At 45.2% G+C, this 57,671-nt stretch carries 54 protein-coding genes, 4 tRNA genes and 1 other RNA gene (1 of these 59 only partly in view); 46 read left to right on the top strand and 13 right to left on the bottom strand.

What is annotated here, in order from left to right; genetic code table 11:
• The 5 genes from R7O12_RS01615 to mscS form a co-directional block, all read left to right on the top strand.
• On the top strand, window positions 1–308 hold the 3' end of the coding sequence (locus tag R7O12_RS01615; RefSeq protein ID WP_054575406.1) for a ligand-gated channel protein. The gene continues 1,651 nt to the left of window position 1, outside the view; the window shows 308 of its 1,959 coding nt (coding positions 1,652–1,959); its start codon lies beyond the left edge, outside the window; it ends in the stop codon at window positions 306–308.
• Window positions 309–443: 135 nt separating this feature from the next.
• Window positions 444–1,481: an erythrose-4-phosphate dehydrogenase gene (gene epd / locus R7O12_RS01610; protein WP_005384545.1), complete on the top strand. Its 1,038-nt coding sequence runs from the start codon at window positions 444–446 to the stop codon at window positions 1,479–1,481.
• A gap of 151 nt (window positions 1,482–1,632) precedes the next feature.
• Entirely contained in the window at window positions 1,633–2,793 is a 1,161-nt protein-coding gene (locus R7O12_RS01605) for a phosphoglycerate kinase (RefSeq protein WP_005384547.1), read from the top strand.
• Window positions 2,794–2,947: 154 nt separating this feature from the next.
• Complete coding sequence (gene fbaA, locus R7O12_RS01600; protein ID WP_005380996.1) at window positions 2,948–4,024, top strand: class II fructose-bisphosphate aldolase; 1,077 nt, start codon at window positions 2,948–2,950, stop codon at window positions 4,022–4,024.
• Between the two features lie 424 nt (window positions 4,025–4,448).
• A complete protein-coding gene (mscS, locus tag R7O12_RS01595; RefSeq protein WP_005380995.1) occupies window positions 4,449–5,315 on the top strand; it encodes a small-conductance mechanosensitive channel MscS in 867 nt (288 codons plus the stop codon).
• Window positions 5,316–5,362: 47 nt separating this feature from the next.
• Here the strand turns inward: mscS and R7O12_RS01590 are convergent, their stop codons facing one another.
• Complete coding sequence (locus R7O12_RS01590) at window positions 5,363–5,845, bottom strand: YbaK/EbsC family protein (RefSeq protein ID WP_005380994.1); 483 nt, start codon at window positions 5,843–5,845, stop codon at window positions 5,363–5,365.
• 26 nt (window positions 5,846–5,871) lie between these two features.
• Window positions 5,872–6,501, bottom strand: a complete 630-nt coding sequence (locus R7O12_RS01585) for a LysE/ArgO family amino acid transporter (RefSeq protein ID WP_213907433.1) — start codon at window positions 6,499–6,501, stop codon at window positions 5,872–5,874.
• 147 nt (window positions 6,502–6,648) lie between these two features.
• Here R7O12_RS01585 and R7O12_RS01580 point away from each other — a divergent pair, with 147 nt between their 5' ends.
• Entirely contained in the window at window positions 6,649–7,545 is an 897-nt protein-coding gene (locus R7O12_RS01580) for a LysR family transcriptional regulator ArgP (RefSeq protein WP_132936935.1), read from the top strand.
• Between the two features lie 208 nt (window positions 7,546–7,753).
• Entirely contained in the window at window positions 7,754–8,446 is a 693-nt protein-coding gene (locus tag R7O12_RS01575; protein ID WP_005384550.1) for an oxidative stress defense protein, read from the top strand.
• A 71-nt stretch (window positions 8,447–8,517) separates the two neighbouring features.
• Here the strand turns inward: R7O12_RS01575 and serA are convergent, their stop codons facing one another.
• The 5 genes from serA to R7O12_RS01550 form a co-directional block, all read right to left on the bottom strand.
• Complete coding sequence (gene serA, locus R7O12_RS01570; protein ID WP_005384551.1) at window positions 8,518–9,750, bottom strand: phosphoglycerate dehydrogenase; 1,233 nt, start codon at window positions 9,748–9,750, stop codon at window positions 8,518–8,520.
• Between the two features lie 274 nt (window positions 9,751–10,024).
• On the bottom strand, window positions 10,025–10,681 hold the full coding sequence (gene rpiA / locus R7O12_RS01565; RefSeq protein WP_005380982.1) for a ribose-5-phosphate isomerase RpiA: 657 nt from the start codon (window positions 10,679–10,681) through the stop codon (window positions 10,025–10,027).
• Between the two features lie 53 nt (window positions 10,682–10,734).
• Window positions 10,735–11,334: a 5-formyltetrahydrofolate cyclo-ligase gene (locus R7O12_RS01560; RefSeq protein ID WP_005384552.1), complete on the bottom strand. Its 600-nt coding sequence runs from the start codon at window positions 11,332–11,334 to the stop codon at window positions 10,735–10,737.
• A 5-nt stretch (window positions 11,335–11,339) separates the two neighbouring features.
• A non-coding RNA gene (gene ssrS, locus R7O12_RS01555) (6S RNA) lies at window positions 11,340–11,524 on the bottom strand.
• 8 nt (window positions 11,525–11,532) lie between these two features.
• Window positions 11,533–11,841, bottom strand: a complete 309-nt coding sequence (locus tag R7O12_RS01550) for a cell division protein ZapA (protein WP_005384553.1) — start codon at window positions 11,839–11,841, stop codon at window positions 11,533–11,535.
• Window positions 11,842–12,090: 249 nt separating this feature from the next.
• On the opposite strand from R7O12_RS01550, the gene R7O12_RS01545 reads away from it, so the two are divergent.
• Genes R7O12_RS01545 through R7O12_RS01535 form a run of 3 tightly spaced genes read left to right on the top strand, consistent with a single transcriptional unit; the run spans window position 12,091 to window position 15,111 of the window.
• On the top strand, window positions 12,091–12,669 hold the full coding sequence (locus tag R7O12_RS01545) for a YecA family protein (protein WP_005380976.1): 579 nt from the start codon (window positions 12,091–12,093) through the stop codon (window positions 12,667–12,669).
• A 23-nt stretch (window positions 12,670–12,692) separates the two neighbouring features.
• Window positions 12,693–13,871 carry a 2-octaprenyl-6-methoxyphenyl hydroxylase gene (ubiH, locus tag R7O12_RS01540; protein ID WP_017633555.1) on the top strand — a complete coding sequence of 393 codons (1,179 nt, stop codon included), beginning with the start codon at window positions 12,693–12,695 and terminating at the stop codon, window positions 13,869–13,871.
• 31 nt (window positions 13,872–13,902) lie between these two features.
• Window positions 13,903–15,111: an FAD-dependent 2-octaprenylphenol hydroxylase gene (locus tag R7O12_RS01535; RefSeq protein ID WP_017633554.1), complete on the top strand. Its 1,209-nt coding sequence runs from the start codon at window positions 13,903–13,905 to the stop codon at window positions 15,109–15,111.
• Between the two features lie 65 nt (window positions 15,112–15,176).
• Here the strand turns inward: R7O12_RS01535 and R7O12_RS01530 are convergent, their stop codons facing one another.
• The 3 genes from R7O12_RS01530 to ygfZ form a co-directional block, all read right to left on the bottom strand.
• On the bottom strand, window positions 15,177–15,383 hold the full coding sequence (locus R7O12_RS01530) for a DUF1107 domain-containing protein (RefSeq protein WP_005380970.1): 207 nt from the start codon (window positions 15,381–15,383) through the stop codon (window positions 15,177–15,179).
• Window positions 15,384–16,021: 638 nt separating this feature from the next.
• Window positions 16,022–16,495 (bottom strand): aminoacyl-tRNA deacylase, encoded by a 474-nt coding sequence (locus R7O12_RS01525; RefSeq protein WP_213874890.1) that lies wholly within the window; start codon window positions 16,493–16,495, stop codon window positions 16,022–16,024.
• Complete coding sequence (gene ygfZ / locus R7O12_RS01520; protein WP_213891983.1) at window positions 16,488–17,456, bottom strand: tRNA-modifying protein YgfZ; 969 nt, start codon at window positions 17,454–17,456, stop codon at window positions 16,488–16,490. Before ygfZ ends, R7O12_RS01525 begins: the two co-directional genes overlap by 8 nt.
• Window positions 17,457–17,645: 189 nt before the next feature.
• Between ygfZ and R7O12_RS01515 the strand changes: the two genes are divergently transcribed.
• Window positions 17,646–17,906 carry a succinate dehydrogenase assembly factor 2 gene (locus R7O12_RS01515; protein ID WP_005380951.1) on the top strand — a complete coding sequence of 87 codons (261 nt, stop codon included), beginning with the start codon at window positions 17,646–17,648 and terminating at the stop codon, window positions 17,904–17,906.
• Window positions 17,875–18,336, top strand: a complete 462-nt coding sequence (locus tag R7O12_RS01510; RefSeq protein WP_230623489.1) for a protein YgfX — start codon at window positions 17,875–17,877, stop codon at window positions 18,334–18,336. The genes R7O12_RS01515 and R7O12_RS01510 overlap by 32 nt, the downstream gene beginning before the upstream one ends.
• Window positions 18,337–18,358: 22 nt before the next feature.
• Here R7O12_RS01510 and nadB read toward each other — a convergent pair whose 3' ends face one another.
• The gene (nadB, locus tag R7O12_RS01505) at window positions 18,359–19,972 is read right to left on the bottom strand and encodes an L-aspartate oxidase (RefSeq protein ID WP_025998529.1); all 1,614 of its coding nucleotides are present in this window, start codon (window positions 19,970–19,972) and stop codon (window positions 18,359–18,361) included.
• Between the two features lie 554 nt (window positions 19,973–20,526).
• Here nadB and rpoE point away from each other — a divergent pair.
• The 11 genes from rpoE (at window position 20,527) to acpS (ending at window position 29,766) form a co-directional block, all read left to right on the top strand.
• Entirely contained in the window at window positions 20,527–21,105 is a 579-nt protein-coding gene (rpoE, locus tag R7O12_RS01500; protein ID WP_005380946.1) for an RNA polymerase sigma factor RpoE, read from the top strand.
• Between the two features lie 26 nt (window positions 21,106–21,131).
• Window positions 21,132–21,758 carry a sigma-E factor negative regulatory protein gene (locus tag R7O12_RS01495; protein ID WP_005380944.1) on the top strand — a complete coding sequence of 209 codons (627 nt, stop codon included), beginning with the start codon at window positions 21,132–21,134 and terminating at the stop codon, window positions 21,756–21,758.
• Window positions 21,755–22,714, top strand: a complete 960-nt coding sequence (rseB, locus tag R7O12_RS01490) for a sigma-E factor regulatory protein RseB (RefSeq protein WP_005380941.1) — start codon at window positions 21,755–21,757, stop codon at window positions 22,712–22,714. Before R7O12_RS01495 ends, rseB begins: the two co-directional genes overlap by 4 nt.
• A 2-nt stretch (window positions 22,715–22,716) precedes the next feature.
• A complete protein-coding gene (locus tag R7O12_RS01485; RefSeq protein ID WP_005384575.1) occupies window positions 22,717–23,187 on the top strand; it encodes a SoxR reducing system RseC family protein in 471 nt (156 codons plus the stop codon).
• Window positions 23,188–23,345: 158 nt separating this feature from the next.
• Window positions 23,346–25,139, top strand: a complete 1,794-nt coding sequence (gene lepA, locus R7O12_RS01480; protein WP_005380934.1) for a translation elongation factor 4 — start codon at window positions 23,346–23,348, stop codon at window positions 25,137–25,139.
• A 104-nt stretch (window positions 25,140–25,243) separates the two neighbouring features.
• Window positions 25,244–26,143 carry a signal peptidase I gene (gene lepB, locus R7O12_RS01475; RefSeq protein WP_005380933.1) on the top strand — a complete coding sequence of 300 codons (900 nt, stop codon included), beginning with the start codon at window positions 25,244–25,246 and terminating at the stop codon, window positions 26,141–26,143.
• A 21-nt stretch (window positions 26,144–26,164) separates the two neighbouring features.
• Window positions 26,165–26,842, top strand: a complete 678-nt coding sequence (gene rnc, locus R7O12_RS01470; protein WP_005380932.1) for a ribonuclease III — start codon at window positions 26,165–26,167, stop codon at window positions 26,840–26,842.
• Window positions 26,835–27,797, top strand: coding sequence for a GTPase Era (gene era, locus R7O12_RS01465; RefSeq protein ID WP_005380931.1), 963 nt, complete (start codon window positions 26,835–26,837; stop codon window positions 27,795–27,797). Before rnc ends, era begins: the two co-directional genes overlap by 8 nt.
• Window positions 27,798–27,912: 115 nt before the next feature.
• Window positions 27,913–28,644, top strand: coding sequence for a DNA repair protein RecO (gene recO, locus R7O12_RS01460; RefSeq protein WP_006743310.1), 732 nt, complete (start codon window positions 27,913–27,915; stop codon window positions 28,642–28,644).
• A complete protein-coding gene (pdxJ, locus tag R7O12_RS01455; protein WP_053304135.1) occupies window positions 28,641–29,375 on the top strand; it encodes a pyridoxine 5'-phosphate synthase in 735 nt (244 codons plus the stop codon). Before recO ends, pdxJ begins: the two co-directional genes overlap by 4 nt.
• Window positions 29,376–29,385: 10 nt before the next feature.
• Window positions 29,386–29,766, top strand: coding sequence for a holo-ACP synthase (gene acpS / locus R7O12_RS01450; protein WP_012841407.1), 381 nt, complete (start codon window positions 29,386–29,388; stop codon window positions 29,764–29,766).
• A 69-nt stretch (window positions 29,767–29,835) separates the two neighbouring features.
• On the opposite strand, the gene barA is transcribed toward acpS, so the two are convergent.
• Window positions 29,836–32,634, bottom strand: a complete 2,799-nt coding sequence (barA, locus tag R7O12_RS01445) for a two-component sensor histidine kinase BarA (protein WP_213961250.1) — start codon at window positions 32,632–32,634, stop codon at window positions 29,836–29,838.
• Between the two features lie 192 nt (window positions 32,635–32,826).
• Here barA and rlmD point away from each other — a divergent pair, with 192 nt between their 5' ends.
• From rlmD to rpoS, 13 genes are all read left to right on the top strand, one after another.
• Window positions 32,827–34,146: a 23S rRNA (uracil(1939)-C(5))-methyltransferase RlmD gene (gene rlmD, locus R7O12_RS01440; protein WP_186584657.1), complete on the top strand. Its 1,320-nt coding sequence runs from the start codon at window positions 32,827–32,829 to the stop codon at window positions 34,144–34,146.
• 123 nt (window positions 34,147–34,269) lie between these two features.
• The gene (relA, locus tag R7O12_RS01435; RefSeq protein ID WP_005393896.1) at window positions 34,270–36,489 is read left to right on the top strand and encodes a GTP diphosphokinase; all 2,220 of its coding nucleotides are present in this window, start codon (window positions 34,270–34,272) and stop codon (window positions 36,487–36,489) included.
• Between the two features lie 349 nt (window positions 36,490–36,838).
• On the top strand, window positions 36,839–37,642 hold the full coding sequence (mazG, locus tag R7O12_RS01430) for a nucleoside triphosphate pyrophosphohydrolase (RefSeq protein ID WP_206959987.1): 804 nt from the start codon (window positions 36,839–36,841) through the stop codon (window positions 37,640–37,642).
• Between the two features lie 205 nt (window positions 37,643–37,847).
• The gene (locus R7O12_RS01425; RefSeq protein WP_021034029.1) at window positions 37,848–39,488 is read left to right on the top strand and encodes a CTP synthase; all 1,641 of its coding nucleotides are present in this window, start codon (window positions 37,848–37,850) and stop codon (window positions 39,486–39,488) included.
• A 78-nt stretch (window positions 39,489–39,566) separates the two neighbouring features.
• Window positions 39,567–40,868: a phosphopyruvate hydratase gene (eno, locus tag R7O12_RS01420; RefSeq protein WP_005383785.1), complete on the top strand. Its 1,302-nt coding sequence runs from the start codon at window positions 39,567–39,569 to the stop codon at window positions 40,866–40,868.
• Window positions 40,869–41,416: 548 nt separating this feature from the next.
• Entirely contained in the window at window positions 41,417–41,698 is a 282-nt protein-coding gene (gene ftsB, locus R7O12_RS01415) for a cell division protein FtsB (protein ID WP_005380907.1), read from the top strand.
• A 1-nt stretch (window position 41,699) separates the two neighbouring features.
• Window positions 41,700–42,407, top strand: coding sequence for a 2-C-methyl-D-erythritol 4-phosphate cytidylyltransferase (gene ispD, locus R7O12_RS01410; RefSeq protein WP_005380898.1), 708 nt, complete (start codon window positions 41,700–41,702; stop codon window positions 42,405–42,407).
• 14 nt (window positions 42,408–42,421) lie between these two features.
• A complete protein-coding gene (ispF, locus tag R7O12_RS01405) occupies window positions 42,422–42,898 on the top strand; it encodes a 2-C-methyl-D-erythritol 2,4-cyclodiphosphate synthase (RefSeq protein ID WP_005380896.1) in 477 nt (158 codons plus the stop codon).
• Between the two features lie 45 nt (window positions 42,899–42,943).
• Window positions 42,944–43,987 (top strand): tRNA pseudouridine(13) synthase TruD, encoded by a 1,044-nt coding sequence (gene truD / locus R7O12_RS01400; protein WP_005380895.1) that lies wholly within the window; start codon window positions 42,944–42,946, stop codon window positions 43,985–43,987.
• Window positions 43,987–44,763, top strand: coding sequence for a 5'/3'-nucleotidase SurE (gene surE / locus R7O12_RS01395; protein WP_005380894.1), 777 nt, complete (start codon window positions 43,987–43,989; stop codon window positions 44,761–44,763). Before truD ends, surE begins: the two co-directional genes overlap by 1 nt.
• Window positions 44,763–45,389 (top strand): protein-L-isoaspartate(D-aspartate) O-methyltransferase, encoded by a 627-nt coding sequence (locus R7O12_RS01390; protein ID WP_005380892.1) that lies wholly within the window; start codon window positions 44,763–44,765, stop codon window positions 45,387–45,389. Before surE ends, R7O12_RS01390 begins: the two co-directional genes overlap by 1 nt.
• Before the next feature lie 13 nt (window positions 45,390–45,402).
• On the top strand, window positions 45,403–46,326 hold the full coding sequence (locus R7O12_RS01385) for a peptidoglycan DD-metalloendopeptidase family protein (protein ID WP_318105217.1): 924 nt from the start codon (window positions 45,403–45,405) through the stop codon (window positions 46,324–46,326).
• Window positions 46,327–46,406: 80 nt separating this feature from the next.
• Window positions 46,407–47,393 (top strand): RNA polymerase sigma factor RpoS, encoded by a 987-nt coding sequence (gene rpoS, locus R7O12_RS01380; RefSeq protein WP_005380887.1) that lies wholly within the window; start codon window positions 46,407–46,409, stop codon window positions 47,391–47,393.
• Between the two features lie 82 nt (window positions 47,394–47,475).
• On the opposite strand, the gene mutS is transcribed toward rpoS, so the two are convergent.
• Window positions 47,476–50,037, bottom strand: a complete 2,562-nt coding sequence (gene mutS / locus R7O12_RS01375; RefSeq protein ID WP_318125564.1) for a DNA mismatch repair protein MutS — start codon at window positions 50,035–50,037, stop codon at window positions 47,476–47,478.
• A gap of 84 nt (window positions 50,038–50,121) precedes the next feature.
• Here mutS and pncC point away from each other — a divergent pair, with 84 nt between their 5' ends.
• From pncC to R7O12_RS01325, 10 genes are all read left to right on the top strand, one after another.
• Complete coding sequence (gene pncC / locus R7O12_RS01370; protein ID WP_130545006.1) at window positions 50,122–50,604, top strand: nicotinamide-nucleotide amidase; 483 nt, start codon at window positions 50,122–50,124, stop codon at window positions 50,602–50,604.
• A gap of 200 nt (window positions 50,605–50,804) precedes the next feature.
• On the top strand, window positions 50,805–51,848 hold the full coding sequence (recA, locus tag R7O12_RS01365; RefSeq protein ID WP_005380874.1) for a recombinase RecA: 1,044 nt from the start codon (window positions 50,805–50,807) through the stop codon (window positions 51,846–51,848).
• Between the two features lie 127 nt (window positions 51,849–51,975).
• A complete protein-coding gene (gene recX / locus R7O12_RS01360) occupies window positions 51,976–52,443 on the top strand; it encodes a recombination regulator RecX (protein WP_025768848.1) in 468 nt (155 codons plus the stop codon).
• A gap of 142 nt (window positions 52,444–52,585) precedes the next feature.
• Window positions 52,586–55,168 carry an alanine--tRNA ligase gene (gene alaS / locus R7O12_RS01355; RefSeq protein ID WP_005380872.1) on the top strand — a complete coding sequence of 861 codons (2,583 nt, stop codon included), beginning with the start codon at window positions 52,586–52,588 and terminating at the stop codon, window positions 55,166–55,168.
• Window positions 55,169–55,380: 212 nt separating this feature from the next.
• A complete protein-coding gene (locus tag R7O12_RS01350) occupies window positions 55,381–56,568 on the top strand; it encodes an aspartate kinase (protein WP_318105219.1) in 1,188 nt (395 codons plus the stop codon).
• Between the two features lie 92 nt (window positions 56,569–56,660).
• Window positions 56,661–56,858 (top strand): carbon storage regulator CsrA, encoded by a 198-nt coding sequence (gene csrA, locus R7O12_RS01345; protein ID WP_004415691.1) that lies wholly within the window; start codon window positions 56,661–56,663, stop codon window positions 56,856–56,858.
• Between the two features lie 334 nt (window positions 56,859–57,192).
• Window positions 57,193–57,284 (top strand) — tRNA-Ser (locus tag R7O12_RS01340).
• Between the two features lie 31 nt (window positions 57,285–57,315).
• Window positions 57,316–57,392: transfer RNA gene (locus R7O12_RS01335), tRNA-Arg, on the top strand.
• Window positions 57,393–57,421: 29 nt separating this feature from the next.
• Window positions 57,422–57,513: transfer RNA gene (locus R7O12_RS01330), tRNA-Ser, on the top strand.
• A gap of 85 nt (window positions 57,514–57,598) precedes the next feature.
• Window positions 57,599–57,671: transfer RNA gene (locus tag R7O12_RS01325), tRNA-Arg, on the top strand.

Below are 57,671 nucleotides of genomic sequence, written 5' to 3'. Positions count from 1 at the left end.
CGCTGCAGCAGTTACCAAAGCATCTGTTTAATGTGGATGTGACTTGGCAAACGACAACAGATCTAGAGAGCTGGGCGAAAGTCACGTACCGAGGTAAAGAAATGGATCCGGTTACTGGCCCATCAAGAAACAGTATCGTAGAGCCAGCTTATACCTTTGTGGACGCCGGTGTGACATACCAGTTAACCGACAATACTCGTATTAAAGGCGCTATCTATAACTTGCTGGACGAGGAAATCAGTTACGAAGAATACGGATATATTGAAGATGGTCGTCGCTACTGGTTAGGTTTAGACGTCGCATTTTAATTATCTATCGTTGTAATAAGGTCGAGCATAGTCTCGACCTTTTTTAATCCTGCTTTACTGTGATTCAACAGGTGCGTTTGTCAGCCTGATCAGGTAGTATCTGTAACACGAAATTTTTGGTAGGGCGAAGGATAAATGCTAAAGGTTGCGATCAATGGATTTGGACGTATAGGTCGTAATGTTCTGCGAGCGGTGTATGAAAGCGGAAAACACCAGCAGATCAAGGTTGTGGCGGTTAACGAACTAGCACAGCCAGAGGCGATGGCACACCTACTGCAATATGACACCAGTCATGGTCGCTTTGGTAAAAAAATTTCCCATGACCAAGAACATTTGCATGTTCATCATGACAGCGGTGAATATGATTCCATTCGCATTCTCCACCTCTCCGAAATCGAATTACTTCCTTGGCGTGATTTAGAAGTTGATATCGTCTTGGATTGCACTGGCGTATTTGGTTCGCAAGCGGATGGGCAAGCGCATATAGAAGCTGGCGCGAAGAAAGTACTGTTTTCGCACCCGGGCGCAAACGACCTAGATAATACGATTATCTATGGCGTGAACCACGAAACTCTGAAAGACGAGCACCGTGTTGTCTCCAATGGCTCTTGCACCACCAACTGTATCGTTCCCATCATTAAAGTATTAGACGAAGCCTTCGGCATAGAGTCTGGCACCATTACCACAATTCATTCGTCCATGAACGATCAACAAGTAATTGATGCGTATCATAACGACTTACGCCGTACCCGCGCTGCAAGCCAATCTATTATTCCGGTGGACACTAAGTTGCATAAGGGGATTGAAAGAATCTTCCCGAAATTTTCCAACAAATTCGAAGCAATTTCTGTTCGTGTTCCAACGGTTAACGTCACTGCAATGGATTTAAGTGTCACAATTAGTACAAATGTGAAAGTTAATGACGTAAATCAAACCATTGTTAACGCATCTCAGTGTACATTACGTAACATTGTTGACTATACTGAATCGCCACTCGTTTCCATCGACTTTAACCACGACCCCCATAGTGCGATTGTGGATGGAAGCCAGACTAGAGTGAGTAACGGGCAACTCGTAAAAATGCTCGTTTGGTGCGACAACGAATGGGGCTTTGCTAACCGGATGCTGGATACTGCCTTAGCAATGCAAGCTTCTTCGCAAGTGGAACAGTAATGACGAAGAAGTGATGGAGAATTTTTATTTCTAGCCTTGAAATAAATCCATAATATCTCCATATCTATAACCAGTTTGAAGAATTAACAGGCTTGGCAGGGTTGCCGAGTTTTCAAAAACTTTAATTATTAAATATTTGAGAGGACACATCATGTCTGTAATCAAGATGACTGACCTGGATCTTGCAGGTAAACGTGTATTTATCCGTGCTGACCTAAACGTGCCAGTAAAAGACGGTAAAGTAACTTCGGATGCACGTATCATCGCATCTCTTCCAACTATTAAGCACTGCCTAGAAGCAGGCGCTAAAGTAATGGTTACGTCTCACCTAGGTCGCCCAACTGAAGGTGAATACGCTGAAGAGTTCTCTCTACAACCAGTTGTTAATTACCTAAACGACGCACTAGATTGCGAAGTGAAGCTAGCAAAAGACTACCTAGATGGCCTAGAGCTAAATGCGGGTGAACTTGTTGTTCTTGAAAACGTTCGCTTCAACAAAGGCGAAAAGAAAAACGACGAAGAGCTATCTAAGAAATACGCAGCACTATGTGACGTATTCGTAATGGACGCATTCGGTACGGCTCACCGTGCTCAAGCATCTACTCACGGCGTTGGTATGCACGCAGACGTAGCATGTGCTGGTCCTCTACTAGCGAACGAACTAGAAGCGCTAGGCAAAGCAATGGACAAGCCAGCTCGCCCAATGGTTGCTATCGTTGGTGGTTCAAAAGTATCTACTAAGCTAACGGTTCTTGAGTCTCTATCTAAAATCGCTGACCAACTCGTTGTTGGTGGTGGTATTGCTAACACATTCATCGCAGCTGCTGGCCACAACGTTGGTAAGTCTCTATACGAAGCAGACCTAGTTGAAACAGCTAAGAAGCTAATGGACGAGTGTGCAATTCCAGTAGCAACTGACGTTGCATGTGCGAAAGCATTTGACGAGAACGCAGAAGCTGAAATCAAGCACGTTTCTGAAGTACAAGACGACGACATGATCTTCGACCTTGGTCCAGATTCAACTGCTGAACTAGCTGAAATCCTTAAAAACGCTAAGACTATCCTATGGAATGGTCCAGTAGGCGTATTCGAATTCAAGAACTTCGAAGCAGGTACTAAAGGTATCTCTGAAGCTATCGCAGCTTCTGAAGGCTTCTCTGTTGCTGGTGGTGGTGACACGCTAGCGGCTATCGACAAGTTCGGTATCAAAGCGGATGTATCTTACATCTCTACTGGCGGCGGCGCTTTCCTTGAGTTCGTAGAAGGTAAAGTTCTTCCAGCAGTAGAAATGCTAGAAGCACGCGCTAAGTAATTAAAGCAAAGCGGGGGAGTGATTCTCCCGCTTTCTTGTTTGCTGCAACGTGTGAGGAACTCTGCTAGAATAGCCTCAGTTGTGAGCAAACGTTTGCAAGATTTTCAACTTAACAAGTTTTGTTTAAAAACGACAGATAAATAGGATTACATCCATGTCTAAGATCTTCGACTTCGTAAAACCAGGTGTTATCTCTGGCGATGACGTTCAGAAAGTATTTGAAGTTGCAAAAGAAAACAGCTTTGCACTTCCAGCAGTAAACTGTGTGGGTACTGACTCTGTAAACGCAGTACTTGAAGCAGCTGCAAAAGTTAAAGCTCCAGTTATCGTTCAGTTCTCTAACGGTGGCGCTGCTTTCTTTGCTGGTAAAGGTCTAAAACTTGAAGGTCAAGAAGCTCAAATCCTAGGTGCTGTTGCTGGTGCGAAATACGTTCACGCTGTAGCTGAAGCTTACGGTGTTCCAGTAATCCTACACACTGACCACGCAGCTAAGAAACTACTTCCTTGGATCGACGGTCTACTAGACGCTGGTGAAGAGTACTTCGCGCAAACTGGTAAGCCACTATTCTCTTCTCACATGATCGACCTTTCTGAAGAGTCTCTAGAAGAGAACATCGAAATTTCTGCTAAGTACCTAGAGCGCATGGCTAAAATGAACATGACTCTAGAAATCGAACTAGGTTGTACTGGTGGTGAAGAAGACGGCGTTGACAACTCTGATATGGATGCGTCTGAGCTATACACTTCTCCAGAAGACGTTGCATACGCATACGAGAAACTAAGCGCAATCAGCCACCGTTTCACTATCGCAGCATCTTTCGGTAACGTACACGGCGTATACAAGCCAGGTAACGTTGTACTAACTCCAACTATCCTACGTGATTCTCAAGCGCACGTTTCTGAGAAATTCGGTCTTCCAGCGAACTCTCTAAACTTCGTATTCCACGGCGGTTCAGGTTCTTCTCTAGAAGAAATCCGTGAATCTATCGGCTACGGTGTAATCAAAATGAACATCGATACTGATACACAGTGGGCTACTTGGGATGGTATCCGTAAGTTCGAAGCTGAAAACCACGATTACCTACAAGGTCAGATCGGTAACCCAACGGGTGAAGATGCACCAAACAAGAAGTACTACGATCCACGCGTATGGCTACGTGCAGGCCAAGCTTCAATGGTTACTCGTCTAGAGCAAGCATTTGCTGACCTTAACGCAGTTGACGTACTATAATCGTTACTGATTAAGTTACTTAAAAACCCGCTCTCTGAGCGGGTTTTTTTATGTCTATCACTTTCTTCCCCGCTGCTTTCTCCCGATATTTTTATGCGTTAGGTTGTATTTGCTAGTGAGATATCTCACCTTTAACGTTTTTTTAAAGAAAACATGGGAATATCAGTCTTAAGAGTGGCGAAATCAGAGTGCATTGCGTAACCTGTAACAAGTCAGTGTCAGAAAGCTCTGATAAAGTCTTGTTTTGCATATCTTTGCGAAACTCTGACTTTGAAAAAAGTCAGAGTTGGGATATTGTGCCAAAAATCTGACACTGTTCAGTGGAGCAATAGGGATGTTGTTTTAGAAAAGAGCCTTTAAAAAACAAGGTTCATAAATTAACGGCAATTGGATTTATATCTCTTTATTTTTGAGGATAAGAATTATGGCAGGTGAATCGGTGGGTATCGATACCACTTTAACGGATGGTCTAACTCAGGCTGAAACTTGGCTGACAAACAATTCAGATCTACTGGTTCAGTACGGTGTGAACATTATCTCTGCGCTGCTTATTCTGTTTATCGGTAATCTTATCGTTAAGGCAGTCGCTGGTAGTGTTTCTAAAGTACTAGAAAAGAAAAACATGGATAAGGCCGTCGTTGAATTTATTCACGGTCTTGTTCGTTACTTGCTATTTGTAATCGTGCTAATCGCGGCTCTTGGTCGATTAGGAGTTCAAACCGCTTCTGTTGTTGCTGTGATTGGTGCGGCAGGTCTTGCTGTTGGTCTTGCACTACAAGGTTCACTATCAAACTTTGCAGCAGGCGTACTTATTGTTGCGTTCCGTCCATTCAAATCAGGCGACTACGTAGAAATCGGTGGTGTAGCGGGTAGTGTTGAAGCAATTCAAATCTTCCAAACAGTTCTAAAAACACCAGACAACAAAATGGTTGTTGTGCCTAACTCTTCAGTTATCGGCGGTGCCATTACTAACTACTCTCGCCATGCGACACGACGTGTCGACCTAGTGATTGGTGTTTCATACAAAGCAGACCTTAAACTAACCAAGAAAGTGATTCGTGAGACGCTAGAGAAAGATCCACGTATCTTGAAAGACCCAGATATCACAATTGGTGTACTTACGTTAGCAGACTCTTCAGTTAACTTTGTGGTTCGTCCATGGGTGAAAACTGCAGATTACTGGGGCGTATACTTTGATGCAATGCAAGGTATTAAAGAAGCATTGGATGAAAATGGTATCGAGATTCCATTCCCACAAATGGATGTTCACCTGAACAAAGTCGACGCTTAATCAAAAGCAGTCGATATTCAAAAGCGAGGCCAATAGGCCTCGCTTTTTTATATTTCGTAAAGGGTGTGATGACCAGCAAGTAAGAGGCGTTTTAGATGTTTACCTGCAAATCCAAATGTGAACTCAGGTAAGCCAGGCGTATAGAGCAACTCTTGATGTTGATAGAGATTGGTATCAACAATGATAGTGATGTATTCCGGTAAGCCTATTGGGCAAACCGCGCCGGGTACGCAACCTAACACTTCGACCATTTCATCGTCATTACAAATAGAGGGACGTTTACCTGTAATCGCTTTAATCTGCTTGGCATCGAGGCGCGAGTCCTTATCTGTCAGATAAACCGCGTAACCTTGTCCTTTGAGTGTTAAAAAGAGGCTTTTGGTATGCGTACCCGTCCAACCAAGCTCTCTCGCAATACGTATATCTGTCTCAAAGTCTAAGATGGCTTCGTGCTGCCATTCCCGAAAAGGAATAGAGAGCGCGTTGAATCGCTCTCTATTGTTGTTATAAATACGTTTTAGTGACTCCATGTCTTTGCTGCCTTACTACCTTATGATTACCAATACTTATCAATAAGCTCACTCGCTAAGATATACGCTATTGTGAACATCATCATTGCGATTGCAATGTCGATGGTTTTTTTCACTTTTGGTTTAGAGAGTGTTGGACCTAGTTTGGCGGCTCCTATCGATAAAGTGTAGAACCAAACAAAGGAAGCCATAATCGTACCTAGTGCAAAAGCAATGCGATCATGGCCTTCAAATTGTCCACCGATCGAACCTAGAATAACGACTGTATCTAAATATAAGTGCGGATTAAGCACAGTAACGGCTAACGCACCTAGAATAACCGTTCGACGACCTCGAGCTACGATCTCCCCTTTTGATTCCGATTCACTCTCCGGCTTAAAAGCACTTTTTAGTGAGAGCAGTCCATAGAAGCTCAAGAAAGCAATACCACCAAGTGTCACCGACGTCAGTAAGATTTCATTTTTAGACAGAATTGCACCACCACCAAAAATACCTAGAGAGATGAAAATCATATCTAGCACGCTACAAATAGTGGCGGTTGTTAGGTGGTGGTTACGCTTTATGCCTTGATTCAAAACATACGCATTTTGCGCGCCGATCGGAATGATCATTGATGCTCCTAAACCAAAACCTTGCAATAGAACCCACAAGCTCACACTTCACCTCACTTCAAAATAACAAATACATTTACAGAAAAGGGAAAGATAAAGCGTTTATCTAAATAAGTATAATTAATGATTTTAATCTTACATTAGATAGACTAATTTAACGGGAGGCGTTTGATCAAGAGTGAGAGGAAAGGTATGCGAGGGTTAGATTACAAATGGATTGAGGCATTAGACGCTATAGTTTATCAGGGTAGCTTTGAGCGTGCTGCCGAGCATTTATTTGTTTCTCAATCCGCCATTTCTCAACGTATCAAGCAGTTAGAGAAGTTTCTCGCGCAGCCTGTTTTAATTCGAAGCCAGCCACCTAAGCCAACGCCAATTGGTAAAAAATTGTTGGGTCTTTATCGGCGAGTACGCTTGCTAGAGCATGAAATTCTCCCCGAACTAAAAAATGATACCAGTACGCGACCTGTGCAACTCTCTTTAGCGACTAATGCAGATAGCCTTGCAACATGGCTACTGCCAGCGCTGAAAAATGTTATGAAGCAGCGTCAAGTTGAACTAAAACTGACTATCTATGGTGAATACCGCTCTATTGAAAAACTCAAAAGTGGCGAAGTGACAGGAGCGATCAGCTTGGAGTCCCAGCCAATCCCCGGATGCAGAGCAGACTATTTAGGTCGCATCGATTATGTTTGTGTCGCGAGCCCAGAGTTCTATCAGCGTTATTTTTCTAAAGGCGTAAATAATCAGACATTGGCAAAAGCACCGGCCGTTTCATATGACCAATATGATGATCTACATAAAACATTTCTTACCGAGCATTTTAACGTCAATCCTGACAGCGTTATTCATCACAACATCAGTAGTTCTGAAGCGTTTCTAAAAGTGGCGTTAGCTGGTGTTGCTTATTGCTTGATCCCCCGCTTGCAAATTACCGACGAATTAGACAGAGGTGTGTTGGTTGATGTGACTCCAGGTTTTTTAATGTCCCATCGGATTTATTGGCACCACTGGCAGTTAGAAACTGGGGTATTACAAGAAATCTCACACGCGATAGTCGGGTATGCGCAGGAGCATCTACCTCAATAAGTTTGTCAGAGCTGCATATCGTTAACTTAAGTGTGTTTTGTTTAAAAATTACGCCAATGTTACATAGTCAAAGTTGTGTTAGAAGTCACTATGGGTGCTTGGATAATCGGCGGAAGTTTCTATTATGAAACCACACGCTTTCTCAGCCATGATAGTGATGTTGGAATCTGAGATTAAGTACTTAATTTTGTATGGATGGATTTATTGAATGAAATTGTATTCATTTTTGCTGGCTTCAGCACTCAGCCTTACCAGTGCTTCAGTTTTGGCGAATACGCCAGAGTTTGCTCATGTTACGACAACGGGGTATGGCGAAGTGACGGCCACACCTGATATGGCTACGTTTTCTGTAAAAGTAGTCGATACGACAATGACGGCCGAACAAGCGAAATTGTCCGTAGATAAAACCGTTGAAGAGTTTCTAAAAAGCTTATCGGATGCCGGCTTGTCAAAAGACAATATTACTAGCTCGAATTTATACCTTGCTCCTCAGTACCATTACCCTAAATCAGGGAAAGCAGAACTTGTTGGGTATCGAGCATCTCGCAGTATTGATGTCACGGTGACGGATCTGAAAAACCTTAACCAATACCTAGATATGGCGTTAGAAGCGGGAATTAATCAGGTTGATAATATTCAACTTAAGGTAAGCAACCAAGCCGAGTATCAGCAAAAGGCACGAATGGCTGCGATTAAGGACGCAAGAGAAAAAGCAGGGTCATTAGCGACTGGTTTTGAGAAAAAGTTGGGCGATGTATGGCAGATCAATTACAGACAGATGCACGTTCAGCCTGTGTTAATGCGTTCAATGGCGATGGATAGTAAAGAAGGAGCGAATAGCTACCAAGATTCAACTATGATCATTCGCGATCAAGTCGATGTCATTTATAAGCTAAAGTAAGGCTTAGCAAACAGTAAAAAGCAAAAGGCAGGGAGTCATAACCCCTGCCTTTGTCGTTTCTGTTTCACTGTTTAGTGCAGGATACGAGCACGGATTGTGCCTTCAATGTTTTTGAGCTTTGTTAGAGCTTCTTCTGAGCGTTCAGTTTCAACGTCGATCACTACGTAGCCTATTTCAGCGGCTGTTTGTAGGTACTGCGCGGCAATGTTAATGCCTTCTTCAGCAAAGATGGTGTTGATCTGAGTTAGGATACCAGGACGGTTCTTGTGGATATGAAGCAGACGAGAACACTCACCACTGTGTTCTGGTAATGACACTTCAGGGAAGTTTACGCTTGAAAGTGTCGAGCCATTATCAGAGTACTTAGCCAGTTTACCCGCCACTTCTAAGCCGATATTCTCTTGCGCTTCTTGCGTTGAACCACCAACGTGTGGAGTGAGGATGACGTTATCGAATTTTTGTAAAGGAGACTCGAACGGGTCAGCATTCGTTTTTGGTTCAGTTGGGAATACATCAATTGCAGCGCCGGCAAGGTGACCAGCTTCTAAGCTATGGCAAAGTGCAGGAATATCCACAACGGTGCCACGTGCCGCGTTGATAAAGATGGAACCTGGTTTCATTCGAGCAAATTCAGCTTCACCCATCATGTTTTTCGTTTCCGGTGTTTCGGGAACGTGCAAAGAAATCACATCACATTTGTTCAATAGTTCACTCATGGTATGTACTTGCGTCGCATTACCAAGGGACAGTTTGTTCTCAATATCGTAGTAGTAAACGCGCATACCTAAGTTTTCGGCAATAATACCAAGCTGCGTACCAATGTGACCGTATCCGATAATGCCAAGGCACTTACCACGAGCTTCGTAAGAGTTGTCTGCACTTTTCTTCCAAATACCGCGATGTGCAAGTGCATTCTTTTCAGGAATACCACGCACTAGTAAAAGGATTTGCCCAAGTACAAGCTCTGCCACGCTTCGAGTGTTAGAGAATGGTGCATTAAAGACAGGAATACCGCGTTTTGCTGCTGCATCTAGGTTTACTTGGTTAGTACCAATACAAAAACAGCCAATTGCAACCAGCTTGTTCGCCGCATTGATTACCTCTTCGGATAGGTTCGTACGGGAGCGGATACCAATGAAGTGCACGTCTTTTACCGCTTCAATTAGTTCTTCTTCCGGAAGGGAACCTTTATGGTATTCAATGTTGGTATAACCAGCTGCTTGAAGAACTTCAACTGAAGAAGGGTGGAGTCCCTCTAACAAGAGGATCTTAATCTTTTCTTTTTCCAGTGAAACTTTGGCCATTTTTTCTCGTCCTTAAAATGGAAAGGTGGGCTAATGTGGCGCACATTGGGCAAAACTATTAAAAAGGGGATAATTAACAGTTTTGTAGGAAGACAAACGTTTCCCTGTGCGTCTTCTGTTCAATAAAGTAACAAAAAAAAATTGCTTTGGGTAAGAAAATTACGGAATAAGAGATAATTTTCTTATAGAAAGGAATAAAAAACGGTGCCTTGCAGCACCGTATGTAATGAAATAACAGAAAAGTGAACCAGATAGGTTCATTTTGGGCTGTTATTTATTCTTCAATTTTTGCACCTTCTGGTGTGCCAGTGATCACTACGTCAGCACCACGATGAGCGAAAAGACCCACAGTCACCACACCAGCGATGCCGTTTATTTTGTCTTCCATTTCTTTCGGGTTGGTAATTTGCATATTGTGCACATCCAGAATCACGTTGCCGTTGTCAGTCACAACGCCTTCACGGTAAGCTGGATCACCACCTAGTTTTACCAATTCACGAGCCACGTAAGAGCGTGCCATTGGGATTACTTCAACAGGCAATGGGAACTGGCCAAGTACGTCAACTGCTTTAGTGCCGTCAACGATACATACGAACTTATCAGAGATTGCTGCGACAATTTTCTCACGAGTCAGAGCCGCGCCGCCGCCTTTGATCATTTCACGTGCTGGGTTGATCTCATCTGCGCCATCAACATACACATCCAGCTTCATTACATCGTTACACTCGTATACTTCAATACCAAGCTCTTTAAGGCGCTCAGTTGAAGCGACAGAGCTAGACACTGCACCTTTAATATCATCTTTGATAGTGCCTAGTGCATCGATGAAGTGATTCACGGTAGAGCCAGTACCAACACCGACAATGCTGCCTTTCTCAACATATTTTAGTGCTGCCCAACCAGCCGCTTTTTTCATTTCATCTTGAGTCATGCCAATCTCCTGAATAGATGTTCGTTAACGTTTGCGGGCGTGATTATAGCGGCTTACTTGTCACTTTCCCATTGCCATATTTGGCTTGGGGTCACGATCTTAGGTAATGGAATATCCCAGCTTTCAATTGGTAAGCGTTCTACATGTTGGCAGTCATGAGCGATACCGACAGGTTTAGCACCCTCTCCAGTTATAAACCAACGTGACAGAGTACGATCGTAGTACCCTCCGCCCATGCCTAAGCGGTGTCCGATACTGTCGAACCCAACTAAAGGCGTGCAGATTAAATCAAGCTGGCGAACGGGTTTGAGGTGTCTGATATCGAGCTTGGGCTCTAAGATGCCGTACTTGTTGTAGACGAGCTGTTCATCACTTATATACTGAAGAAACAGTAACTGACCTTTAGAAAAGGGATGGATGACGGGCAGATAAACCGATTTTCCCTGTTGCCATAACCATTCAATGAGCGGTTTAGTATCAAGCTCACCGTCTGCAGAAAGGTAGATGGCAATATGTTGCGCCTGATCGATTTCAGGAAGTTGGGAAAATTGAGTAATAAGGTCGATTCCCGCTTGGTATTGCGTATCACTGCACAGAGCGTTGCGCTTTTCACGAATCAGTTTGCGGAAGTCTTGTCGAGAGAGGTCTGACATAGAGAGAATACCCCAGGGTGCCGTTGAGGATTGTGGCCCTTGAACCAGCTGGTTCAAGGCGGATCAGCAATGACAACCGTAGGCTTCTCGGTGCATGCCGAGCTTGCTCAATAGTTACCAAATACTAACCCTTAGGTATTGCTTATCGGCTCAGGGACTTAAATCCTGCTGACGCACACCCCAGGGTAAATTTTGTATTTACTGCTGTCCTTGCGTAACTTTGCTTAGTGCGTTCTCTAAAGACGCGGTGAGCTTTTCCATTCGCTCAGTAATTTCTTGCTGTTGACCATTGGATTCGTATGACTTGGTGTGCAACTCATAGCAAATATTCAATGCAGCAAAGGTCAGCAGTTGGATTTCATTGGTTACCTTAGTACGTTCGCTCATTTCTTTCAATCGGCGATCCAGATCTTTTGCCGCTGCAACAAGAGACTCTTCTTGTCCTGTCGGACAATTCACTCGTGTAAGTTTGCCTAATATTTCAACGTCGATCGCTTGATTGCTCATGATGAATAAACTCTATATTCGCGCTATCTAAGGTGTTGCTTCATACAACTACCGAGGAGCAAACTATAGGAAAACCGCTATTAAGATTCAAGCATTTCCCATCACAGAAAGAGAAATGATGACGAGATCACACAGGAATTGGGCAAATTGAACAAATGCTGTCCAAAATTGAATTTGATAGCCGTTTCAGACCACTAACCTTGATGGTAGGATATACCAATACATTATTACGTAAGAATGAGCCAAGTTATGAGTGAAATCACCCTTCCTGAATACCAATCTATTGCTGCTGAACTGCAATCGGCAAGCCTAGCAGTGACACCGGCGGAGTTACATGGCTTATTTGTTGGCATGTTAAGTGGTGGATTGGCGATCAATGATCAAACTTGGCAGCCGATTCTTTTTGACTACACCAATGATGGGATGGGGTGGCCCTCGACAGCACTCACTTTTGCTCAGAGCATATTCAACGTTACTGTTAATGAGCTTACTGGCACGTCAATGGAGCTGTCTTTACTATTGCCAGATGAGCCGGGCGAAGAAGGCTTATTCGCATTAGCTGACAGTGTGTCCGACTTTGTAAACCACTTTATTTCTGGGTTAGGTCTAGCAGGCGTTGCGCTTAATAAAGCATCTGATGACGCTAAAGAAGCACTGGCTGACCTAGAAGAGATTGCCAAATTAGGCATCGATGAAGATGACGATCTTGGTGAACAAGCGCAATTGCTAGAGCAAGTGATTGAGCACATCAAAGCTTGCGTACTAACGATTCATGCTGAATTTGGTGTTCGTCCTGAAAGCAGCGACAAAAAACCTACTATTCACTAATCGTAGACCGTCCAGAGGTTAGTATGAAGCAATATGATGTAGTCATTGCTGGTGGTGCCATGGCTGGTGCAACGTTAGCATTGGCGATTGACCATTTGTCTCAGGGAAAGCTCCGCATTGCCGTCGTTGAGCCTTTTAAAGCACAATCAGATATGCACCCTGGTTTTGACTCTCGCTCAATCGCATTGTCTTACGGTACTGTCAATCTGTTGCGTCAACTACAGCTCTGGACGTCAGTAGAACCGTTTGTCACACCCATTGAACATATCCACGTTTCTGACCGTTCTCATGCTGGGATGACGGAGATTACCAAGCAAGAGGTTGGGGTTGAAGCTCTAGGGTATGTTGTAGAATTAGCCGATGTTGGGCGTGTATATCAAGAATTATTAGACAGCAGCGAATCAATTACGCTGTTTTGTCCTGACTCCGTTACCGATATCGAGCGCGAGCAAAACTGTACCCATGTGACGTTGAAAAGTGGTGAGCAACTTGAAGCAAAACTGCTGGTGGCTGCAGATGGTGCTGTTTCGACCTGTTGTCAGAAAATTGGTCTAGAACTTTCTGAGCAAGATTTTGAACAAGTGGCTGTCATTGCCAATATTGTGACTCAAGAACCTCATCAAGGTAGAGCCTTTGAACGTTTTACTGAAAATGGCCCTGTTGCTTTATTGCCAATGAGTGACAATCGAATGTCCTTAGTTTGGTGTTTGCACCCTGAAGAAGCCCAAGCCGTTCTTGAGTTATCTGATCAAGCATTTCTCCAGCATTTACAGAACGATTTTGGTTGGCGTTTAGGCGCGATGAAAAAAGTGGGGCGTCGTGCAAGTTACCCATTGCTTCTTCGCCATCGAAAGCAAAATATTTCACATCGCTTTGCGATTGTTGGAAATGCGGCGCAAACGCTGCACCCGATAGCTGGACAAGGCTTTAATCTCGGTATTCGCGATGTAGTCTCACTAGCAGAAGAAATTGTGCACCAAAGTGAGGATGTGGGTCTTTATCAAGGCCTGATGCGCTTTAGTCAACGTAGAGAAGCAGATCGAAGCGAAACTATTTGGCTAACCAGTGCCTTGGTGCATGTTTTTTCAAATGATTTACCCGCGATGCGAATTGGCCGAAATACTGCCTTAGCAGCGATGGATAACCTTTCTATTTTTAAGCAGCCGCTACTACGCCATACACTTGGCTTGGTAAAACGATGAACGGCCGCACTGAATTAGGTAATAAAAAGCAATGATGCAAAGTGTAGATATCGCCATCATCGGCGGAGGGATGGTTGGGTTGGCACTTGCTGCCGCGTTCAAAGACAGTGATCTGCGTGTCGCCGTTATTGAAGGTAAAGTGCCAGATGATTCGTTGAAAGAATTGCCCGATGTTCGTGTGTCTGCGCTGAGCCGCTCTAGTGAGACGATTTTGCGTAAACTTGGTGCTTGGCAGGGCATAGAACAGCGCCGAGCTTCACCTTACCATGGCATGGAAGTATGGGAACAAGATAGCTTTGCCAGTATTGAATTTAATGCACAAAGTATGGCACAACCTGATTTAGGGCACATTGTTGAGAATCGTGTGATTCAACTTGCGCTGCTTGAACAAGTCCAAAAGCTCGATAACGTCACTATGTTTATGCCTGCACGTTGCGCGACTCTCGCGGTCGGTGAGCAAGAAAGCTGGCTGACGCTCGATAATGGCCAAGCCATGACCGCTAAATTAGTGGTCGGAGCCGATGGGGCGAATTCGTGGCTTCGCCATCAAATGGATATTCCATTAACGCATTGGGACTATGGTCATCATGCTTTGGTCGCGAATGTCAAAACTGCTATGCCACACAACAGCATTGCGCGCCAGATATTTACTCCTCACGGACCGTTGGCATTTTTGCCAATGTCGCAACCAAATATGTGCTCTATTGTTTGGTCCACGGAGCCAAATCGAGCAGAGCAGTTAGTGGCGATGAGTGAACATGATTTCAATAAAGCGTTGACGAGTGAGTTTGATGCTCGACTTGGTCTATGTGAAGTAGTGGGAGAGCGTGCTGCGTTTCCTTTGAAAATGCGCTATGCGCGAGATTTTGTCGTCGAGCGAGTCGCGCTGGTTGGTGATGCGGCCCATACCATTCACCCATTAGCGGGGCAGGGTGTGAATTTGGGTTTATTAGATGCGGCCAGTCTTGCTCAAGAGGTGTTAGCACTTTGGAAGCAGGGACAAGATATCGGTAGTAAACGCAACCTAAGAAGCTACGAGCGTTGGCGAAAAGCGGAAGCGGCAAAGATGATCGCTACTATGCAAGGGTTTCGAGATTTGTTCTCTGGCGAGAACCCTGCTAAGAAGCTTGTTCGTGGCATTGGCTTGAGTTTAGCGGGGCAACTGCCGGGAGCGAAAGATGAGATCATGAAGCGCGCGCTTGGTTTAAAGGGACACTTGCCGGATCTGGCGCGTCAGTAAGTGCAAAGCGAACTTCAAATACACAAAAGGCTGGTTAATCCAGCCTTTGTTTTATCAACATTTTGCTAAGCATATGCGCATCGGAGTTTCATTATTTCTTGATTGATCTCTTTGACCGCTCGGAAATGGCGTTGCTCTGCTTTCTCCGGCAGTATTAACTTACCGTTATCAAACTCGAATCTACCGACCCCGTAAATATAAATTCTTCCTTTAAAAAGACGACTTATATGTTTAGCAATCATACTTGGTGTATAGCGCTTAAACAGTCTCATATTTACTTTCCTTTTATCTAACCTAGCCTAGGTATTCTACGTTCTGGACGCGAAAATTATTGTGACAGCAATAGTATTAAATACAGATGTAGGGTGTTGCGTCAGAGAGTTGTGTTGTCTTAGACAATTTGACAGTGTCATCTCTTAAATAGCGTGAGGATTACCCCAAAAATAACCTCTCTAAAGGAACCCTTACCCAATACACTCCTTTTTACGTGACGCATTAAGCAATAGTTTTGTTACAGAATTAAGAATAGAACGAAAACGGTTGTTTGCTAGTTGTTTCTATTAAGGTCGTGCTTCGCGTAACACACTTTACGTTCTAACGATTAGAGGAAATGAAAGAGAAAAAGTTCCACGTAAAAAAAAGCCCGCTTCAGCGGGCGAATAGTCACAGATGCATTACACAAAAGTGGATAACTAACTGCATGAATGCTGTCACTCAGCTAGCTGACTCACTTTATATTGGTTAAGTGCTTGTTTGAAACTTAACCAACAAATTCAGCATATACGAGTTTTATCTTTGTGACTATTTATGTTTTATATGTGATTAAAAATTCTCATGTCTATTTTTGTAGATATGAGCGAGATCACGCAGTGATAGAAACACTACGTGTCATTACATTGTTTTTAGACGATTAACGACAGATCTCAGCTACGGTCGGCTGGCACAATTGGATAAGATCTTGAATAGAAAGCGCCAGCCCAGCCATTCGATCGCCACTGCTGATCGTGACTTCCTGTTCTTCTAGTAAGCTGGGGTCGAACACGATTGGCATATGACGTTTGAGTAACAGAGGAGTGACAGTACCAACTTTGTAACCAGTGATGGACTCAACATCGGCTTGATCAACACAAGTCATCCGGCGACATTTCAGTAACGAGCGCACTTTTTTGGGATCAACGCTACGATCACCTGGTGCACAGGCGAGTGCATATTGATTACCCATGTCTCGTAGCAAGATTGCTTTCACCATTTGAGAAGGGCGAATGCCGCGTTGGTGCGCGACATCCTCAATGGTGGTTGCTGGTCTTTGATGCGGTAACAGACGAAACGGAACGTGTTGGTCTGTGAGAAATTGCATCAAAGGAGTATTGATTGTATTACTCATCATCAAGACTGTAAGGCAGTGATTCGATTGTCCATTCACATTCTGGTTGCGCAACTAAACGAAGACGAGTGTCTTCATCGAGATTATTAGGCAGTACGATCAGGCCAATCGCGTGATTGTCACTGAACTGGTAGTGATTTAATAAAGCACCTACTGAACGCCAGTTTTCACCTACGCTGCGTTCGAGCTCAATTGGTTCGTCACTGAATGGAGCAGAAGTTGCACCTTTTACGATATACATCGCACGTTTATTGGTACCGCGATACTTCGCTCGTGCTACCGTTTCTTGTCCCGTGTAGCAGCCCTTTGTGAAGCTTATGCCTCCTAAAGCTTGCACGTTAAGTGCTTGTGGAATGTGAGCATTCTGCGCGGATGCAGAGACAAATGGTAAACCTGCCTCAATATCGAAACGATTCCAAAGCTCATTTGTCGTAAAGACAGCGTCGGTAGTTTCAACGATTTGCTGTGCTTCTGGCGCACTTAATATCAGTAACCAGCGCTCTTGTGCAACTTGCACGGCTGTGCCACCGTCAACTGGGCGAACGCTGCCAGTTGTCTTGCTCATTGTTGAAATGAATTCGTCGGCTTTGACGCCAGCAACACCTAAGATAACGTCATCAGAAGCTTCAATCGTTACTTTAGAGAAAATGGCGTATTTCTTTATTTCACTAAGTTCTACGTCAATCGCCGATTTTGGTTGGATCATGCCGTAGCCATCATGATGATGGAAAAGGCGGAACACGCTCCACACTTTGCCTTTCGCATCACAATGTGCGCCCAGTGTTGATTGGTCTTGTTCTAAAGAAACAACATCGCAGGTAACCTGACCTTGTAAGTATGATTTTTTATCATCACCGATCATGGTGATCATGCCGAAGTTATCCAGCAGTGAGATAGATAACTCTGGAAGTGCGTCTTGAGTTGAGAGAGGTAATGCTGAAAAACGAGTTTGCCATTCCATAATTACAATGCCTTTTGAAGATATTTTTCCGCTATGTTATACCCAAATAACCTTGAGATACTAGGGGAGCGATTTACGAATCAACATTTGTCTGCTTTCACTATCGTATTGTGACCCGCACACTAGTGACGTAGCACATCCCTTGTTACACTCCGCACTAACAACAAGACATCTATGAAGGAATAGTGAATGTACACTCCGGAAGAAAAAGCGCGTATTAAATGGGCTTGTCGTCGAGGCATGCTTGAGCTTGACGTAGTAATTATGCCGTTTTTTGAAGAGTGCTTTGATACTCTGAGTGAACAAGAGCAGCGTGACTTTGTTTCTTTACTTGAATGCGATGATCCTGATCTGTTTACTTGGGTAATGGGGCATGGCCGTAGCGAAAATTTAGGTCATGCAGCAATGGTTGATAAAATTGTCGCCCATAACCTCAGCAAAGTTCGTTAATTTTACTGCTTCTCCCTCTCTGACTGCCCGAGTCCTCAATGTTGTACTTTTCTTATTGATGACTTGGGCTGTTATCTTCTCTAGCATTCCGCTCGTATTATCGACTTATTTGTTATTACTGATTGTTAAGGCTCTCTCAAGCCAAGGCCTTGTTCAACCTACAAGTCATGGGCATTGGTATGTGCACTGCGATGGCTCGGTTAGGTTTGATGCCCTTGAGTATGGCGAATACTCGGAAGATATTGAGTCCGAAAAGGGTCATTTACAGCGAGTCGATACATCGGCATCACCATTCAAGATAACATTCCAATTGCAATCTGGCCGTAGTGTTACGATTTGGCGTGATAGCTGTGACGATGAGCAGTATCGTCAACTATCTTTGGTATTACGCCAATGGGAAATGAAACAGGGAGCTAATGCTCCCTGCTGATGTAATAGTTTAATTGGTAAAGTTAAAGCTGTTTAGCTGGAACCAAAATCGTTGGTCCGCTGTTTTCCAGTTGGTTCGGATAGTCAAGCGTGTAGTGCAAACCTCGACTCTCTTTACGCTGCATCGCACAACGAACCATCAACTCTGCTACTTGTAAAAGGTTACGCAGTTCTAATAAGTTGTTCGACACTCGGAAATTGCTGTAGTACTCGTGTGTTTCTTGTTGCAACAGTTGGATACGGCGTAAGGCGCGCTCTAAACGCTTGTCAGTTCGCACAATGCCCATGTAGTCCCACATAAACAGACGAAGCTCGTGCCAGTTGTGCTGAATGATCACTTCTTCATCACTATTGGTTACTTTACTTTCATCCCAACATGGCACCTGTGAGGGTAGCTCAACGTTAGTGTGATGTTTTAGAATATCTTTTGCCGCAGACCAAGCATAAACCACACATTCGAGAAGTGAGTTTGATGCCATGCGGTTAGCACCATGCAGCCCGGTGTAGCTAACTTCACCAATCGCATACAAATTTTTCAGATCGGTGCAGCCATTTCTATCCACCATGACACCGCCACAAGTGTAGTGTGCAGCAGGTACGATTGGGATTGGCTCATTAGTCATGTCAATGCCCAAGTCCATCAAACGTGAATAAATGGTAGGGAAGTGTTTCGTAATAAAGTCAGCAGGCTTATGACTGATGTCGAGATACATACAGTCGGCGCCTAAACGCTTCATTTCGAAGTCGATAGCACGAGCCACGACGTCACGCGGAGCAAGCTCTTTACGTTCATCGAAATCTGGCATAAAGCGAGAACCATCTGGACGACGCAGGTAAGCACCTTCGCCACGTAACGCTTCAGTTAGCAAGAAGTTACGTGCTTCTGGGTGATATAAACACGTCGGATGGAACTGGTTAAATTCCATATTAGCCACACGACACCCTGCACGCCAAGCAATCGCAATACCATCACCAGACGACACATCTGGGTTAGAGGTGTATTGATAAACCTTTGAAGCACCACCTGTAGCGAGAACCACAAATTTGGCTCGCACGGTTTCGACATGCTCTTCGTTGCGGTTCCAAATATAAGCACCGATAACTTTGTTTTTATCACCGCCAATTTTGTCTTCGGTGATTAAGTCCAGAGCATTATGACGTTCGAGAACATGAATGTTTGGATGATTATGAGCGTTATCTTGCAGGGAGGTTTGCATCGCCATACCTGTCGCATCTGCCGCGTGGAGAATACGACGACGGCTATGACCACCTTCACGAGTTAAGTGGTAGCGAGGTTCATCGTCAGAGTCATCTTCTTCACGATCAAATGGGACACCACCGTCAATCAACCACTGTACACACTCTTTTGAATGCTCAGCAATGAACCTCACGGTCTCCTCATCGCAAATACCATCCCCGGCGATTTGCGTGTCTTCAACGTGTGAATCAATGGTGTCTGACTCATCAAATACGGCAGCGATACCGCCTTGAGCATAGTAGGTTGCCCCTTCGCTGCGTGGTCCTTTACTCAGCACCATCACCTTACAGTGGTTAGCAACGCGCAAAGCCAACGACAAACCTGCCGCGCCACTCCCTACCACTAATACATCACACTCATGTTCACGATTTGTGTTCATATAACTTTTATAATCCCAAGCTAAGGTAACAAAGTTACCTTGTGTATTATTTGCACACCATGTGCATTCCATTATCGCGACATCTGTCGCTAAGGGCTAAGTTGGGAGACCTATCGACGTCCGTGTTACGGCGGTGACTGAGCCACTCTTCTTTTTCATGCAGAGCATGAGCATGCTTCCTAAGTTATAATTTGTAACGCGGTGTTCAGATAGCCATTAGCCATGCAAATGAAAAGTAATAGTTTGTCAATGCCATTGCTTTTCCATGCTCGACCCAGCACAATCTGGGACAGAGATCATTCATTATACCCATTTCCCTCCAAGATGCTCGCTTGTCAAACTTAGACTAAAGTCAGGCAGCGGTGGTCATTTGGGTACAGACATCACACTGTGAAAAAACAATGACAAAAAACTTGAGAAACCATGGAACTTTCTCATTCACGTTAGGGTCACAATAGTGCTCAAGTAAGCAGTGGTGTCAATACTACGTTTTGCATAATTAGTACCCATATCTGAGAAGAGTAGGGGCATAACAAATAGGAGTATCCGCTCGAATGAACGAGCAGCTGACCGATCAAGTATTGATTGAGCGAGTTCAGAATGGCGATAAGCAAGCATTCAACCTGTTGGTAACAAAGTACCAGAATAAGGTATGTAATCTTATTTCCAGATACGTTAGTAATCCTGGCGATGTACCAGATGTAGCACAAGAAGCGTTTATTAAAGCTTACCGAGCTATCCCTAGCTTTCGTGGGGAAAGTGCGTTTTATACGTGGCTGTATCGCATTGCAGTGAATACTGCGAAAAATCACATTGTTGCTCAAGGGCGTAGACCTCCAGCGACAGATGTCGATGCTGAAGATGCTGAATTTTACGAAACAGGTAGTGCACTTAAAGAAATATCGAACCCTGAGAACTTAACGTTGTCCAAAGAATTGCAACGGGTGGTGTTCAGTGCAATCGAAGCTTTACCTGAAGATTTAAAAACCGCAATGACATTACGAGAGCTCGATGGCTTGAGTTATGAAGAAATTGCAGAAGTGATGGATTGCCCGGTAGGAACGGTACGATCGCGTATCTTCCGTGCTCGTGAGGCGGTGGAAAAGAAAATCAGACCTCTTTTGCAACGCTAGTACAAGTAATAACTATGGTGAAAATAATGGCTGACAAAGAAAAACTTTCAGCTCTCATGGATGGAGAATTGGTCGATAAGGCTTTAATTCAAGAGTTAGAGCAAGACCAAGAGAGCCGTGATGCTTGGCAGAACTATCACCTGATTGGTGATGTGATGCGAGGCGAAGCGCCAGCAAAACCTGAGTGGAATATTGCTGAAAGCGTGGCGTTAGCGTTAGAAGATGAACCTGCACACCGTGCGTTTGATTCGCACAGTGCAAATGTTATCTCAATTGCGGATACGCCAAAAGAGTCGCAACCAGAACCGCAAAAAGCAAAACGTCAGTTGCCAGGTTGGTTGACGCAGTTTGGTCAAGTTGCTGTTGCTGCATGTGTATCGCTTGTTGTTATTTTAGGTGTACAGCAGTACGGTGGTAGCGATTCAATGTCGCCGCAAACAGATCAATTACCTGTATTGCAGACGGTTCCGTTTGCTGGCAGCGCAGAACCAGTGAGTTTGACTCGTGAGTCTGTAGAACGTTCTGTAGGCGAGGCAAATATGCAAGAGCAGCGCAAGCGTGTTCATGCTATGCTGCGAGACTACGAATTGCAGTTACGAATTAACAGTGATGCATCTCAACAAGATGCAAATCTGAATCCGGATATTGAATGAAAAAATTTCTGATCAGCGCTTGCGCTCTGTTCAGTATGATGTCTTCTCAAGCCTTTGCTGGTGATAAGCCAGCGGAGGCTTTATTGCATCAAATGAGCGAGGCGAGTAAGAATTTAAGTTACGAACTCTCTTATATCCTTATCAAAAAGAACAGCATTGAGCCGTTGCTGTATCGTCATGCCACGCATGGTGACGATCAATATGCTCATCTTGTCTACTTAAGTGGCCCTGTGCGTGAAGTGATTCGTCGCGGAACTGAAGTAAGTTATATCGAAACGGGTTTAGAACCATTCACCATCGAGTCAGGTAAAATGGTCGCTCCGACTATGCCTATGCTCAACACCAATATCGATGAGCTAAACTTGTATTACGACTACGTAAAAGTGGGTAGAGCTCGTGAAGCTGGTGTGGCAACACAAGTGCTGCGTATTGTTCCTAAAGACGGTCTGCGCTATTCATACGTACTATGGATCGATGAGAAGAGTAAATTGCCGTTACGTGCCGACCTTGTGGACCGCGATGGTGAGATGCTTGAACAATATCGCACTATTTCTTACACGGTAAACCCAAAAATCGCAGAGTTAATGAGTGGCCTGCAAGATGTTCAATTACCTGCTGTTCTCACCATGCCAAAAGGCGATATTGGGACCAGTAATTGGCAGGTTGGTTGGATCCCTGAGGGTTTCGAGCCGAACGAGCTCAACCGCTATCGTATGGCCGTTACTAACCAAATGGTGGAGAGCCAGCTGTATTCTGATGGTCTGTTTAGCTTCTCTGTTTACGTAGCAAACAAGGATGAGCATTCGTTAAAAGGGCAGTTGGTTCGCCAAGGCAGAAGAACGCTACACAGTTTTGTGAGTGGTCAACATGAAATCTCTGTTGTAGGAGACATTCCACCGACCACAGCACAGCGTATCGCCCAATCAGTCACATTTAATGTAACAAAGAGTAAATAACAATGATGACCGCGTTGGCTACCGTGACAGACGTGCATCGTCGCGGCAAGCAATACGAAATTGATTTAAGTTGCGAACAGCAGACCAGTTGCAGTAGTTGCTCTTCACAGAAAAGCTGTGGAACGGGCGTTGTTACTAAAGCCATTGGTAACAAGAGTTTATCTTGGCACCTGCGCACGGATAAATCGGTGAAAATAGGTCAAGTCGTCGAGATTGGTTTTCCTGAGTCGAGCCTAATAAAATCAGCAATGGCGGTTTATTTACTGCCATTGTTTGGTTTGATTATCGGTGCGATGTTTGGTCACTTCCTATTAGCGCCGCTGACAGCCGGCGGGGAAGGCATCATCATATTGGCATCGGTATTGTTTGCCGCTGGTGGAATGTGGATCGCAAAACGTGTTTCTCGTCCGTTAGAAGATGAATCCAAGCGCCAAGTTACCCTCGTTCGGGTACTTGGAGAGCCAATCCAGTAAGTGCTGTCCCCCTCCACTAAAGGTTATTTGGGTATGTACTTTAAATTACGTGCGCCCGTTAACGAAATTCGGTAGAATCTGCCAACTTGATTGAAATGCCGTCAGTAGATGGCGTTTCTTACTGTCCCTATTTGTAAAGAGTTAGTCACCCTAAATCTATGAAGCACATTCGTAACTTTTCGATTATCGCCCACATCGACCATGGTAAGTCGACCCTATCAGACCGTCTAATCCAAGTTTGTGGCGGGTTAACCGATCGTGAAATGGCCGCACAGGTTCTGGATTCTATGGATCTTGAACGTGAGCGTGGCATCACCATCAAATCTCAGAGTGTGACGCTAAACTACACCGCTAAAGACGGTGAGACGTATCAGCTGAACTTCATCGATACTCCGGGGCACGTTGACTTTGCATATGAAGTATCACGTTCTCTAGCGGCTTGTGAAGGTGCGCTATTGGTTGTGGATGCGGGTCAAGGTGTTGAAGCTCAAACACTGGCTAACTGTTACACCGCGATCGAAATGGATCTAGAGGTTGTGCCAATCTTGAACAAGATTGACCTACCAGCAGCCGATCCTGAGCGTGTAGCGGAAGAAATTGAAGAAATCGTTGGTATCGATGCAATGGAAGCAACCCGCTGTTCTGCGAAGACAGGCATTGGTGTTGATGACGTTCTAGAGAACATTGTGTCAGCGATTCCAGCACCGGAAGGTGATCCAGATGCGCCACTACAAGCGCTGATCATTGACTCATGGTTTGATAACTACCTTGGCGTTGTTTCTCTAGTGCGTATTAAAAACGGCGAACTGAAGAAGAACGATAAGATCAAAGTGATGAGTACGGGCCAAGTTTGGGGTGTAGACCGCCTTGGTATCTTTACGCCAAAACAAGTAGATACCGATACCCTTCGTACTGGTGAAGTAGGTTGGGTTGTTTGTGGCATCAAAGACATTCTTGGTGCCCCTGTTGGTGATACGCTGACTCTAGCGAAGAATGGTTGTGATAAACCGCTACCAGGCTTTAAGAAAGTTAAACCTCAGGTTTACGCAGGTCTGTTCCCTGTATCTTCCGACGATTACGAAAACTTCCGTGACGCACTAGGCAAACTAAGCCTTAACGACGCATCGCTATTCTACGAGCCAGAAAACTCTGCGGCACTTGGCTTTGGTTTCCGTTGTGGTTTCCTTGGCATGTTGCACATGGAAATCATCCAAGAGCGTCTAGAGCGTGAATACGACTTGGATCTTATTACCACAGCACCAACGGTAGTTTACGAAGTTGAGAAGACGGATGGCGATCTGCTGTATGTTGATAGCCCAGCAAAACTACCAGCGATCAATGATATTGAAGAAATTCGTGAACCGATTGCGCGTTGTAACATCCTTGTGCCTTCAGAGTACCTAGGTAACGTAATCACACTGTGTGTTGAAAAGCGAGGCAGTCAAGTTGATATGGTTTACCACGGTAACCAAGTCGCTGTGACTTACGATATTCCAATGGCTGAAGTGGTACTGGATTTCTTCGATCGTCTGAAATCAACATCACGCGGTTACGCATCTTTGGATTACAACTTCCAGCGTTTTGAAGCTTCGAACATGGTACGTGTAGACGTTCTTCTTAACGGTGACACTGTTGATGCATTGGCGATGATCACACACAAAGATCAGTCTCAGACTCGCGGTCGTCAGTTGGTAGAGAAGATGAAAGAATTCATCCCTCGCCAAATGTTTGATATCGCAATCCAAGCGGCAATTGGTAACCACATTATCGCTCGTTCAACGGTAAAACAGTTGCGTAAGAACGTTATTGCGAAATGTTACGGCGGTGACGTAAGTCGTAAGAAGAAACTTCTGAAGAAACAGAAAGAAGGTAAGAAACGCATGAAGCAGATCGGTAACGTTGAGCTGCCTCAAGAAGCGTTCCTAGCCATCCTTCACGTAGGTAAAGACTAAAGTTGAACTTTGTCTCACACTTGTCGGTCTTAAGACGTTAGATATTAAAATAAGTGAAAGGGTTTCGGCTCTTTCACTTTCGTATTTTTAGATAAGGGAATTTAATGGCGAATACATTCTCACTGATGTTGGTTATTGCGACTTTGGTAACTGGCGTGGTTTGGCTATTGGAAAAGCTGGTTTTCGCGAAAAAGCGTCAGGAAAAACTGGCTGAGATTCAAGCTCAGACGTCTAATGGTTTGGATGCAGTGACCTTGCAAAAAGTTGAGCGTCAGCCTTGGTGGGTTGAAAATAGCGTCTCTATTTTCCCTGTGATCGCGTTCGTTTTAGTATTACGTTCTTTTATCTACGAACCATTTCAAATCCCGTCAGGCTCAATGATGCCTACCTTGCTGGTTGGCGATTTCATTTTAGTTGAGAAGTACGCGTACGGTCTAAAAGACCCAGTATGGCGTACTCAGCTAGTGGAAACTGGTAAGCCTGAGCGTGGTGATATCGTGGTATTCAAATACCCACCACAACCAAGTGTGGACTACATTAAGCGTGTAGTTGGTTTACCTGGTGATATCGTGCGTTATTCAAGTGATAAGCAGCTTTGCGTGCAAAGCCAAGGCGAATCGGCATGTAAGCCAGTTAAACTGAGCAATGTTGAAGAAAGTCAGTTTAGCTCGAACGGTATTCCAATGATCCAACTGGATGAAAAATTGGGTAACGTTGAGCACAATATTTTGGTTAACCCTCTTGTGCGTAACCGCGTGGAGCAATATTTCCCACGCAGCGGAACGACAGAGTGGGTTGTACCACAAGGTCAGTATTTTGTGATGGGTGATAACCGTGACAACAGTGCTGACAGCCGTTACTGGGGCTTTGTTCCAGAAGCAAACTTAGTCGGTAAAGCTGTCGCGATCTGGATCAGCTTCGAGTTTGATCGTGGCGCAGATAGTGTTCTACCTTCATGGATTCCAACTGGTGTGCGTTTTAACCGCATCGGTGGCATTCACTAACCATTCAAATATCGAGAGAGTATGAATTCTCCAATTGATAAACTAGAGAGAAAGCTCGGCTACCAGTTTCAAGATGCCGGGCTTATCAATTTGGCGCTGACGCACCGCAGCGCCAACAGTAAGCACAATGAACGTCTTGAGTTTCTGGGCGATTCAATTTTAAGTTTTGTCATCGCTGATGATCTGTACCATCGTTTCCCAAAAGTGAACGAAGGTGACATGAGCCGCATGCGTGCTACTTTGGTTCGCGGACATACATTGGCGGAACTGGGTCGTGAATTCGATCTAGGAGATTATTTAAAATTAGGTCCAGGTGAATTGAAGAGTGGCGGTTTTCGCCGAGACTCTATTTTAGCCGATGCGGTTGAAGCCATTATTGGCGCAATTTACCTAGACAGTGATCTTGAAGTTGTGCGAGGCATTGTACTGAGTTGGTATCAGTCACGCCTTGAAGCCATTAAACCAGGCGTTTCACAGAAAGATCCGAAAACTCGCCTACAAGAGTTCCTACAAGGCAGAAGAAAACCGCTGCCTGTCTACACAGTGACTAATATTAAAGGTGAAGCGCACAACCAAGAGTTCACGGTTGAGTGCGAAGTAGCAGGTGTGGATAAGCCTGTAATCGGTAAAGGCACCAGCCGCCGCAAGGCAGAACAAGCGGCTGCTGAAACAGCACTTGAGCAATTAACAAATGGCTGATAACGAATTCGATATCGATGCGTTTTTCGCATCACAAGGTGAGCCAAGCTCGCCAGAAAACCAACACTGTGGCTTTATTGCTATTGTTGGTCGTCCAAACGTAGGTAAGTCGACACTTTTGAACAAGATTTTGGGTCAGAAGATTTCGATCACCTCTCGTAAGCCGCAAACGACACGCCACCGTATTATGGGTGTGGATACGGACGGCGATTACCAAGCGATTTACGTCGACACGCCTGGACTTCACATTGAAGAAAAGCGTGCGATCAACCGTTTGATGAACCGTGCTGCTAACTCGTCATTGAGTGATGTAAACCTTGTGTTCTTCTTAGTCGATGGTACGCATTGGACTAAAGACGATGAGATGGTACTGACCAAACTTCAAAAATCGAACTTCCCAGTTGTGCTTTGTGTAAACAAAGTCGACAACGTACAAGATCGTAACGACGTGATGCTACACATGGCGGAGATGTCGAAGAAGATGGACTTCGTGGATGTTGTGCCAATCTCTGCCAAGCAAGGTAAGAACATTGACGTACTACGTAAGCACGTGCGTAATCACTTACCTAAAGCAACGCATCACTTCCCAGAAGAATACGTGACTGACCGTTCTCAGCGTTTTATGGCGTCTGAGATTGTGCGTGAAAAGCTGATGCGCTTTACTGGTGAAGAGCTGCCATACTCAGTAACGGTTGAGATTGAACGTTTTGATTACAACCCAGAAACCGACGGTTTCCACATCAATGCCTTGATTCTTGTTGAGCGTAATGGCCAGAAGAAAATGGTGATTGGCAAAGGTGGCGAGAAGATTAAAACCATTGGTCGCGAAGCGCGTTTAGATATGGAAGAATTGTTCGGTCGTAAGGTTTACCTAGAAACTTGGGTAAAAGTGAAATCTGGCTGGGCAGACGACGAACGAGCGTTGCGATCGTTGGGTTATATAGACGATTTATAATCTTGGCTGCGAAGGTGCTTCGCTCCAACATCGATGAAAAATCAGTATCGATTAAAATAAGGAGCCGCTCGGCTCCTTATTTTTTATTTCACACTTTTTAGGCACAATGACTTAGATGAGTAATCTGTCTTCCGAAGGTTTACAGCGCTGTTTTGTATTGCACCGACGCCCTTACAGTGAATCGAGCTTAATCCTTGATGTATTTAGTGAGGAATATGGCCGAATGACTTTAATGGCCAAAGGCGCGCGCAGTAAGCGTTCGAACTTAAAAGGCGCATTGCAACCTTTTACCCCGCTATTACTTAAATGGTCGGGGAAAGGCTCAATGAAAACTTTGCGTCAAGCCGAGCCGATAAGTCTAGGTTTGCCGTTAACGGGCATTAATCTCTACTCAGCCATGTACGTCAATGAACTGATTGGCCGTATTTTGATGGCTGAAGTGCCGATGCCAGCACTATTTCATGATTATTTGCATGCGTTAACCGAGTTGGCGCACAACGAGAACCCTGAGCCTGCACTGCGTCGTTTTGAGTTAGCCTTGCTGTCTTCGATGGGGTATGGCGTGGATTTTTTGCATTGTGCAGGTACCGGCGAGCCCGTCGATCCAGAAATGACCTATCGTTACCGGGAACAGAAAGGGTTTATTGCTTCGGTTAGGCGCGATAACCTCACGTTTTTAGGGAATGAACTGATTGCTATCAGTGAGCGGCGGTTCGTCACTAAAGAGCAGCTAAAAGCGGCAAAACGCTTTACACGTATAGCCTTAAAGCCGTATCTTGGCGGCAAACCTTTAAAAAGTCGTGAATTTTTCATTCAGACCCCCAGAGCACGGAGTAACGGAAAATGAGCTCAATTTATTTAGGCGTCAATATCGACCATATTGCCACTCTACGTAATGCACGTGGTACAAAATACCCAGATCCTGTTCACGCTGCTGAAATTGCTGAGCGTGCAGGCGCGGACGGTATCACTATCCACTTACGTGAAGACCGTCGCCATATTTTGGATCGTGATGTACGTATTCTGCGTGAAACCATTCAAACGCGTATGAATCTAGAGATGGCAGTGACTGACGAAATGGTTGATATTGCGCTGCAAACTAAACCAGAGTTTGTGTGTTTAGTGCCTGAAAAGCGTGAAGAACTGACGACGGAAGGTGGCTTAGATGTAGTAGGGCAGCTAGAAAAAATTAAAGCTGCGACGAAAAAGCTGACAGATGCAGGCATTAAAGTTTCGCTATTTATTGATGCTGACCGTCAACAGATTGAAGCTGCGAAAAAGTGTGGCGCTCCGTTTATTGAGCTACATACTGGCCACTATGCAGATGCGACGACAGAAGACGAACAGCAAGCTGAACTGAAGAAGATTGCCGCTGGTGCGAGTTATGCACATGATCTAGGTATTATTGTTAATGCCGGGCATGGCCTGACTTATCACAATGTCGCACCAATTGCTGCATTACCAGAAATTTACGAACTCAACATTGGTCACTCAATCATTGGTCGCGCAGTATTTGATGGTTTAAATAAAGCGGTTGCTGACATGAAAGCACTGATGATTGAGGCTCGCCAGTCATAGGGCTATCTAGATGGCGATTATAGGGTTAGGGACCGACATTGCAGAAATTGAGCGTATTGAAAAAGCGTTAGCTCGTAGTGGTGAACCTTTTGCTCAGCGGATTCTTTCAGAAGAAGAAATGGCCAAATTCTCACAGCTTAAGCTGCAAGGCCGTTATCTTGCTAAGCGCTTTGCAGTCAAAGAAGCGGCCTCAAAAGCATTGGGAACAGGGATAGCAAAAGGGGTCACGTTTCACGATTTTTCCATCTCGAACGATGCGCTTGGAAAACCAGTGCTCGCATTGACGGGCACAGCCAAGCAAATAGCGGATGCGATGGGCGTTAACCACATTCACCTGTCCATTTCCGATGAGCGTCATTACGCTGTGGCGACGGTTATTTTTGAATCCTAGCTTGTAAGTCTTAAACAAAATACTAAAAAGCCAGAGCATTTGCTCTGGCTTTTGTTTCTCTTCAATAGATCACTGTTCAAGGTATAACTTTGCGGTTGTTGTTACTTTAATCATTTCATCTTGCAGCTCGAACATTTCAGGCTCAACTTCCTCAAGACTGACCCCTGAGCGCAGTGCTTGCTCAAGCGTCGCACAGAGTGACTTCAGTCTTGGAACGCCACAATATGAACTACTGCCGTGCAGCTTATGGATGACATGAATTAGGTCATCACGGGAGATATCTTCTTGCTCCAGAGCTTGGTCAACGACTGCTTCTACTTCAGGGATGAACTCAATCAACATGCGCAGCATGTCTTTAGCGAGATCCTCTTTATTCGCGCTCTGTTTTAAGGCTGCTTGCCAATCAATAATCACATCCTGCTGAGGCGAAGAAACGGATTGTGGTGCGCTTCCTTCAGGTTCATCAACGTATGAAGGGGCGACTTTGCCAATGCTCTCTGTACAAGCATTTGGGTTCCAGTGAACCAAAACCTGTTGTAGCACATGCTCTTCAATAGGTTTGGTCAAATAGTCATCCATTCCTGCCGAGAGCAAGCGGTCTCGTTCCCCTGCCATGGCATGCGCCGTTACCGCAATCACTGGCGTGTCTTTATTTAGCTCCAACTCTTTAATGTACTTACAAGCGGTCACCCCATCCATTTGTGGCATTTGAATATCCATGAAGATTAAATCGTACTTTTTCTCTGTCGCCAGGTTCACCGCTTGCTGGCCATTGCTACAGGCGGTGACGGTTTCTACTCGTTCGCGGAGCAGTGCAGAGATCAGCTTCAAGTTTGCAGGGTTGTCATCCACTGCTAGTACAGTGAGAGGTAAACGGTCCCCTTCGCTTGGCGTAATTGGAGCGCTTAATACAGGTGGCGATTCTACATGTTCGCTAATCAGGCTTTGTAGCAACTTACGGCGAGACAATGGCTTCGTCAGGCACTGGACGTGATGCTCTGTCATTATTTGGTCCGCAAGCGCTAATTCGGTACTCGGTGTCCCTAGGAGAACACTCGGAGCCATACGTTTCGCTTGTTCTATCCAAGGTGTAATAACTTCCGCATCGTGAGTCTGGTTGGCCGCTAAATTCAACAATACATAATCATATTGTTCTTCGTTGTTTGGTAGCGAAGAGCGGTAGGTTACTAAAATACCCTCCTGACTAAGAATCTGTTGGGTTACGGATGCGGCTTGCATGTTTGGTTCAATCAGCAGTAACTGCTTCCCAGTCAGAAGTTCCACTTCAATCAGTTCGCTCATTGGCATCTCGGTTGAGTGCAAGCGCACCGTAAACCAGAAGGTTGAACCTTGGTGTAGACGGCTGGTTAAACTGATTTCGCCGCCCATCTGGCTCACCAGTTTCTGAGTGATGACCAGACCAAGGCCAGTACCGCCGTAACGACGTGAAATACTTGCATCTGCTTGGCTAAAGGCTTGGAACAACTGCGCTTGCTGACGCTCAGAGATACCAATACCTGTATCACGCACCATGAATTGCAGTTCGACGGAGTCTCCTGATTGAGAGCGCATTTCTACGCTAACATCAATGTTGCCTCGCTCGGTAAATTTGATTGAGTTACCGACTAAGTTCGTCAAAATTTGCTGGATACGTAGTGGATCCCCAACTAAACCTGGTGGAATTTTAGGGTCCACTTTTAGGGTAATTTCTAACCCTTTCTCATGTGCACTTGTGGCTTGTAGGTTAATTACCTCTTCTAAACTTTCTCGGAAATCAAAAGGAATGTTTTCCAGCGCCAGCTTACCCGCTTCAAGTTTCGAGAAGTCGAGAATGTCATTGATGATATTCAGCAAGTTGTTCGCCGATTTCTCAATCGTCTGTAGGTAATCCGTTTGGCTGTTAGAAAGCTGCGTTTTAAGCATTTGACGAGTAAAGCCAATCACCCCATTGAGCGGAGTACGCAGCTCGTGCGACATGTTCGCCAAGAACTCTGACTTAACCCTGGCCGCTTCTTGCGCGCGTTTCTTCGCGATATCCAGCTCAACGTTCTGAATTTCTAGCTGCTCAAGCGTTTCACGTAAGTCGGACGTGGCTTGGTCTATACTGTGCTGCATCTCCACGTGATATTCTGATAACGATACCGCCATGGCGTTGATGCCATTTTTTAGCTGGTCTAACTCCCCGTGCATTTTGCCTTCGATACGCACATCCAGATGACCGCGGCGAATGCGGTCAACGACATTCTTCATGTGGGTGATAGGTTGGGTCACATCGTGCATTAGACGTGAAGCAAACACACTTGCTAAGCCAAGACCGAGAACCAGAACTAAAAACGCAGAGAAGACTTCTTGATACTGTTGCAGCCTCAAGGAGGAGAGATCTAACTCGACGGCGATGTAACCAATCGCTTTTGTGCCTTGGCTTTCGTTCGACAACTCCGCTAAGTAGTGACCTTCTGACAAAATGGGGACACGCAATATCAGTGAGTTTTCGTAGATTTCCGAATTACCCAGTTGCGGGATCGGTTTATCTTTGGGAAACATCAAGGCTTCAAAATTAGGATGAAAGTTAGAGGTTACAAAGAGCTCATGATGTTCATCAAATACCGCGATACTACGAACCAGTTTGGAGTTTTTACGGTGCGCGTAGCTTATCAAGCGACGTACCGCCTCTCGGCTTTCTGATAGTAGATGAGTTTCACTGGCAATCGCCAGCGGCTCAATAATGCTGTTACCAGTGGTGATAACTTGTTTCTCAAGGTCTTGGTAGCGGTTAAATGAGAAAAAGCCGCTCAGTAATAAACCAATAATGAGAGTGGGAGCGAGAGTTAGTGTAATTACACGTGCTCGTAAGCCATATCTGGTCATGTTATCTAATTACATCGGAGTCTGGATATGGGAAAATAACGCATTATTTCTCAAGCGCACGATAAAGCCTTGAGCAAAGAAGTGACGTCACCGAATAAACGGTAAGCATAATCAAGTCACTCGAATCACACAACGGCTGCAATCAAGAATAGTGAAGCCGAAGAGCAATTACACATAAATCAGGCATAGAGCATGGCACGCATCTTTCAACCGAAAAAGAAAACCCAACTCAATACTCGGCACCAAGCAGTGCAAGTAGAGCGTTTAGATCACCACGGCGCAGGCATTGCTTACCTCAAAAAGAAGCCATTGTTTATTGATGGAGCACTGCCGGGTGAGGAGGTGGTCACTCAATTGGTGGAAGAAAAGAGCAAATACGCTCGCGGTAAGTTGATTAAAATCCTTAAGCCGAGTGAAGCTCGTGTGGAGCCATTTTGCCCACATTATAATGAGTGCGGTGGCTGTGATTTGCAGCATCTAGATTATGACCAACAATTGACGTACAAACAGCAAACGTTGCGTCAGCTAATGCGAAAATTTTCAGGCAGTGACATTGAACTAGATGCCCCGTTATTGGGATATTCGCAGGCCTACCGTCGCCGTGCGAGAGTGAGCTTGTTTGTTGATAAAAAAACACGTCAGCTACATTTTGGTTTCCGTAAAAAGCAGAGTAAGCAAATTGCGCAAGTGACCGATTGCCCAGTGCTGGCACCGGAACTGAATGTTTTGCTGCCAGAGATTTACTCAGCCCTAAAAGCGTTCAAAAAGCCGGAACAATTGGGTCATGTAGAGCTGGTACTTGGTGATAATGGTCCGTGTATTACGCTGCGCCACTTGAGCGCTCTGACAACGAGTGAAACTCAATCTCTAACGGAGTTGGCAAAACGTCATGGCGCATCGTTGTACTTAATGCCATCGACAGAACAATTAGACCTTATCGAAGGCGATATGCCTTTTTATCAAGAAGTTGGAGTGAAAATCCCTTTTGCACCAAATAACTTTATTCAAGTAAACCAAGGTGTAAACCAACAAATGGTCAAACAAGCGGTTGAGTGGTTAGACCCACAAAAGAGTGACCGAGTGTTAGATTTGTTCTGTGGTTTAGGCAACTTTAGTTTACCAGTTGCGAAATTAGCTAAGTACGTGGTTGGAGTAGAGGGTGTTGCAGAGATGGTAGAAAAAGCCACAAACAATGCATCTTTGAACCAAATCAATAACGCGCAATTTTATCACGCTAACCTTGAGCAAGATTTTGAAGGCCAAGCCTGGGCCGCAGAGCGGTTTGATAAAGTATTATTAGACCCGGCACGCGCGGGAGCGAGTGGGATCATCGATCAAGTTTCTGAGCTTGGCGCACAGCGTGTAGTTTATGTTTCTTGTAATCCTGCTACCCTTGCTAGGGATAGTCAAAGCTTGATAGAGCAAGGCTATAAATTAACTAAATTAGGTATGCTGGACATGTTCCCTCATACCAGTCATCTAGAATCGATGGCATTGTTTGAAAAGTCCTAACTTTAGGACTTTGACCCCTTATTTGTGGTGGGTGGTCATAAAGCCAGCGTGTACGCGCGGTAAAAAGAACTAACCTGGACGGTGTTAGTCAAACCACACGAATATAATAATTAGGATGATGAGATGGTTGCGGTAAGAAGCGCGCATTTAAACCAAGATGAACAGTTTGAACTCGAAAACTGGGTGGCTAGCCTAGGACAAGAGAAAAACACAGCCTCACGCTTAATCGAAGTATATCGAGATTGCCAGACGGTATTAGCTGATAACGAGCAAGCGGAGCTGTTGTTGTGGCGTGGACGAGAAATGATCGAAATTTTGATCACCTTGTCTATGGATCAAGCCACTTTAGTGGCTGCTCAACTGTTTCCTTTGGTTTCAAGTGGTGCTTTTAACAGAGAAATTCTGGAAGAGAAATACAGCAAAGAAATCATAAAATTAATCGACGGCGTTGAAGAAATGGCTGCTATTGGCCAACTCAACGTCAACATGGAAGGCAGTGCAGCGTCATCTCAGGTAGATAACGTACGCCGTATGCTGCTTGCCATGGTGGATGACTTCCGCTGCGTAGTTATCAAGCTCGCGGAACGAATTTGTAATCTTATTGAAGTTAAAAAAGCGCCAGATGAAGTTCGACGTGCGGCGGCAAAAGAGTGTGCCAACATCTATGCGCCGCTAGCAAACCGATTAGGCATCGGTCAGCTGAAATGGGAAATTGAAGATTACGCTTTCCGCTACCAACAACCGGAAACTTACAAACAAATTGCCAAACAGCTTTCTGAGCGACGCATTGTTCGTGAACAGTACATCAAAGACTTTGTTGAAGACCTCACGCACGAAATGGAAGTGTCGGGCATCAATGCGGAAGTGAGTGGTCGACCTAAGCACATCTACAGCATTTGGCGAAAAATGCAGAAAAAGAGTTTGGCCTTTGATGAGCTGTTTGATGTGCGAGCAGTGCGTATCATCGCAGACAAACTGCAAGATTGTTATGCGGCTTTAGGCGTAGTTCACACCAAATACAAGCACCTACCGAGCGAGTTTGATGACTACGTTGCTAACCCTAAACCAAACGGTTATCAATCGATCCATACAGTAATTCTAGGGCCAGAAGGCAAAACCATCGAGATCCAGATTCGTACCAAGCAAATGCATGAAGAGTCGGAACTGGGGGTTGCAGCGCACTGGAAATATAAAGAAGGGGCAAGCAGCCGAAGCGGTTATGATGAGAAAATCACGTGGCTGCGTAAGCTATTGGATTGGCAAGAAGAAATGTCTGACTCTGGCGAAATGCTCGATGAGCTGCGTAGCCAAGTCTTTGATGACCGTGTTTATGCCTTTACACCACGTGGTGATGTTGTCGATTTGCCAATGGGGGCAACGCCGCTAGATTTTGCCTATCACATTCACTCCGAAGTGGGACACCGTTGTATCGGTGCCAAAGTCGGAGGTCGTATTGTGCCGTTCACGCATAAATTACATATGGGTGACCAAGTCGAGATTATCACTCAGAAAGAACCTAACCCATCACGTGACTGGTTAAACCCATCATTAGGCTTCGTTCATTCTGGTCGTGCGCGTGCCAAAATTAACGCCTGGTTCCGAAAACAAAGCCGTGAGAAGAACCTCGAAGCAGGTCGTGAAATCCTTGAGCATGAGTTAGCCAAAATTGGCGCAACGTTAAAAGATGCAGAGCATTACGCCCTCAAGCGGTTTAACGTCAAAACACCAGATGAATTGTATGTTGGGGTAGGTAGCGGTGATTTGCGCATCAACCAAATCATTAACCATATTAACGCGTTAGTTAACAAGCCAACGGCAGAGGAAGAAGACCAGCAAGCACTGGAAAAACTGCAAGAAGCTGAGCATAAATCACCCGCGCAAAGCCGACCGAAAAAAGACGCAGTTGTAGTAGAAGGCGTCGATAACCTAATGACACATCTAGCACGTTGCTGTCAGCCAATTCCAGGTGATGATATCTGTGGTTACATCACGCAAGGTCGCGGCATTTCAGTACACCGTAGTGACTGTGAACAGTTAGAAGAACTGCGCCATCATGCGCCAGAGCGTATCATTGATACTGTCTGGGGCAGCGGCTTCGTCGGGTCATACATCCTCACCGTCCGTGTTGAAGCGATGGAGCGAGGTGGTCTACTCAAAGACATTACGACACTGTTCGCCAACGAAAAGATCAAAGTGACCAGTATGAAGAACCGAGTCGATTACAGACGTCAACTTGCCATCATGGACTTTGACCTAGAAGTCACCAATATTGAGGTGCTTTCGCGGGTTTCGAAACGTGTGGAACAGATCAAGGATGTCATGACGGTGAAACGCCTCGGCTAAAACTCTCGTCATAGTTATCGTTGTAGCGTTGTTGACTGCACGCACTCGCTCCATCACATGGTGAACCATGCTCAGGAGTCTCGTTTGTTTGTCGCCTAGCTACAACTTCAACTATTTACAGAGTTACACTTGCGTCATATTTGGCTTTTTATCTGCGTTAGCTGCACTTATTCCGACGTGCCGGCTCAGGGGCATCACATAGTAGGCTATGCTCAGGAGTCGCGAAAACTTGTTGCCTTGTCAAAGTAACAATTACTTAGTGAAAGCTGCTGAGAAAATATAATGTAGAAGGTGAGTGGTTTTGGCTGCTCACCTTTTTCTTTAATAGAAAGGTTTAAAGGAACAAAAAATGAGTCATCCAATTGAACAATTAGAACAAATCATGGCGAAGTTGCGTGACCCAGAAAACGGTTGCCCTTGGGACTTAAAACAAACCTTTGACACCATCGTTCCGCATACAATAGAAGAAACCTACGAGGTGGTGGACGCGATTCAAAATCGAGATTGGCCCAATCTAAAAGAAGAGCTAGGGGATTTGTTGTTTCAGGTGATTTTTTACAGTCAGCTAGCGAAAGAGCAAGAGCTGTTCGACTTTTCGGATGTCGTCGAAACCGTGAACGAAAAACTGACTCGTCGCCACCCGCATGTTTTTTCAGATGTTGAGTTTGAATCTGACGAGGAAATTAACGCGAACTGGGAAGCGGAAAAAGCAAAAGAAAAAGCCCTAGTAGGCAAAGCGGAAGAAAGTATCCTAGACTCAATACCAAACTCTTTGCCGGCACTTTCTCGTGCTACAAAAATTCAGAAAAAATGTGCAAAATTTGGGTTTGATTGGGATTCACTTGGCCCGGTTGTCGATAAAGTACGAGAAGAAATTGACGAAGTCATGGAAGAGGCACTGCAAGTTCAGCCCGATGAAGAGAAAGTTGAGTTGGAGCTCGGTGATTTGCTATTTGCGACTGTCAATTTGGCTCGCCACCTTGATAAAAACCCAGAAGTCGCACTAGGAAAAGCAAACGTAAAGTTTGCGCGACGTTTTAAACAAGTTGAAGGCAAGGCCCAGCAGTCAGGCAAAGTACTTACAGATTGTTCTTTATCAGAACTTGACCATTTTTGGGATGAAGTAAAACAAGAAGAATCGAGGCAGAGGTAAACTGGCAGAATACATAATATAAGGTCAGCTTGTTTGGTTACACGAAAACGGACTTTGGTTTGTCTTTGCTCACTTTGATTTGAAGCAAAAAATAAAAAATTACGGTGTGATAGATTTCACGTTGTGGCGGTAAGGAGCTTCTGGTATATTTATCTCCCGTCCAGAAGCACTCCATTTCCCTCATTCAACCAATTTCAGGTTAAACATGACGACAAATTACATTTTTGTTACTGGCGGGGTTGTATCCTCTCTAGGTAAAGGTATTGCAGCAGCATCTCTTGCGGCTATTCTAGAAGCTCGTGGTCTTAAAGTGACTATGATGAAGCTTGACCCTTACATCAACGTTGACCCGGGCACAATGAGCCCTACTCAGCACGGTGAAGTGTTCGTTACAGAAGATGGCGCAGAGACTGACCTTGACCTTGGTCACTACGAGCGTTTCATCCGTACCAAGATGACCAAGCGTAACAACTTCACTGCAGGTCGTGTTTATGCCGACGTACTTCGTAAAGAACGTCGTGGTGACTACCTAGGCGCAACTATTCAAGTTATCCCTCATATCACTAACGCAATCAAAGATCGCGTTATTGCAGGTTCTGAAGGCCATGATGTGGCTATCGTTGAAGTTGGCGGTACTGTTGGTGATATCGAATCACTACCATTTATGGAAGCGATTCGTCAGCTAGCTGTTGAGCTAGGCCGTGAGCGCGCAATGTTCATGCACCTAACACTTGTTCCTTACCTAGCGGCAGCGGGCGAAGTGAAAACTAAGCCGACGCAACACTCTGTAAAAGAACTTCTATCTATCGGTATTCAGCCAGACATCCTAGTTTGCCGTAGCGATCGCGTTATTCCTGCGAATGAGCGTAAAAAAATCGCACTGTTCTGTAATGTTCCAGAAAAAGCAGTAATTTCAATGAAGGATGTAGACTCTATCTACAAGATCCCTCAGTTGATTAAATCTCAAGGTCTAGATGACCTTGTGTGTGCTCGCTTTGGTATTACTGCTCCTGAAGCAGACCTTTCTGAATGGGAACAGGTTATCTACGAAGAAGCAAATCCTACTGGTGAAGTAACCATCGGTATGGTTGGTAAATACATTGAATTACCAGATGCATACAAATCTGTGAACGAAGCGCTTAAACACGCTGGCTTGAAAAACCGCCTAAGCGTCACAATTAAGTATGTAGACTCACAAGATATCGAAACAAAAGGCGTTGAACTTCTAGAAGGTTTGGACGCAATCCTAGTACCAGGTGGCTTCGGCGATCGTGGTATTGAAGGCAAGATCCGTGCGGCTCAATATGCACGTGAAAATAACGTGCCTTACCTAGGTATTTGTTTGGGTATGCAAGTTGCACTAATCGAATACGCGCGTAACGTTGCGGGTATGGAAGGTGCACATTCAACAGAATTTAACAAAGAGACGAAGTACCCTGTGGTAGGTTTGATCACAGAGTGGGTAGACGAATCAGGTAGCGTAGAAGAGCGTACTGAAAAGTCTGACCTAGGCGGTACGATGCGTCTTGGTTCACAGCTATGTCACCTAGAGAAAGGGACTAAAGCTCGTGAACTGTACGGTAGCGCGACGATCCATGAACGTCACCGTCACCGTTACGAAGTGAATAACGTGCTTCGTCCGCAAATCGAAAAAGCAGGCCTAAAAGTATCAGGTCTATCTGCGGACAAGAAGTTAGTGGAAATGATTGAGAACCCAGCTCACCCATGGTTTGTAGCGGCTCAGTTCCACCCAGAATTCACCTCGACTCCTCGCGATGGACATCCATTGTTTGCAGGTTTTGTTAAGGCTGCGGGCCAAAACGCACGCGGCGAATTCGAGAAGTAAAAGGATACGGGCGGCGGCGAAGGTTGTGCTGCTGCCCTTTAAGATTGACATTTATATTTGAAACGAGAGGAAACATTAATGTCTAAGATCGTTAAAGTTCTAGGTCGTGAAATCATCGACTCACGTGGTAACCCAACTGTAGAAGCTGAAGTACACCTAGAAGGCGGTTTCGTAGGTATGGCGGCAGCTCCATCTGGCGCATCTACTGGTTCTCGCGAAGCTCTTGAGCTACGTGACGGTGACAAAGCACGTTTCCTAGGTAAAGGTGTTCTTAAAGCAGTTGAAGCTGTAAACGGCCCAATCGCTGAAGCTCTAGTTGGCAAAGACGCTAAAGACCAAGCTGCAATCGACGCAGTAATGATCGAACTAGACGGCACTGAAAACAAATCTAAATTCGGTGCTAACGCTATCCTAGCTGTTTCTCTAGCAAACGCTAAAGCTGCTGCTGCTGCGAAAGGCATGCCTCTATACGAGCACATCGCTGAGCTAAACGGCACTGCAGGTCAGTTCTCTATGCCTCTACCAATGATGAACATCATCAACGGTGGTGAGCACGCAGACAACAACGTTGACATCCAAGAGTTCATGATCCAACCTGTTGGCGCTAAGACTCTTAAAGAAGGTCTACGTATCGGTGCAGAAGTATTCCACAACCTAGCTAAAGTTCTTAAGTCTAAAGGCTACAGCACTGCAGTTGGTGATGAAGGTGGTTTCGCTCCTAACCTTAAATCTAACGCTGAAGCTCTAGAAGTTATCGCAGAAGCTGTTGCAGCTGCTGGTTACGAACTAGGTAAAGACGTTACTCTAGCTATGGACTGTGCTGCATCTGAGTTCTTCGACAAAGAAGCTGGCATCTACAACATGAAAGGCGAAGGTAAAACTTTCACTTCTGAAGAGTTCAACCACTACCTAGCTGAGCTAGCTAACCAATTCCCAATCGTTTCTATCGAAGACGGTCTAGACGAGTCTGATTGGGATGGCTTCAAGCACCAAACTGAACTACTAGGTGACAAGCTTCAACTAGTAGGTGACGATCTATTCGTTACTAACACTAAGATCCTTGCTGAAGGTATCGAGAAAGGCGTAGCTAACTCTATCCTTATCAAGTTCAACCAAATCGGTTCTCTAACTGAGACTCTAGCTGCAATCAAGATGGCTAAAGACGCAGGTTACACAGCAGTAATCTCTCACCGTTCTGGCGAAACTGAAGATGCAACTATCGCTGACCTAGCGGTAGGTACAGCAGCAGGTCAAATCAAAACTGGTTCTATGAGCCGTTCTGACCGTGTTGCTAAGTACAACCAGCTAATCCGTATCGAGGAAGCACTAGGTGAGCGCGCTCCTTTCAACGGTCTTAAAGAAGTTAAAGGTCAAGCTTAATTCTTCACTAAATTAGCAGCTTAACTTAAAGCTTTTAAAACACCCTGCTTTGGCGGGGTGTTTTTTTATATAACGGAAGCGCTAAGTGAGCGCGCTCCTCCATGTTTCAAGGAAGCGGTCTTAAAGAAGTTAAAGATCAAGCTTAATTCTTAACTGAGTTAACGGCTTAACTTAAAGCTTTTGAAAACGCCTCACACTTGCGGGGCGTTTTTTTATACAACGGAAGCGCTAAGTGAGCGCACTCCTCCATGTTTCAAGTAAGCGGTCTCAAAGAAGTTAAAGATCAAGCTTAATTCTTATTGAGTAAAGTTTCGCTAAATAGCTTTTTGAAACCATCGCTACGGCGGTTTTTTGTATTTATAGGTTTGTATTTTTGGCTCTTACTTTGGTCATGGGTAAGGAGCGCTTCCTATGAGCTTGTTTCATTTTGCTGCTTATTTCTTGTAAGGAGCGTGTGAGTCTCCCTTTCTCCCCTAGAGGCAACCTCGCATTTATGCTATATATGTCACCTTATCTAATTCCTTCCGGTACAGAATGTTAGCAGCGATATGCGAATCTTTGTTATAGCCCTTACGCTACTGTTTGGCTTGCTTCAATACACTCTATGGTTTGGTAAAAACGGAGTGTCTGACTACTACACAGTAAAAGATGAAATTGAAGTTCAGCAACAAGTGAACAGCAAGCTACAAGCTCGCAACAATGAAATGTTCGCTGAGATTGATGACTTAAGGCAAGGTCTTGATGCGATTGAAGAACGTGCGCGTCATGAGCTCGGTTTAGTTAAAGATGGCGAGACTTTTTACCGCATTATAGGTGAGGAAAACCATTAAAATGTTGGATATGAACTCATCGCATATCGCAATTGTGCCTGCTGCTGGTGTGGGTAGCAGAATGAAGGCAGATCGCCCTAAGCAATATTTATTGATCGAAGGTAAGGCGGTACTGGAACATACCGTAGAGAAACTGCTTTCTCACCCAAATATTTCTAAGGTTGTCGTTGCCATTACTGACGGCGACCCATATTACCCAGAATTGTCCATTGCTAAGCGCCCAGATGTGATTCGTGTAGCTGGTGGTAAAGAAAGAGCAGACTCTGTGTTATCAGGGCTAAACTATGTCAATGAGCATCTGGAAAGCGAGTGGGTATTAGTTCACGACGCTGCAAGGCCATGTGTATTAACATCCGACATTGACCGTTTGATTGATGTTTGCTGCGCCCACTCAACGGGTGGCATTCTCGCATCTCCTGTGAGAGATACAATGAAGCGAGCAAACGCAGTACAAGATATCGATCATACGGTAGATAGAGAAGCATTGTGGCATGCACTTACTCCACAAATGTTTAAAACTCAGCAGCTTACTCAAGCACTGGCTGACGCATTAGAACAGGGTGTAACCATTACCGATGAAGCCTCGGCTTTGGAATGGCTAGGCGAGAAGCCAGCCTTAGTTCAAGGGAATGCGAACAATATAAAAATCACTCAGCCAGAAGATCTTGCGTTAGCCGAGTTTTATCTAAGCCGTGAGCGCGGCGAATAAAGAAAGGATAGAAAATGATTCGAATTGGTCATGGTTTCGATGTACATAAATTCGGTGGTGAAGGCCCAGTCATTATTGGTGGTGTAGCAATCCCTTATGAGCAAGGTTTGATTGCACACTCAGACGGCGATGTAGCGTTGCATGCGTTAACGGATGCTCTGCTGGGCGCGATTGCTGCCGGCGATATTGGTCGTCATTTCCCAGATACGGATGATAAATGGAAAGGCGCAAACAGTCGTGAACTACTGAAAGACGTTTACCGTCGAGTCAAAGAGCAAGGCTACCGCCTTGGCAATGCTGATGTAACCATCATGGCACAAGCGCCTAAAATGGCACCACACATTGACGCAATGTGTGCGGCAATTGCCGAAGATCTAGAAACCGACATTAGTAACATCAACGTAAAAGCGACGACGACAGAACGTCTCGGTTTTACCGGACGCAAAGAAGGTATTGCAACGGAAGCCGTTGTACTTCTGTTTAAGCAATAACTAGCAATTTGCTCTTCTAAGCTGTGATATCAGCGGAAACACATCATGTCAGACATTTTATCTTCATTGGCTTACCTAACGGGTAAGCCAGTTGCATCGGCAAAAATCAAAGCGCAGCCAGAGCACTTTCAGGTTCGCGAAGATTTAGGTTTTGCCTTTACGGGCGAAGGCGAGCACCTAATGGTTCGTATCCGTAAAACGGGCGAGAACACCAGCTTCGTTGCTAACGAGTTAGCAAAAGCCTGTGGTGTTAAGTCGAAAGACGTTAGCTGGGCGGGTCTTAAAGACCGTCATGCGGTGACGGAACAGTGGTTAAGTGTCCATTTACCAAAAGGTGAAACGCCAGATTTTTCAGCGTTTTTGGCTCAATACCCAAGTATCGAAATCCTTGCAACAGATCGTCACAATAAAAAACTGCGTCCTGGTGACCTAGTAGGGAACGAGTTCGTGGTTACTTTGTCTGAAGTGACAGATATAGCGGATGTAGAGCAACGTCTTGAAAAAGTGAAACAAGTTGGCGTGCCAAACTACTTTGGTAGTCAGCGTTTTGGTAACGATGGTAACAACCTTGAAGAAGCACGTCGATGGGGACGCGAAAACGTTCGTACCCGCAATCAAAACAAGCGCAGCATGTATTTATCAGCGGCTCGTTCGTGGATTTTCAACCGCATCGTTTCAGCTCGTCTAGAGAATGGTGTGTTTGATAAGTTCATTGATGGTGACATTGCACAGACGAATTCTGGCACTCAGTTGATTGATGCAAACAACATAGCTGCTCTGCAAGTGCAATTTGCGCGAGGTGAAGCGGCAATTACCGCTGCGCTTGCTGGCGATAATGCACTGCCTACTCAAGCCGAGGCTCTGGCATTAGAGCAACCGTTTTTAGACGAAGAGCCTGACCTCATGGCGCTGATTCGTGGTAATCGCATGCGCCACGACCGTCGCGATATTGCGCTGAAGCCAAAAGATTTAGCTTGGACGGTTGAAGGTAACAACATTACGTTGACTTTCTCACTGGATGCGGGATCTTTTGCGACCTCTATTGTTCGTGAGTTAGTTAATGAGGTTGAAGTAGAAAGAGAATACTAATGGAACAGGATTCACGAAACCCGAAGCCCTTAAGGGTCTTAATCAGCAATGATGATGGTGTTCATGCTCAAGGGATTCATGCCCTCGCTGATGAGTTGAGAGATATCGCCGAAGTGACCATTGTCGCACCTGATCGAAATCGTTCAGGTGCTTCGAATTCACTCACATTAGAACAACCATTACGCGTGACTGAAATTGCCCCAAATATCTACTCAGTGCAAGGCACGCCCACGGATTGTGTGCATTTCGCGCTGAATGAGCTAATGAAAGATGATTTGCCTGATCTTGTTCTGTCAGGAATCAACCATGGCGCTAATTTGGGTGATGATGTTCTTTATTCTGGAACAGTAGCAGCCGCCATGGAAGGTCATTTCCTTGGCGTTCAGTCGGTGGCTTTTTCTCTAGTGGGTAAGCGACATTTCGAATCCGCCGCTAAAATTGCACGTCAAATTGTACAACAGCATTTAGCGTCGCCGATTCCAACGAATCGTCTACTGAACGTAAACGTGCCTGACTTACCATCAGAGAATTTAGGTGAAATTGAAGTTACGCGTTTAGGTGCACGTCATCACGCAGAGAATATGATCAAGCAGAAAGATCCGAGAGGCCATGACATTTATTGGTTAGGGCCACCAGGAAAGGAGCAAGATGCAGGAGAGGGCACGGACTTTTATGCAATTGAGCATGGCCGAGTTTCAATGACGCCTCTGCAAGTTGATCTCACCGCTCACGAGTCGCTGCGTGCTATGGATAGTTGGTTAAAGGAAGAGAAGTAATGAGTAACCCACATGCTGACAGGTTGATAGCGTTTCTTATCTCCAGTGGCATCAAAGACCAAAGAGTTCTGGATGCTATCCAACGCTTGCCACGAGAAAGCTTTGTTTCTCAAGCGATGATGCACCAAGCCTATGATAACAATGCGTTACCAATTGGTCAGGGACAAACTATTTCTCAGCCTTATATCGTTGCGCGTATGACCGAGTTGCTTGAGCTAGAGCCGGCGAGTCGTGTTCTGGAAATCGGAACGGGATCGGGTTATCAAACCGCGGTACTGGCGCAAATTGTTGATCATGTATACTCCGTTGAGCGAATTAAATCGTTGCAATGGGAAGCAAAGCGTCGCCTGAAGCAATTGGATATTTACAATGTTTCAACTAAGCATGCTGATGGGTGGCAGGGCTGGGAAGCGAGAGGTCCTTTCGATGCTATCATTGTTACCGCTGCCGCTGAAGTGATTCCCCAAGCTCTTCTCTCACAATTAAGAGATGGCGGCAAAATGGTCATTCCTGTTGGAGATACGGAGCAACAGTTATTAAAAATAGAGCGTAAGGGAGACGAATATCTCTCTACCGTTGTAGAAATGGTTCGGTTCGTACCTCTGGTTGCGGGTGATTTAGCTTAAGGGTTGGGGATAGGTGAATAAGTTACTACGTCATATTGGTATTAGCTTTGTGTTTGCTGCAGGACTAGTTGGTTGTGCAGCGCATTCCCCTGCACCTGTCTCTAGCCTAAAAAAAGACTATTCAAGCCTTGAAAGAGGGAGTTACAGAGGGAGTTATTATGAGGTAAAAAAAGGCGATACGCTTTACTTCATAGCTTATGTCACAGATAAAGATGTAAATGATCTTGTTCGTTACAATGAGTTAACTCAGCCTTACACTATCTACCCAGGACAGAGGCTAAAACTTTGGGCTCCGAAATATGTCGCCCCTAAATATGGTCAAAAAGTTGAACCCGTTGTGGCTCCTGTTGTTACGCCCCCCCCAGCTCCAGTGACGAAAACATCAACAGCCTCTAAACCTAAACCTTCGAGTAAAAACTCTAGTCAAAAACCTACAGAGACTAAGCCTAAAGTCGTACAAAAACAGCCTCCAAAGAAGGTTGAACAATCGAAAACAAAGGAGTATGTTGGTTCAAAAGATAACCAAAAAGTGAAGCGAAAAGCGCCAACTACCACAGCAAAGAGTGATAAAGTCTCAAAGTGGTTGTGGCCAACAAAAGGGAGAGTAATCAAGAACTTTTCGGCGGGAGAACAGGGAAATAAAGGTATCGACATCGCAGGACAGCGTGGTCAACCTATCGTTTCAACCGCAGCCGGCACAGTCGTTTATTCAGGCAATGCGCTACGAGGTTATGGCAACTTAATTATAGTAAAGCATAACGACAATTATTTAAGCGCATACGCACATAATGACAAACTGCTGGTCACAGAAGGACAAAGCGTAAAAAGCGGACAAAAAATCGCCACCATGGGTAGTTCAGGTGCAAAGTCGGTCAAACTACACTTTGAAATTCGCTATCAAGGTAAATCAGTGAATCCAAAACGCTATTTGCCTTAAAACTTTGAAAAACAACTTGCGACATCATTTAGCGACATATTGAGTTGTCATGTCTTGCTAACTCGCCAGGGGGAGGCGTTATGAGTATCAGCAACACAGTAACCAAAGTTGAAGAGTTTGCATTTGATAATGCGTCAGTGAAGACCATTGATAACGAACTCGAAAGATCATCATCCACAGAAAGCAAAGCGACTGCGCGTGAAGAATTTGACGCGAGCAGTAAAAGCTTAGATGCAACTCAGTTGTATTTGGGCGAAATTGGCTTCTCACCTTTACTTACTGCCGAAGAAGAAGTGCTTTACGCAAGACGCGCCCTACGTGGCGACGAAGCGGCACGCAAACGTATGATCGAAAGTAACCTACGTTTGGTTGTTAAGATTTCTCGTCGATACAGTAACCGTGGTCTAGCACTACTTGATCTGATTGAAGAAGGTAACCTCGGCTTGATCCGAGCGGTCGAAAAATTCGACCCAGAACGTGGTTTCCGTTTCTCTACTTACGCAACGTGGTGGATCCGACAAACGATAGAGCGAGCGTTGATGAACCAAACTCGCACGATCCGTCTACCTATCCATGTAGTGAAAGAGCTGAACATTTATCTGCGTACTGCGCGTGAACTTTCTCAAAAGCTCGATCACGAACCGACCGCAGAAGAAATTGCTGCTCAATTAGATATTCCAGTCGAAGACGTAAGCAAAATGTTACGCCTTAATGAGCGTATTAGCTCTGTCGACACGCCAATCGGTGGTGACGGTGAGAAAGCGCTGCTGGATATTATTCCTGATGCAAACAACTCTGATCCAGAAGTTTCGACTCAAGATGACGACATCAAATCATCGTTGATTCATTGGTTAGAAGAGTTGAATCCGAAACAGAAAGAAGTGCTTGCACGACGCTTCGGCCTACTAGGCTATGAGCCTTCGACGCTGGAAGAAGTTGGTCGAGAGATTGGTCTGACACGTGAGCGAGTACGTCAAATACAAGTGGAAGGTTTACGTCGTCTTCGTGAAGTCCTAATCAAACAAGGTTTGAATATGGAAAACTTGTTTAACGTAGAAGACGATTAAATAATCCGTATTTCACTAGATACACAAAAGGCTATGGTTCCCCATAGCCTTTTTTCTTTTTTGCTCGTCGGTGTGAGTCTGTTTACAGCATCTTCTTCAAGCGATACAGCTCTTCAAGAGCTTGGCGTGGCGTTAAGTCGTCAGGGTCAATACCTGACAGAGCTTGTTCGACCTCGCTAGGCTCTGGAATCAGGCTCAACTGGTTAGCCACATCTACTGCACTTGGACGTGGTGTGTCACTGTTTTGCCCCAGTTGCTCTAGCTGAGATAGCTTGTTACGCGCATTTTTGATGACCGTTTTTGGTACGCCTGCTAAGCCCGCAACAGCTAGACCGTAAGACTTACTTGCCGCACCTTCTTGAACTGCGTGCATAAAGGCAATGCTATCTCCATGCTCTACGGCATCCAAGTGAACGTTCGCTAAGTTTGGCAGTTGGTTCGGTAACTCTGTTAATTCGAAGTAGTGAGTTGCAAATAGGGTCATCGCACCAATTTGTGTTGCGAGCCATTCCGCACTTGCCCAAGCTAAAGACAGACCGTCGTAAGTACTAGTACCGCGTCCGATTTCATCCATTAGCACCAAACTGTTCTTAGTTGCGTTGTGAAGAATATTGGCTGTTTCGGTCATTTCTACCATGAAGGTCGAGCGGCCAGATGCAAGATCATCTGATGCACCAATACGAGTAAATATACGATCTAAAGAACCAATCTGTGCGGATTCTGCCGGTACATAAGAGCCGATATGTGCCATCAATGCAATCAGCGCAGTTTGACGCATGTAGGTTGATTTACCACCCATGTTTGGACCGGTGATGATCAACATCTTCCGGGCTGGGTTAAGCTCAATTGGGTTCGCGATGAACGGCTCTGTTGTTACTTGTTCTACGACTGGATGACGGCCAGCTTGAATGTGAATTCCTGCGTCTTTCACAAGCGTTGGGCGGCCGTAATCTAACGAATCTGCACGCTCTGCTAGGTTTTGTAATACATCTAGCTGAGACAGAGCAGAAGCTAGGTTTTGCAGCTTCTCAAGGTTTGGCATCAATAGATCAAACAGTTCTTCCCACAACTGTTTCTCAAGTGCTAACGCTTTAGACTTCGAGTTAAGTACTTTGTCTTCGTGTTCCTTAAGCTCTGGGATGATGTAGCGTTCAGCGTTTTTGAGTGTTTGGCGACGTACATAATGCGGTGGAACCAAATGGCTCTGGCCACGGCTCACTTGGATAAAGAAGCCATGAACGTTGTTATAGCCTACTTTAAGCGTATCGATACCGTGTCGTTCACGCTCATCTCGCTCAAGCTGCTCAAGATATTCTGTTGCACCGTCTGCCAATTTTCGCCATTCATCGAGCTCCGCATTGTAGCCTTCAGCGATGACGCCACCATCACGAATAACAACCGGCGGATTTTCTTTAATCGCGCGTTCTAACAGGTCACATACTTCGTCAATCGGAGCTGCATACTTCGCCAATTTCGTTAGGTACGGATGGGTCAAAGAAGCGGTGACAGATTCTAGCTCTGGTAGCTGTTGCATGGCATTGCGAAGTCTAGCCATATCGCGAGGGCGAGCAGAGCGTAATGCAAGGCGCGCTAAGATGCGTTCAATATCACCAATTTGCTTTAACGTTGGTTGAAGATCGGCAAACAGAGCTTGTTCTTTAATCTCACCAATTGCATCAAGACGATTGTTTAACGTTTCAATGCAACGCATAGGCTGATGCAACCAACGCTTCAGCATTCGGCTGCCCATCGGAGTTGCACAATGGTCGAGTACTGCAGCTAGCGTGTTATCGGTTCCGCCTGCTAGATTTTGAGTAATTTCCAGATTACGTCGGGTAGCAGCATCAAGGATGACGGATTGATCCTGATGATCAAACGTTAAAGAGCGAATATGAGGTAAAGCCGTACGTTGAGTATCTTTTACGTACTGGATCAAACAACCAGCAGCACATAACCCTAAGGACGCATGTTCTACACCAAAACCAACCAGATCTTTTGTGCCAAATTGTTGATTGAGTTGTTGCTTAGCCGTATCAAGCTCAAACTCCCAGACTGGGCGACGACGGTTACCATTGCGGCTCGCCATTAAATGTACAGGTTCAAAATCTTCTGGGAACAGTAGCTCACGTGGTGCAGTGCGTTGAAGCTCGGCTGTCATCGCTTCTTCAGTTTCTGGCTCTGTCAGTTGGAAGCGACCAGAGGTGACATCCAGCGTCGCATAACCGAACTTACCGTTGTGATGGTAAATTGCTGCGATTAAGTTATCGACACGCTCAGAAAGCAGCGCTTCATCCGTCACAGTACCTGGTGTCACGATACGCACAACTTTACGTTCTACCGGGCCCTTGCTGGTGGCCGGATCGCCAATCTGTTCACAGATCGCCACAGACTCACCAAGCTGAACAAGTTTTGCCAGGTAGCCCTCTACGGCGTGAAATGGCACACCCGCCATTGGGATAGGTTCACCTGCAGACGCACCACGTTTGGTCAATGAAATATCAAGAAGCTGAGAAGCTCGCTTGGCATCATCGTAAAAGAGTTCGTAGAAATCGCCCATGCGGTAGAACAGCAAAATCTCTGGGTTCTCAGCCTTTAGCTTGAGGTATTGCTGCATCATCGGAGTGTGTTTTTGTTCAGCTTTCACAGGTAAGTTCTTTTGTTTATTTCCGTAGCGGCTTAGGATACGTGAATCCCTATCAAGTAAAAAGAGACAAAGGGCATTTTGGCTATGGAAAAAACAACAAAATTGAGTGCCGATTTAGGCGCATTATTGGCTAAACACGGGCATCTTTTAACGACGGCAGAATCATGCACGGGTGGCGGTGTTGCAACTGCTATTACTGATATTGCTGGCAGTTCTGCGTGGCTTGACCGGGCGTTTGTCACTTACAGTAATGAAGCCAAAATGGAGATGCTTGGTGTACAAGCTTCAACGTTGGAAGCTCATGGTGCGGTGAGCGAACCCGTTGTGATTGAAATGGTACAGGGTGCAATTAAAAACTCCAATGCCACCATCGGTGTGTCCATCAGTGGTATTGCAGGGCCGGGTGGTGGCAGTGAAGAGAAACCAGTCGGCATGGTCTGCTTTGCTTTTGCTGATAACCAAAGTTGGCAGCAAGTCGAAACCATGCATTTCTCTGGTGACCGTGCAGAAGTTCGCAAAAAAGCGGTCGAGCATGCGCTGACTCAATTGTATCAACATCTACTCTAGAATTTCTTAAATTGTTTTAGCCCAGCATTGATAAGGGCTAGAGCAAATCACGACTTTAGGTCAGCCAAATTTTTTTCATACAGGTATGGACACTGTATGAATCAACAGTATAATAACTTTCATTGCTGAGCAGTTCTTCTGCTTAAGAAAAATGAATTACTATTCGTCGCCCAAAGAAGATGAATAAATCGGAGAAAGTAATGGACGAGAACAAACAGAAAGCGCTCGCCGCTGCGCTAGGTCAAATTGAAAAGCAATTCGGTAAAGGCTCTATCATGCGCCTTGGTGATAACCGCGCAATGGACGTAGAAACCATCTCAACTGGTTCTCTTTCTCTTGATATCGCTTTGGGTGCTGGTGGTCTACCAATGGGTCGTATCGTAGAAATCTACGGCCCAGAATCTTCAGGTAAAACAACGCTAACACTTGAGCTTATTGCTGCTGCGCAACGTGAAGGCAAAACTTGTGCGTTTATCGATGCAGAACACGCTCTAGATCCTGTATACGCGAAGAAACTTGGCGTTGATATCGATGCATTGCTAGTTTCTCAGCCAGACACAGGTGAGCAAGCGCTAGAGATCTGTGACGCACTTGCACGTTCTGGTGCTATCGATGTTATGGTTGTCGACTCTGTCGCAGCACTAACACCGAAAGCAGAAATCGAAGGCGAAATGGGCGATAGCCACATGGGTCTGCAAGCACGTATGCTTTCTCAAGCAATGCGTAAGCTAACGGGTAACCTAAAGCAGTCTAACTGTATGTGTATCTTCATCAACCAAATCCGTATGAAGATTGGTGTGATGTTTGGTAACCCAGAAACAACAACAGGTGGTAACGCACTTAAGTTCTACGCTTCTGTTCGTCTAGATATCCGTCGTACTGGCGCAATCAAAGAAGGTGACGAAGTCGTAGGTAACGAAACGCGCATCAAAGTTGTTAAGAATAAGATTGCAGCACCATTTAAAGAAGCAAACACACAAATCATGTACGGCCAAGGCTTTAACCGCGAAGGTGAACTTGTCGATCTAGGTGTGAAGCACAAGTTAGTTGAAAAAGCCGGTGCTTGGTATAGCTACAATGGCGATAAGATTGGTCAAGGTAAAGCGAATGCGTGTAACTACCTGCGTGAGCACCCTGAAGTGGCTAAAACTATCGATACAAAACTGCGTGAAATGTTGCTAGCGCCAGCACTTGCGGAAGCGCCTGAAGCTGGTGAAGCGCCAGAGCAAGCTGAAGAGTTTTAATCTCTCATAGATTAATAAATGACAAAGCCCTGCAATGCGGGGCTTTGTTGTATCTATTGAAATCAAAAATCGAATTATCACAAAGGCCATTGAGAGCCTGTACAGCAAAAATACTTTTAGGATCATCATGTACCAAAAACGCCAGGCGCCAACATTATCGAGCAAAGAGGCAGCTATCCAATTGCTTAGCCGTCGCGATCATGGTCAGTATGAGCTTTACCAAAAATTATCGATGAAGGGCTATGAAGAATCAGACATCGACATCGCAATTAATTTTTGCCTAGACCATAATTATCTAGATGATTTACGTTACGCGAAGAGTCAAATTAGACAGCATGTATACAAAGGACATGGAGAGCGTCGAATTCGTCAAGAGTTAAACCAGAAGCGTGTTGCGGAATCGGTGATTGAGCAAGCTATGGCTGAAGAGCCGCAAGATTGGTTTGAACTGGCTAAACAGGCGGCAGAAAAGAAATTCAAAGGCGTCAAAGCCAAGGACCAAAAAGAATACGCAAAACAAGTCCGTTTTCTACAATACCGAGGCTACAGTTTCGACCAAATTAGCTATGCGCTTGCCTTTGAAGACCAAGATTAGCGTTGATCCAATTGCGCTGATTTTTGTTTTGCTTCAAATTTTTTCTCCTACTCCCTCTTTTCCTCAAGAAAACTAGTCTCAGCTGTTTGCATGATCTACAATACGGCAAAATTCTAACTCGACTATTTTCAGGAAGAGCTGCATGTACATGAGCACTGATGAGGTTCGTAACGCGTTCCTCAAGTTCTTTGAGAGCAAAGGACACCAAATCGTAGAAAGTTCATCGTTAGTTCCACATAACGACCCAACCCTGCTGTTCACAAACGCAGGTATGAACCAATTTAAAGATTGTTTCTTAGGCTTAGAAAAACGAGCCTACACTCGAGCGACTACGGCTCAGCGTTGCGTACGTGCTGGTGGTAAACATAACGACCTAGAAAATGTTGGCTTTACTGCTCGTCACCACACATTCTTTGAAATGTTAGGCAACTTCAGCTTTGGCGATTACTTCAAAGAAGATGCGATCTCCTTTGCTTGGGAATTCCTAACCGAAGTTCTTAAACTGCCAGCGGATCGTTTATTGGTAACTGTTTACGAAACCGATGACGAAGCGTTTGACATCTGGAACAAGAAAGTTGGCGTACCCGCTGATCGTATTGTTCGCATTGGTGATAAAGAAGGCGGCAAGCCGTACGAGTCTGATAACTTCTGGCAAATGGGCGACACTGGCCCTTGTGGTCCATGTACTGAAATCTTCTACGATCACGGTGAGCACATCTGGGGTGGCCGTCCTGGCACGCCTGAAGAAGATGGTGACCGTTTCATCGAGATCTGGAACAACGTATTCATGCAGTTCAACCGTCACGCAGACGGCACTATGGAACCGCTACCAAAACCATCGGTAGATACTGGTATGGGTATCGAGCGTATCTCTGCAATCATGCAGGGCGTTCACTCAAACTACGAAATCGATGTATTCCAAGCTCTTATCAAAGCAGCAGCAGAAGTGATCGGTTACGAAGACCTATCAAACCAATCACTACGCGTTATCGCTGACCACATCCGTTCATGTTCATTCCTGATCGTGGATGGTGTTATGCCTTCAAACGAAGGTCGAGGTTACGTATTACGCCGTATCATCCGTCGTGCAGTTCGTCACGGTAACAAGCTGGGCGCACAAGGTGCATTCTTCCACAAGTTGGTTGGCGTTCTAGCTGACATCATGGGTACGGCTGGTGAAGAGCTGAAGCGTCAACAAGCTGTGGTTGAAAAAGTACTGCGTATCGAAGAAGAAAACTTTGGTCGTACACTTGAGCGCGGTATGGCGATTCTAAACGAAGCACTAGATAACCTAGACGGTAAAGTACTAGACGGCGAAACCGTATTTAAACTTTACGATACTTACGGCTTCCCAGCTGACTTAACTAACGACGTAGCACGTGAGCGTGAGTTCGCAATCGACGAAGAAGGTTTCGAGAAAGCGATGGAAGAGCAGCGTCAACGTGCGCGTGAAGCGGGTAACTTCGGTACTGACTATAACGCAGCAATCAAAGTTGATACGCAAACAGAATTCTGTGGTTACACAGGTACTAAAGGCTCTAGTTCTGTAGCAGCGATGTTCGTTGAAGGCAACGAAGTAGATTCGCTATCTGCGGGCGACAAAGCAATCATCGTACTTGGTGAAACACCATTCTACGCAGAGTCAGGCGGTCAGTGTGGTGACGCTGGTGAAATCCGTACTGAGTCTGGTGTATTCCGCGTTGAGGACACTCAAAAACTAGGTAACGCAATCGCGCACCACGGTGTAATGGCAGAAGGCGTTCTAGCGAAAGGTGATGAAGTAGCAACTATCGTTGACGCAGAGCGTCGCGCAGCTATCTCTCTAAACCACTCAGCAACGCACTTGCTACACGCAGCACTACGCCAAGTTTTAGGTGAGCACGTAACGCAGAAAGGCTCATTGGTGAAGGCAGACAACCTACGTTTCGACTTCTCACACCTAGAAGCCGTAACTGCAGCAGAGTTGAAAGAAGTTGAGCGCCTAGTTAACGCGCAAATTCGTCGCAACCACACGATTGAAACCAACGTGATGGACATTGAGTCTGCTAAGAAGAAAGGCGCAATGGCTCTATTCGGCGAGAAGTACGACGACGAAGTACGCGTACTATCTATGGGCGACTTCTCGACAGAGCTTTGCGGTGGTATTCACGCATCAAGCACAGGTGATATTGGCCTATTCAAAATCACTTCAGAAAGCGGCATTGCTGCAGGTATTCGACGTATTGAGGCGGTAACAGGCGAGGCTGCATTAGACGCGATTGAAGCTCAAAACGCGAAGTACGAAGAGAAACTGGCAGAATCTGCACAGAAAGCAAAAGCGCTAGAGAAAGAAGTGCAGAAGCTAAAAGATAAGATGGCGGCAGCAGAAAGCGCTAACATCATGGGCAAAGCGGTTGAAGTCAATGGTACAAAAGTTCTAGTCGCAGCTCTTGAAGGCGCTGACAGCAAGAACCTACGTACTATGGTTGATGACATTAAGAACCAAATGGGGTCTGGTGTCGTACTGCTTGCTAACGTAACAGGTGACAAGGTTGGCCTGATTGCTGGTGTGACTAAAGATCTAACTGGTAAAGTAAAAGCTGGTGATCTAGTTAAGATGATTGCTGAGCAAGTCGGTGGTAAGGGCGGTGGTCGTCCTGACATGGCTCAAGCTGGTGGTACTGATGTAGCCGCACTACCAGAGGCAATTAAAACAGTTCAGCCTTGGTTAGAAGAGCGCTTATAAGCTTTTAACTACTAAAATTACGCTCAATCAAGTTTCTTTGATTGAGCGTAATTTTTTTTAGCAGCCAAGTGGTTTAATTGACCAAAAGTTAACCGAGTCATTTAGGCTATTTGGTTTTTGTTGTAACTACTGCTTATATAATTTTTCTAAAAGGAAATACTGACGATATAAGCAGTTCTAAAGAGACTTCGGTCTTGGGAAGGTGAAGACTGGTGAAAAAGCCCCTTATCGTGCAAAAGTTTGGCGGAACCTCAGTGGGTTCAATTGAAAGAATCCACCAAGTTGCTGAACACATCATTAAGGCGAAAAATGATGGCAATCAAGTTGTTGTTGTCGTGTCTGCAATGTCAGGCGAAACAAACAGACTGATGGACCTCGCTAAACAGATAGATAGCGTGCCTACAGCTCGAGAACTTGATGTTTTGCTCTCTGCTGGTGAGCAAGTGTCAATGGCACTGTTAGCAATGACACTCAATAAATTGGGTCATGCTGCACGCTCGCTTACCGGAGCACAGGCGAATATTGTGACGGATAATCAACACAATGACGCAACGATTAAACACATTGATACTAAGACAATTCTGGGATTGCTTGAGCAAGACCAAATCGTGATTGTTGCAGGCTTTCAAGGTGTGAATGAGAACGGGGATATCACCACATTAGGTCGAGGTGGCTCAGATACGAGCGCAGTGGCACTGGCAGGCGCATTGCGCGCTGATGAGTGTCAAATCTTTACCGACGTTGATGGTATTTATACTTGTGACCCACGTGTAGTGAAAAACGCGCGAAAATTGGCGGTTATCGATTTTCCTTCCATGGAAGCGATGGCAAGCCGAGGCGCGAAAGTATTACATTTACCTTCAGTGCAATTTGCATGGAAGAATAATGTGCCACTGCGCGTGCTTTCGACATTTGATGTTAATGAAGGCAGTCTGGTAAAGGGGGAGTTAGGCAATCAAGCCGTCTCTGGTATAGCCATTCAACGTGACCTTGCCATAATCGAAGTCGATAAAGAACATTTATCTAGTGCTACAAAACAATGTCAGATGTTGGGTATCGACATTTGGAGTGTGATCGAGGAAACAGAACGGGCAGGTATCATGATAAAACAAGATGCATGTGCCAAGTTCGATCTGGTGTTCAGCGACAAAATCCGTAATAGTGAAGTGGTAAGCCTGTTGACCGCAGTGGGGCTTGAGGCCAATGGAATGGTAGAGCACGCATGCGATTTGTTGGCAAAGCGAGATATTGAGATCAATTTCAGCGCAACGAATACACTCACTATGATGCTAGTTTTAGCACCCGAATGTGTGGATACAGCAGCAAACATTCTGCATGATGCTTACATTACGTCTAGTGAAGCATTAAACATTCAACAAAAACATGCCTTTTTAGGCTGATTTTCGCTAACAAGGTAGTTTACGAAAATATAACTTTTGTTGGATAATAGCTTTGTAGCAAGAAAATTTAGAGATTACTCAAGGAGCAAAGAATGCTAATTTTGACTCGCCGCGTAGGCGAAACACTGATGATTGGTGATGAAGTGACTGTAACTGTACTAGGTGTTAAAGGTAACCAAGTGCGTATCGGCGTTAACGCTCCGAAAGAGGTTTCAGTTCACCGTGAAGAAATCTACATGCGCATTCAAGCTGAAAAAGGCAATGGCAACGTTGCTTCAGGTAACTACTAAGTCGCTCCTGTTTACAGAGCTTAGTTTGAATGAAAAAGGCTAACCGAAGGGTTGGCCTTTTTAGTTTTTACTGTTTTTGAAAATTTGCAGAAACTATTGTGTTGAGTATGGCTGTGAATTCATCAATAATGTTGATTCGAATTTCAGAAAGTTATTTGAAAATAAATGTCTTTTTTTCAGAGAAGACTCTCTTTTTTTCATCATAATAGAGTGATAAAGTTCGTTTAATAGTCACTTTGATTAAATCAGCAACGGTTAAGCCAGTTTCGTAGATTTTTTCAAAGAAAGTGTTTGACATATTTTCGGTAAAACGTAATATGTGCCTCCGCAAGACGGTGAGGTGGCCGAGAGGCTGAAGGCGCTCCCCTGCTAAGGGAGTATACGGTTTATCCCGTATCGAGGGTTCGAATCCCTCCTTCACCGCCATTCTTGCAACGTTGATTTATCAACAAAAAGTGCGTCCTTAGCTCAGCTGGATAGAGTACCTGGCTACGAACCAGGCGGTCGGAGGTTCGAATCCTCCAGGACGCGCCATATCTCTTTTGAGATATAACAATGAAAACGGTGAGGTGGCCGAGAGGCTGAAGGCGCTCCCCTGCTAAGGGAGTATACGGTTTATCCCGTATCGAGGGTTCGAATCCCTCCTTCACCGCCATTCATTGACTGGCCCGATGGCCTTTTTTTTGTTTCGTAAGAAATGAATGTGATTTACTTCACAACTTCTTAGCAAGAAGATCTGCGCGTCCTTAGCTCAGCTGGATAGAGTACCTGGCTACGAACCAGGCGGTCGGAGGTTCGAATCCTCCAGGACGC

The sequence above is a fragment of the Vibrio sp. Vb1574 genome, from assembly GCF_033338675.1.
Note: the sequence above shows the minus strand (reverse complement) of the source record. Positions and strands in the feature narration are given on the sequence as shown.

What these genes read in the sequence shown, in the direction of transcription:
- serA (WP_005384551.1), bottom strand. Translation starts at nt 9,750, where the DNA reads ATGGCCAAAGTTTCACTGGAAAAAGAAAAGATTAAGATCCTCTTGTTA.
- R7O12_RS01605 (WP_005384547.1), top strand. Translation starts at nt 1,633, where the DNA reads ATGTCTGTAATCAAGATGACTGACCTGGATCTTGCAGGTAAACGTGTA.
- nadB (WP_025998529.1), bottom strand. Translation starts at nt 19,972, where the DNA reads ATGAACACAAATCGTGAACATGAGTGTGATGTATTAGTGGTAGGGAGT.
- R7O12_RS01425 (WP_021034029.1), top strand. Translation starts at nt 37,848, where the DNA reads ATGACGACAAATTACATTTTTGTTACTGGCGGGGTTGTATCCTCTCTA.
- mscS (WP_005380995.1), top strand. Translation starts at nt 4,449, where the DNA reads ATGGCAGGTGAATCGGTGGGTATCGATACCACTTTAACGGATGGTCTA.
- surE (WP_005380894.1), top strand. Translation starts at nt 43,987, where the DNA reads ATGGAACAGGATTCACGAAACCCGAAGCCCTTAAGGGTCTTAATCAGC.
- epd (WP_005384545.1), top strand. Translation starts at nt 444, where the DNA reads ATGCTAAAGGTTGCGATCAATGGATTTGGACGTATAGGTCGTAATGTT.
- R7O12_RS01545 (WP_005380976.1), top strand. Translation starts at nt 12,091, where the DNA reads ATGAGTGAAATCACCCTTCCTGAATACCAATCTATTGCTGCTGAACTG.
- alaS (WP_005380872.1), top strand. Translation starts at nt 52,586, where the DNA reads ATGTACATGAGCACTGATGAGGTTCGTAACGCGTTCCTCAAGTTCTTT.
- R7O12_RS01525 (WP_213874890.1), bottom strand. Translation starts at nt 16,495, where the DNA reads ATGAGTAATACAATCAATACTCCTTTGATGCAATTTCTCACAGACCAA.
- lepB (WP_005380933.1), top strand. Translation starts at nt 25,244, where the DNA reads ATGGCGAATACATTCTCACTGATGTTGGTTATTGCGACTTTGGTAACT.
- acpS (WP_012841407.1), top strand. Translation starts at nt 29,386, where the DNA reads ATGGCGATTATAGGGTTAGGGACCGACATTGCAGAAATTGAGCGTATT.
- R7O12_RS01590 (WP_005380994.1), bottom strand. Translation starts at nt 5,845, where the DNA reads ATGGAGTCACTAAAACGTATTTATAACAACAATAGAGAGCGATTCAAC.
- fbaA (WP_005380996.1), top strand. Translation starts at nt 2,948, where the DNA reads ATGTCTAAGATCTTCGACTTCGTAAAACCAGGTGTTATCTCTGGCGAT.
- R7O12_RS01485 (WP_005384575.1), top strand. Translation starts at nt 22,717, where the DNA reads ATGATGACCGCGTTGGCTACCGTGACAGACGTGCATCGTCGCGGCAAG.
- R7O12_RS01575 (WP_005384550.1), top strand. Translation starts at nt 7,754, where the DNA reads ATGAAATTGTATTCATTTTTGCTGGCTTCAGCACTCAGCCTTACCAGT.
- R7O12_RS01495 (WP_005380944.1), top strand. Translation starts at nt 21,132, where the DNA reads ATGGCTGACAAAGAAAAACTTTCAGCTCTCATGGATGGAGAATTGGTC.
- rpoE (WP_005380946.1), top strand. Translation starts at nt 20,527, where the DNA reads ATGAACGAGCAGCTGACCGATCAAGTATTGATTGAGCGAGTTCAGAAT.
- rnc (WP_005380932.1), top strand. Translation starts at nt 26,165, where the DNA reads ATGAATTCTCCAATTGATAAACTAGAGAGAAAGCTCGGCTACCAGTTT.
- lepA (WP_005380934.1), top strand. Translation starts at nt 23,346, where the DNA reads ATGAAGCACATTCGTAACTTTTCGATTATCGCCCACATCGACCATGGT.
- barA (WP_213961250.1), bottom strand. Translation starts at nt 32,634, where the DNA reads ATGACCAGATATGGCTTACGAGCACGTGTAATTACACTAACTCTCGCT.
- truD (WP_005380895.1), top strand. Translation starts at nt 42,944, where the DNA reads ATGTCAGACATTTTATCTTCATTGGCTTACCTAACGGGTAAGCCAGTT.
- era (WP_005380931.1), top strand. Translation starts at nt 26,835, where the DNA reads ATGGCTGATAACGAATTCGATATCGATGCGTTTTTCGCATCACAAGGT.
- R7O12_RS01535 (WP_017633554.1), top strand. Translation starts at nt 13,903, where the DNA reads ATGATGCAAAGTGTAGATATCGCCATCATCGGCGGAGGGATGGTTGGG.
- pncC (WP_130545006.1), top strand. Translation starts at nt 50,122, where the DNA reads ATGGAAAAAACAACAAAATTGAGTGCCGATTTAGGCGCATTATTGGCT.
- R7O12_RS01560 (WP_005384552.1), bottom strand. Translation starts at nt 11,334, where the DNA reads ATGTCAGACCTCTCTCGACAAGACTTCCGCAAACTGATTCGTGAAAAG.
- recO (WP_006743310.1), top strand. Translation starts at nt 27,913, where the DNA reads ATGAGTAATCTGTCTTCCGAAGGTTTACAGCGCTGTTTTGTATTGCAC.
- mazG (WP_206959987.1), top strand. Translation starts at nt 36,839, where the DNA reads ATGAGTCATCCAATTGAACAATTAGAACAAATCATGGCGAAGTTGCGT.
- recA (WP_005380874.1), top strand. Translation starts at nt 50,805, where the DNA reads ATGGACGAGAACAAACAGAAAGCGCTCGCCGCTGCGCTAGGTCAAATT.
- R7O12_RS01550 (WP_005384553.1), bottom strand. Translation starts at nt 11,841, where the DNA reads ATGAGCAATCAAGCGATCGACGTTGAAATATTAGGCAAACTTACACGA.
- R7O12_RS01580 (WP_132936935.1), top strand. Translation starts at nt 6,649, where the DNA reads ATGCGAGGGTTAGATTACAAATGGATTGAGGCATTAGACGCTATAGTT.
- R7O12_RS01530 (WP_005380970.1), bottom strand. Translation starts at nt 15,383, where the DNA reads ATGAGACTGTTTAAGCGCTATACACCAAGTATGATTGCTAAACATATA.
- rpiA (WP_005380982.1), bottom strand. Translation starts at nt 10,681, where the DNA reads ATGACTCAAGATGAAATGAAAAAAGCGGCTGGTTGGGCAGCACTAAAA.
- ubiH (WP_017633555.1), top strand. Translation starts at nt 12,693, where the DNA reads ATGAAGCAATATGATGTAGTCATTGCTGGTGGTGCCATGGCTGGTGCA.
- ygfZ (WP_213891983.1), bottom strand. Translation starts at nt 17,456, where the DNA reads ATGGAATGGCAAACTCGTTTTTCAGCATTACCTCTCTCAACTCAAGAC.
- pdxJ (WP_053304135.1), top strand. Translation starts at nt 28,641, where the DNA reads ATGAGCTCAATTTATTTAGGCGTCAATATCGACCATATTGCCACTCTA.
- relA (WP_005393896.1), top strand. Translation starts at nt 34,270, where the DNA reads ATGGTTGCGGTAAGAAGCGCGCATTTAAACCAAGATGAACAGTTTGAA.
- rpoS (WP_005380887.1), top strand. Translation starts at nt 46,407, where the DNA reads ATGAGTATCAGCAACACAGTAACCAAAGTTGAAGAGTTTGCATTTGAT.
- ispF (WP_005380896.1), top strand. Translation starts at nt 42,422, where the DNA reads ATGATTCGAATTGGTCATGGTTTCGATGTACATAAATTCGGTGGTGAA.
- rlmD (WP_186584657.1), top strand. Translation starts at nt 32,827, where the DNA reads ATGGCACGCATCTTTCAACCGAAAAAGAAAACCCAACTCAATACTCGG.
- R7O12_RS01515 (WP_005380951.1), top strand. Translation starts at nt 17,646, where the DNA reads ATGTACACTCCGGAAGAAAAAGCGCGTATTAAATGGGCTTGTCGTCGA.
- ispD (WP_005380898.1), top strand. Translation starts at nt 41,700, where the DNA reads ATGTTGGATATGAACTCATCGCATATCGCAATTGTGCCTGCTGCTGGT.
- csrA (WP_004415691.1), top strand. Translation starts at nt 56,661, where the DNA reads ATGCTAATTTTGACTCGCCGCGTAGGCGAAACACTGATGATTGGTGAT.
- ftsB (WP_005380907.1), top strand. Translation starts at nt 41,417, where the DNA reads ATGCGAATCTTTGTTATAGCCCTTACGCTACTGTTTGGCTTGCTTCAA.
- recX (WP_025768848.1), top strand. Translation starts at nt 51,976, where the DNA reads ATGTACCAAAAACGCCAGGCGCCAACATTATCGAGCAAAGAGGCAGCT.
- R7O12_RS01390 (WP_005380892.1), top strand. Translation starts at nt 44,763, where the DNA reads ATGAGTAACCCACATGCTGACAGGTTGATAGCGTTTCTTATCTCCAGT.
- rseB (WP_005380941.1), top strand. Translation starts at nt 21,755, where the DNA reads ATGAAAAAATTTCTGATCAGCGCTTGCGCTCTGTTCAGTATGATGTCT.
- eno (WP_005383785.1), top strand. Translation starts at nt 39,567, where the DNA reads ATGTCTAAGATCGTTAAAGTTCTAGGTCGTGAAATCATCGACTCACGT.